Annotated in this window: 38 protein-coding genes, 11 tRNA genes, 9 rRNA genes and 1 pseudogene (2 of these 59 running past the window's edge); 43 read left to right on the top strand and 16 right to left on the bottom strand. The window is 44.9% G+C overall.

Annotated elements, in window-relative coordinates:
* Positions 1 to 304, bottom strand: the 5' portion of a protein-coding gene (gene gerD, locus NST22_RS00925) for a spore germination lipoprotein GerD (RefSeq protein ID WP_003235126.1). The gene continues 254 nt to the left of window position 1, outside the view; the window shows 304 of its 558 coding nt (coding positions 1–304); it begins with the start codon at positions 302 to 304; the stop codon falls past the left edge of the window.
* Positions 305 to 413: 109 nt separating this feature from the next.
* Here gerD and kbaA point away from each other — a divergent pair, with 109 nt between their 5' ends.
* Positions 414 to 1,010 carry a KinB-signaling pathway activation protein gene (kbaA, locus tag NST22_RS00930; RefSeq protein WP_004399693.1) on the top strand — a complete coding sequence of 199 codons (597 nt, stop codon included), beginning with the start codon at positions 414 to 416 and terminating at the stop codon, positions 1,008 to 1,010.
* Here the strand turns inward: kbaA and pdaB are convergent, their stop codons facing one another.
* Positions 1,011 to 1,775 (bottom strand): polysaccharide deacetylase family sporulation protein PdaB, encoded by a 765-nt coding sequence (gene pdaB / locus NST22_RS00935; protein ID WP_003235130.1) that lies wholly within the window; start codon positions 1,773 to 1,775, stop codon positions 1,011 to 1,013.
* Between the two features lie 350 nt (positions 1,776 to 2,125).
* Here pdaB and NST22_RS00940 point away from each other — a divergent pair.
* From NST22_RS00940 to NST22_RS01020, 17 genes are all read left to right on the top strand, one after another.
* Positions 2,126 to 3,675, top strand: a 16S ribosomal RNA gene (locus NST22_RS00940).
* Positions 3,676 to 3,842: 167 nt separating this feature from the next.
* Positions 3,843 to 6,770, top strand: a 23S ribosomal RNA gene (locus NST22_RS00945).
* Between the two features lie 55 nt (positions 6,771 to 6,825).
* Positions 6,826 to 6,941 (top strand): 5S ribosomal RNA (gene rrf / locus NST22_RS00950).
* A 45-nt stretch (positions 6,942 to 6,986) separates the two neighbouring features.
* A tRNA-Asn gene (locus NST22_RS00955) sits at positions 6,987 to 7,061 on the top strand.
* A gap of 2 nt (positions 7,062 to 7,063) precedes the next feature.
* A tRNA-Thr gene (locus tag NST22_RS00960) sits at positions 7,064 to 7,136 on the top strand.
* Positions 7,137 to 7,192: 56 nt separating this feature from the next.
* Positions 7,193 to 7,267: transfer RNA gene (locus NST22_RS00965), tRNA-Gly, on the top strand.
* 31 nt (positions 7,268 to 7,298) lie between these two features.
* Positions 7,299 to 7,375 (top strand) — tRNA-Arg (locus NST22_RS00970).
* 27 nt (positions 7,376 to 7,402) lie between these two features.
* A tRNA-Pro gene (locus NST22_RS00975) sits at positions 7,403 to 7,479 on the top strand.
* Between the two features lie 8 nt (positions 7,480 to 7,487).
* Positions 7,488 to 7,563 (top strand) — tRNA-Ala (locus NST22_RS00980).
* A gap of 171 nt (positions 7,564 to 7,734) precedes the next feature.
* Positions 7,735 to 9,284: ribosomal RNA gene (locus NST22_RS00985) — 16S ribosomal RNA — on the top strand.
* Between the two features lie 167 nt (positions 9,285 to 9,451).
* Positions 9,452 to 12,379 (top strand): 23S ribosomal RNA (locus NST22_RS00990).
* A 55-nt stretch (positions 12,380 to 12,434) separates the two neighbouring features.
* Positions 12,435 to 12,550: ribosomal RNA gene (gene rrf, locus NST22_RS00995) — 5S ribosomal RNA — on the top strand.
* Between the two features lie 186 nt (positions 12,551 to 12,736).
* A 16S ribosomal RNA gene (locus tag NST22_RS01000) occupies positions 12,737 to 14,286 on the top strand.
* 167 nt (positions 14,287 to 14,453) lie between these two features.
* Positions 14,454 to 17,381: ribosomal RNA gene (locus NST22_RS01005) — 23S ribosomal RNA — on the top strand.
* Between the two features lie 55 nt (positions 17,382 to 17,436).
* Positions 17,437 to 17,552, top strand: a 5S ribosomal RNA gene (rrf, locus tag NST22_RS01010).
* Together the 16S, 23S and 5S rRNA genes with 6 tRNA genes alongside form the textbook arrangement of a ribosomal RNA operon.
* A gap of 770 nt (positions 17,553 to 18,322) precedes the next feature.
* A complete protein-coding gene (locus tag NST22_RS01015; protein WP_003234986.1) occupies positions 18,323 to 19,759 on the top strand; it encodes a SulP family inorganic anion transporter in 1,437 nt (478 codons plus the stop codon).
* A 145-nt stretch (positions 19,760 to 19,904) separates the two neighbouring features.
* A complete protein-coding gene (locus NST22_RS01020) occupies positions 19,905 to 20,825 on the top strand; it encodes a bile acid:sodium symporter family protein (RefSeq protein WP_010886390.1) in 921 nt (306 codons plus the stop codon).
* A 9-nt stretch (positions 20,826 to 20,834) separates the two neighbouring features.
* Here the strand turns inward: NST22_RS01020 and NST22_RS01025 are convergent, their stop codons facing one another.
* The 13 genes from NST22_RS01025 to NST22_RS01085 form a co-directional block, all read right to left on the bottom strand.
* The gene (locus tag NST22_RS01025; RefSeq protein ID WP_003234982.1) at positions 20,835 to 21,587 is read right to left on the bottom strand and encodes an alpha/beta hydrolase; all 753 of its coding nucleotides are present in this window, start codon (positions 21,585 to 21,587) and stop codon (positions 20,835 to 20,837) included.
* Positions 21,584 to 22,594 (bottom strand): iron ABC transporter permease FeuC, encoded by a 1,011-nt coding sequence (gene feuC, locus NST22_RS01030; protein WP_003234980.1) that lies wholly within the window; start codon positions 22,592 to 22,594, stop codon positions 21,584 to 21,586. The genes NST22_RS01025 and feuC overlap by 4 nt, the downstream gene beginning before the upstream one ends.
* Positions 22,587 to 23,591 carry an iron ABC transporter permease gene (locus tag NST22_RS01035; protein WP_003234979.1) on the bottom strand — a complete coding sequence of 335 codons (1,005 nt, stop codon included), beginning with the start codon at positions 23,589 to 23,591 and terminating at the stop codon, positions 22,587 to 22,589. Before NST22_RS01035 ends, feuC begins: the two co-directional genes overlap by 8 nt.
* An 18-nt stretch (positions 23,592 to 23,609) precedes the next feature.
* The gene (feuA, locus tag NST22_RS01040) at positions 23,610 to 24,563 is read right to left on the bottom strand and encodes an iron ABC transporter substrate-binding protein FeuA (RefSeq protein ID WP_003234978.1); all 954 of its coding nucleotides are present in this window, start codon (positions 24,561 to 24,563) and stop codon (positions 23,610 to 23,612) included.
* A gap of 90 nt (positions 24,564 to 24,653) precedes the next feature.
* Complete coding sequence (btr, locus tag NST22_RS01045; RefSeq protein ID WP_003234977.1) at positions 24,654 to 26,243, bottom strand: bacillibactin transport transcriptional regulator Btr; 1,590 nt, start codon at positions 26,241 to 26,243, stop codon at positions 24,654 to 24,656.
* Positions 26,244 to 26,433: 190 nt separating this feature from the next.
* Positions 26,434 to 27,678, bottom strand: a complete 1,245-nt coding sequence (locus NST22_RS01050; protein WP_003234976.1) for an exo-beta-N-acetylmuramidase NamZ domain-containing protein — start codon at positions 27,676 to 27,678, stop codon at positions 26,434 to 26,436.
* A 13-nt stretch (positions 27,679 to 27,691) separates the two neighbouring features.
* Positions 27,692 to 29,620: a beta-N-acetylhexosaminidase gene (gene nagZ / locus NST22_RS01055; RefSeq protein ID WP_003234975.1), complete on the bottom strand. Its 1,929-nt coding sequence runs from the start codon at positions 29,618 to 29,620 to the stop codon at positions 27,692 to 27,694.
* 27 nt (positions 29,621 to 29,647) lie between these two features.
* The gene (gene amiE, locus NST22_RS01060) at positions 29,648 to 30,973 is read right to left on the bottom strand and encodes an N-acetylmuramoyl-L-alanine amidase (protein ID WP_003234970.1); all 1,326 of its coding nucleotides are present in this window, start codon (positions 30,971 to 30,973) and stop codon (positions 29,648 to 29,650) included.
* 56 nt (positions 30,974 to 31,029) lie between these two features.
* Positions 31,030 to 32,397 carry a PTS transporter subunit EIIC gene (locus NST22_RS01065; protein ID WP_003234968.1) on the bottom strand — a complete coding sequence of 456 codons (1,368 nt, stop codon included), beginning with the start codon at positions 32,395 to 32,397 and terminating at the stop codon, positions 31,030 to 31,032.
* A 25-nt stretch (positions 32,398 to 32,422) separates the two neighbouring features.
* The gene (locus NST22_RS01070; protein ID WP_003234966.1) at positions 32,423 to 33,274 is read right to left on the bottom strand and encodes a MurR/RpiR family transcriptional regulator; all 852 of its coding nucleotides are present in this window, start codon (positions 33,272 to 33,274) and stop codon (positions 32,423 to 32,425) included.
* A gap of 16 nt (positions 33,275 to 33,290) precedes the next feature.
* A complete protein-coding gene (murQ, locus tag NST22_RS01075; protein ID WP_003246253.1) occupies positions 33,291 to 34,205 on the bottom strand; it encodes an N-acetylmuramic acid 6-phosphate etherase in 915 nt (304 codons plus the stop codon).
* A gap of 109 nt (positions 34,206 to 34,314) precedes the next feature.
* Positions 34,315 to 34,797 (bottom strand): GNAT family N-acetyltransferase, encoded by a 483-nt coding sequence (locus tag NST22_RS01080; protein ID WP_003234962.1) that lies wholly within the window; start codon positions 34,795 to 34,797, stop codon positions 34,315 to 34,317.
* Between the two features lie 12 nt (positions 34,798 to 34,809).
* Positions 34,810 to 35,265 (bottom strand): DUF523 domain-containing protein, encoded by a 456-nt coding sequence (locus NST22_RS01085; protein WP_003234960.1) that lies wholly within the window; start codon positions 35,263 to 35,265, stop codon positions 34,810 to 34,812.
* A 179-nt stretch (positions 35,266 to 35,444) separates the two neighbouring features.
* Here NST22_RS01085 and NST22_RS01090 point away from each other — a divergent pair.
* The 12 genes from NST22_RS01090 to NST22_RS01145 all read left to right on the top strand — a co-directional run bounded on the left by NST22_RS01090 (position 35,445) and on the right by NST22_RS01145 (position 43,506).
* Positions 35,445 to 35,519, top strand: a tRNA-Glu gene (locus tag NST22_RS01090).
* A 3-nt stretch (positions 35,520 to 35,522) separates the two neighbouring features.
* Positions 35,523 to 35,598 (top strand) — tRNA-Val (locus NST22_RS01095).
* Between the two features lie 4 nt (positions 35,599 to 35,602).
* Positions 35,603 to 35,675 (top strand) — tRNA-Thr (locus NST22_RS01100).
* Positions 35,676 to 35,697: 22 nt separating this feature from the next.
* Positions 35,698 to 35,782: transfer RNA gene (locus tag NST22_RS01105), tRNA-Tyr, on the top strand.
* 4 nt (positions 35,783 to 35,786) lie between these two features.
* Positions 35,787 to 35,858: transfer RNA gene (locus tag NST22_RS01110), tRNA-Gln, on the top strand.
* Positions 35,859 to 36,088: 230 nt separating this feature from the next.
* Positions 36,089 to 36,652, top strand: a complete 564-nt coding sequence (gene sigW, locus NST22_RS01115; RefSeq protein WP_003234958.1) for an RNA polymerase sigma factor SigW — start codon at positions 36,089 to 36,091, stop codon at positions 36,650 to 36,652.
* Positions 36,653 to 36,665: 13 nt separating this feature from the next.
* Entirely contained in the window at positions 36,666 to 37,292 is a 627-nt protein-coding gene (gene rsiW / locus NST22_RS01120) for an anti-sigma-W factor RsiW (RefSeq protein ID WP_003234951.1), read from the top strand.
* Between the two features lie 160 nt (positions 37,293 to 37,452).
* A complete protein-coding gene (cdaA, locus tag NST22_RS01125; RefSeq protein ID WP_003223651.1) occupies positions 37,453 to 38,274 on the top strand; it encodes a diadenylate cyclase CdaA in 822 nt (273 codons plus the stop codon).
* Positions 38,267 to 39,718 (top strand): CdaA regulatory protein CdaR, encoded by a 1,452-nt coding sequence (cdaR, locus tag NST22_RS01130; protein WP_003234947.1) that lies wholly within the window; start codon positions 38,267 to 38,269, stop codon positions 39,716 to 39,718. The genes cdaA and cdaR overlap by 8 nt, the downstream gene beginning before the upstream one ends.
* An 18-nt stretch (positions 39,719 to 39,736) precedes the next feature.
* On the top strand, positions 39,737 to 41,083 hold the full coding sequence (glmM, locus tag NST22_RS01135) for a phosphoglucosamine mutase (RefSeq protein ID WP_003234946.1): 1,347 nt from the start codon (positions 39,737 to 39,739) through the stop codon (positions 41,081 to 41,083).
* Between the two features lie 433 nt (positions 41,084 to 41,516).
* Complete coding sequence (glmS, locus tag NST22_RS01140; RefSeq protein ID WP_003234943.1) at positions 41,517 to 43,319, top strand: glutamine--fructose-6-phosphate transaminase (isomerizing); 1,803 nt, start codon at positions 41,517 to 41,519, stop codon at positions 43,317 to 43,319.
* A 46-nt stretch (positions 43,320 to 43,365) separates the two neighbouring features.
* On the top strand, positions 43,366 to 43,506 hold the full coding sequence (locus NST22_RS01145) for a hypothetical protein (RefSeq protein ID WP_020861257.1): 141 nt from the start codon (positions 43,366 to 43,368) through the stop codon (positions 43,504 to 43,506).
* Between the two features lie 280 nt (positions 43,507 to 43,786).
* Here the strand turns inward: NST22_RS01145 and alkA are convergent, their stop codons facing one another.
* Entirely contained in the window at positions 43,787 to 44,698 is a 912-nt protein-coding gene (gene alkA / locus NST22_RS01150; protein WP_003234926.1) for a DNA-3-methyladenine glycosidase II, read from the bottom strand.
* Positions 44,699 to 44,968: 270 nt separating this feature from the next.
* Here alkA and adaA point away from each other — a divergent pair, with 270 nt between their 5' ends.
* The 13 genes and pseudogenes from adaA to skfC all read left to right on the top strand — a co-directional run.
* Positions 44,969 to 45,604, top strand: a complete 636-nt coding sequence (adaA, locus tag NST22_RS01155) for a bifunctional transcriptional activator/DNA repair enzyme AdaA (RefSeq protein ID WP_003234924.1) — start codon at positions 44,969 to 44,971, stop codon at positions 45,602 to 45,604.
* Entirely contained in the window at positions 45,591 to 46,130 is a 540-nt protein-coding gene (gene adaB / locus NST22_RS01160; RefSeq protein ID WP_003246311.1) for a methylated-DNA--[protein]-cysteine S-methyltransferase, read from the top strand. Before adaA ends, adaB begins: the two co-directional genes overlap by 14 nt.
* Positions 46,131 to 46,648: 518 nt before the next feature.
* Positions 46,649 to 48,166: an NADH dehydrogenase subunit 5 gene (locus NST22_RS01165; RefSeq protein ID WP_003234919.1), complete on the top strand. Its 1,518-nt coding sequence runs from the start codon at positions 46,649 to 46,651 to the stop codon at positions 48,164 to 48,166.
* 14 nt (positions 48,167 to 48,180) lie between these two features.
* The gene (locus NST22_RS01170; RefSeq protein WP_003234917.1) at positions 48,181 to 50,796 is read left to right on the top strand and encodes a YbcC family protein; all 2,616 of its coding nucleotides are present in this window, start codon (positions 48,181 to 48,183) and stop codon (positions 50,794 to 50,796) included.
* A gap of 76 nt (positions 50,797 to 50,872) precedes the next feature.
* Positions 50,873 to 51,400, top strand: a complete 528-nt coding sequence (locus NST22_RS01175; protein WP_003246329.1) for a carbonic anhydrase — start codon at positions 50,873 to 50,875, stop codon at positions 51,398 to 51,400.
* A 63-nt stretch (positions 51,401 to 51,463) separates the two neighbouring features.
* Positions 51,464 to 51,754, top strand: a complete 291-nt coding sequence (locus NST22_RS01180) for a DUF6407 family protein (RefSeq protein ID WP_003234913.1) — start codon at positions 51,464 to 51,466, stop codon at positions 51,752 to 51,754.
* A 57-nt stretch (positions 51,755 to 51,811) separates the two neighbouring features.
* Complete coding sequence (locus NST22_RS01185; RefSeq protein ID WP_003246482.1) at positions 51,812 to 52,186, top strand: DUF2294 domain-containing protein; 375 nt, start codon at positions 51,812 to 51,814, stop codon at positions 52,184 to 52,186.
* Between the two features lie 482 nt (positions 52,187 to 52,668).
* On the top strand, positions 52,669 to 52,971 hold the full coding sequence (locus NST22_RS01190) for a metalloregulator ArsR/SmtB family transcription factor (protein WP_003234907.1): 303 nt from the start codon (positions 52,669 to 52,671) through the stop codon (positions 52,969 to 52,971).
* A gap of 127 nt (positions 52,972 to 53,098) precedes the next feature.
* Positions 53,099 to 54,271 carry an MFS transporter gene (locus tag NST22_RS01195; RefSeq protein ID WP_003246471.1) on the top strand — a complete coding sequence of 391 codons (1,173 nt, stop codon included), beginning with the start codon at positions 53,099 to 53,101 and terminating at the stop codon, positions 54,269 to 54,271.
* A gap of 95 nt (positions 54,272 to 54,366) precedes the next feature.
* Positions 54,367 to 54,709: pseudogene (locus NST22_RS01200) on the top strand (glutamine--fructose-6-phosphate aminotransferase); the annotation flags it as partial.
* A 471-nt stretch (positions 54,710 to 55,180) separates the two neighbouring features.
* Positions 55,181 to 55,348, top strand: a complete 168-nt coding sequence (skfA, locus tag NST22_RS01205) for a sporulation killing factor (protein WP_009966416.1) — start codon at positions 55,181 to 55,183, stop codon at positions 55,346 to 55,348.
* A gap of 66 nt (positions 55,349 to 55,414) precedes the next feature.
* Positions 55,415 to 56,647, top strand: a complete 1,233-nt coding sequence (gene skfB, locus NST22_RS01210) for a sporulation killing factor system radical SAM maturase (RefSeq protein WP_003234902.1) — start codon at positions 55,415 to 55,417, stop codon at positions 56,645 to 56,647.
* A protein-coding gene (skfC, locus tag NST22_RS01215) for a sporulation killing factor biosynthesis protein SkfC (RefSeq protein ID WP_003246417.1) crosses the window boundary here: on the top strand, positions 56,644 to 57,671 show its 5' portion. It continues 463 nt past the right edge of the window; 1,028 of the gene's 1,491 nt are visible here — the first part of the coding sequence; the start codon lies at positions 56,644 to 56,646; its stop codon lies beyond the right edge, outside the window. Before skfB ends, skfC begins: the two co-directional genes overlap by 4 nt.

The following is a 57,671-nucleotide window of genomic DNA, read 5'->3' on the forward strand; positions in this document are numbered from 1 at the left end:
CAAAGCCCTCAGCAAAATCAGTGTCTTCAAAGATGTTTTTCCAAAATTCTTCACCTTTTTTAGATGTGAGTGTTTTTTCTATTGTTCCTTTAATTGCATCTTGGTCAATCACCAGCGCTTCATTCATGGCATCATCATTTAATAATTCCTTAATAGCTTTCTTTCCATCATCAGTTTTTAATATATCAACAACCATTTTTTTGGTCTGATCATAGTCCATATCCGCTGCTTGGTCTTTTGGAGCGCAAGCTGTTACAGATAATAACAAAAAACAGCTCATCAATAGCGTTTTGGCTTTTGACATGCTTAAGCTCCTTTCACATACTTGTCTTACCTTTAATATGATTCATCTGTTTGGAATTATACATAACAAAATATCGCTGTTCGCGATTTTTGAGGGGATGAATAAAGAAATGAAAAGCCGTGGTTTAGTTCGTTTTTTCTTTTCTATTTTAGCTGTCGGGGCGCTTATCACGAGTATTGTGGGTTTTGCTTTAAAGTGGGGAGAATATAGAGGGCTGTTTCTAACATTTGAAGCGGGACAGATTTTCTCTGTTTTATTTTGGTTTATCGGTGTAGGCATGATTTTCAGTGTGATCAGCCAAATGGGTTTTTTCGTGTTTTTAACAGTTCATCGGTTTGCGCTTGAGATATTAAGGTCCTCCTCTTTGTGGAATTTGCTGCAGTTGTTTTTCATCCTGTTTGTTGCTTTTGATTTAATGTACGTGCGTTTTTTATTTTTTGGAGAGAGCGGAGAATCGCTGGCTGGCTATGCGTGGTTACCGGTGTTTTTATTGATCTTTGGAGTGATTACAGCTTATATAAAGCAAAAGCAGTCCTCTAAGAAAACATTTGTGTCATCGTTATTTTTGATGGTTGTGATTACCGCATTAGAATGGTTCCCTGCATTAAGAGTAAATGATGAGGACTGGCTTTATTTAATGCTTTTTCCGTTAATGGCATGTAATGCCTTCCAATTGCTGATGCTGCCGAAGTTTGCAGCAAAGTAATTACTTTACCTCTGCGGATTTGGCATCAGAATTTGCGATGAGATCACCCACGGTTACATTTTTTAATCCTTTTTCTTTCAGCTGATGGATGATATCAGGCAATGCTTCTTCTGTTTGTTTTGCAGAATCGGAGGCATGTAAAAGAATAATGTCTCCACCGGAAACTTGCTTGGTCACATTGTCGATGATTTTTTCAACTCCGGGATTTGTCCAGTCTTGAGAGTTCACACTGTAATGAACGACTGTATAATTGTATTGCTTTGCGACCTTTAGAACATTCTTATTGAATTGGCCGGTAGGGGGTCTTAATAGCTGTATGTCTTTGACCCCTAACTTTTCAAAGGCTGTTTGCGCACGGTTCATGTCCTTTTTTATTTCGCTGCTCTCTAAATTGGCATAGTTTTTATAAGCGTAGCCCATGCTCCCGATTTGATGGCCGTCCTTTACGATACGGGCCACTGTGTCGGGATGGCGTTCTGCCCAAGAAGCGGACAGGAAAAACGTTGCGTTTTTAATCCCGTTTGCTTTCAGAGTATTAAGTATCGGTTCTGCTCTCTCATCACCCCAGCTGATATCGAAAGTAAGTGAAATATCTTTAGAGTCTGTTTCTCCTTTATAAATGGCTTTAGGTCCGGTGTCAGTTGAAAACACGGGAAGCGGGACAGCTCTTTGGATATAAAAAAAGCTGGCAGCTGCAAATGCGGCGATAAGTATAATAATTAATTGTTTTACCCGTTTAATGTGCCACACATAGAAGTGATTCACTGATGATGCCTCCTTATCTTGTCCATCATTCTTGTTTTACATCTTATGAGCATGGACAATTGAATATAACCGATAAAATGTCTCTTCACATACAGCCTAAATTGGGTGTTGACCTTTTGATAATATCCGTGATATATTATTATTCGTCGCTGATAAACAGCTGACATCAACTAAAAGCTTCATTAAATACTTTGAAAAAAGTTGTTGACTTAAAAGAAGCTAAATGTTATAGTAATAAAGCTGCTTCGTTAAGCGGCAGTAATGATCTTTGAAAACTAAACAAGACAAAACGTACCTGTTAATTCATTTTTATAAATCGCACAGCGATGTGCGTAGTCAGTCAAACTACTTTATCGGAGAGTTTGATCCTGGCTCAGGACGAACGCTGGCGGCGTGCCTAATACATGCAAGTCGAGCGGACAGATGGGAGCTTGCTCCCTGATGTTAGCGGCGGACGGGTGAGTAACACGTGGGTAACCTGCCTGTAAGACTGGGATAACTCCGGGAAACCGGGGCTAATACCGGATGGTTGTTTGAACCGCATGGTTCAAACATAAAAGGTGGCTTCGGCTACCACTTACAGATGGACCCGCGGCGCATTAGCTAGTTGGTGAGGTAACGGCTCACCAAGGCAACGATGCGTAGCCGACCTGAGAGGGTGATCGGCCACACTGGGACTGAGACACGGCCCAGACTCCTACGGGAGGCAGCAGTAGGGAATCTTCCGCAATGGACGAAAGTCTGACGGAGCAACGCCGCGTGAGTGATGAAGGTTTTCGGATCGTAAAGCTCTGTTGTTAGGGAAGAACAAGTACCGTTCGAATAGGGCGGTACCTTGACGGTACCTAACCAGAAAGCCACGGCTAACTACGTGCCAGCAGCCGCGGTAATACGTAGGTGGCAAGCGTTGTCCGGAATTATTGGGCGTAAAGGGCTCGCAGGCGGTTTCTTAAGTCTGATGTGAAAGCCCCCGGCTCAACCGGGGAGGGTCATTGGAAACTGGGGAACTTGAGTGCAGAAGAGGAGAGTGGAATTCCACGTGTAGCGGTGAAATGCGTAGAGATGTGGAGGAACACCAGTGGCGAAGGCGACTCTCTGGTCTGTAACTGACGCTGAGGAGCGAAAGCGTGGGGAGCGAACAGGATTAGATACCCTGGTAGTCCACGCCGTAAACGATGAGTGCTAAGTGTTAGGGGGTTTCCGCCCCTTAGTGCTGCAGCTAACGCATTAAGCACTCCGCCTGGGGAGTACGGTCGCAAGACTGAAACTCAAAGGAATTGACGGGGGCCCGCACAAGCGGTGGAGCATGTGGTTTAATTCGAAGCAACGCGAAGAACCTTACCAGGTCTTGACATCCTCTGACAATCCTAGAGATAGGACGTCCCCTTCGGGGGCAGAGTGACAGGTGGTGCATGGTTGTCGTCAGCTCGTGTCGTGAGATGTTGGGTTAAGTCCCGCAACGAGCGCAACCCTTGATCTTAGTTGCCAGCATTCAGTTGGGCACTCTAAGGTGACTGCCGGTGACAAACCGGAGGAAGGTGGGGATGACGTCAAATCATCATGCCCCTTATGACCTGGGCTACACACGTGCTACAATGGACAGAACAAAGGGCAGCGAAACCGCGAGGTTAAGCCAATCCCACAAATCTGTTCTCAGTTCGGATCGCAGTCTGCAACTCGACTGCGTGAAGCTGGAATCGCTAGTAATCGCGGATCAGCATGCCGCGGTGAATACGTTCCCGGGCCTTGTACACACCGCCCGTCACACCACGAGAGTTTGTAACACCCGAAGTCGGTGAGGTAACCTTTTAGGAGCCAGCCGCCGAAGGTGGGACAGATGATTGGGGTGAAGTCGTAACAAGGTAGCCGTATCGGAAGGTGCGGCTGGATCACCTCCTTTCTAAGGATATTATACGGAATATAAGACCTTGGGTCTTATAAACAGAACGTTCCCTGTCTTGTTTAGTTTTGAAGGATCATTCCTTCGAAACGTGTTCTTTGAAAACTAGATAACAGTAGACATCACATTCAAGTAATACAAGATATCACATAGTGATTCTTTTTAACGGTTAAGTTAGAAAGGGCGCACGGTGGATGCCTTGGCACTAGGAGCCGATGAAGGACGGGACGAACACCGATATGCTTCGGGGAGCTGTAAGCAAGCTTTGATCCGGAGATTTCCGAATGGGGAAACCCACCACTCGTAATGGAGTGGTATCCATATCTGAATTCATAGGATATGAGAAGGCAGACCCGGGGAACTGAAACATCTAAGTACCCGGAGGAAGAGAAAGCAAATGCGATTCCCTGAGTAGCGGCGAGCGAAACGGGATTAGCCCAAACCAAGAGGCTTGCCTCTTGGGGTTGTAGGACACTCTGTACGGAGTTACAAAGGAACGAGGTAGATGAAGAGGTCTGGAAAGGCCCGCCATAGGAGGTAACAGCCCTGTAGTCAAAACTTCGTTCTCTCCTGAGTGGATCCTGAGTACGGCGGAACACGTGAAATTCCGTCGGAATCCGGGAGGACCATCTCCCAAGGCTAAATACTCCCTAGTGACCGATAGTGAACCAGTACCGTGAGGGAAAGGTGAAAAGCACCCCGGAAGGGGAGTGAAAGAGATCCTGAAACCGTGTGCCTACAAGTAGTCAGAGCCCGTTAACGGGTGATGGCGTGCCTTTTGTAGAATGAACCGGCGAGTTACGATCTCGTGCAAGGTTAAGCAGAAGATGCGGAGCCGCAGCGAAAGCGAGTCTGAATAGGGCGCATGAGTACGTGGTCGTAGACCCGAAACCAGGTGATCTACCCATGTCCAGGGTGAAGTTCAGGTAACACTGAATGGAGGCCCGAACCCACGCACGTTGAAAAGTGCGGGGATGAGGTGTGGGTAGGGGTGAAATGCCAATCGAACCTGGAGATAGCTGGTTCTCTCCGAAATAGCTTTAGGGCTAGCCTCAAGGTAAGAGTCTTGGAGGTAGAGCACTGATTGGACTAGGGGCCCCTACCGGGTTACCGAATTCAGTCAAACTCCGAATGCCAATGACTTATCCTTGGGAGTCAGACTGCGAGTGATAAGATCCGTAGTCGAAAGGGAAACAGCCCAGACCGCCAGCTAAGGTCCCAAAGTATACGTTAAGTGGAAAAGGATGTGGAGTTGCTTAGACAACCAGGATGTTGGCTTAGAAGCAGCCACCATTTAAAGAGTGCGTAATAGCTCACTGGTCGAGTGACTCTGCGCCGAAAATGTACCGGGGCTAAACGTATCACCGAAGCTGCGGACTGTTCTTCGAACAGTGGTAGGAGAGCGTTCTAAGGGCTGTGAAGCCAGACCGGAAGGACTGGTGGAGCGCTTAGAAGTGAGAATGCCGGTATGAGTAGCGAAAGAGGGGTGAGAATCCCCTCCACCGAATGCCTAAGGTTTCCTGAGGAAGGCTCGTCCGCTCAGGGTTAGTCGGGACCTAAGCCGAGGCCGAAAGGCGTAGGCGATGGACAACAGGTTGATATTCCTGTACCACCTCCTCACCATTTGAGCAATGGGGGGACGCAGGAGGATAGGGTAAGCGCGGTATTGGATATCCGCGTCCAAGCAGTTAGGCTGGGAAATAGGCAAATCCGTTTCCCATAAGGCTGAGCTGTGATGGCGAGCGAAATATAGTAGCGAAGTTCCTGATTCCACACTGCCAAGAAAAGCCTCTAGCGAGGTGAGAGGTGCCCGTACCGCAAACCGACACAGGTAGGCGAGGAGAGAATCCTAAGGTGATCGAGAGAACTCTCGTTAAGGAACTCGGCAAAATGACCCCGTAACTTCGGGAGAAGGGGTGCTCTGTTAGGGTGCAAGCCCGAGAGAGCCGCAGTGAATAGGCCCAGGCGACTGTTTAGCAAAAACACAGGTCTCTGCGAAGCCGTAAGGCGAAGTATAGGGGCTGACGCCTGCCCGGTGCTGGAAGGTTAAGAGGAGCGCTTAGCGTAAGCGAAGGTGCGAATTGAAGCCCCAGTAAACGGCGGCCGTAACTATAACGGTCCTAAGGTAGCGAAATTCCTTGTCGGGTAAGTTCCGACCCGCACGAAAGGCGCAACGATCTGGGCACTGTCTCAACGAGAGACTCGGTGAAATTATAGTACCTGTGAAGATGCAGGTTACCCGCGACAGGACGGAAAGACCCCGTGGAGCTTTACTGCAGCCTGATATTGAATGTTGGTACAGCTTGTACAGGATAGGTAGGAGCCTTGGAAACCGGAGCGCCAGCTTCGGTGGAGGCATCGGTGGGATACTACCCTGGCTGTATTGACCTTCTAACCCGCCGCCCTTATCGGGCGGGGAGACAGTGTCAGGTGGGCAGTTTGACTGGGGCGGTCGCCTCCTAAAAGGTAACGGAGGCGCCCAAAGGTTCCCTCAGAATGGTTGGAAATCATTCGCAGAGTGTAAAGGCACAAGGGAGCTTGACTGCGAGACCTACAAGTCGAGCAGGGACGAAAGTCGGGCTTAGTGATCCGGTGGTTCCGCATGGAAGGGCCATCGCTCAACGGATAAAAGCTACCCCGGGGATAACAGGCTTATCTCCCCCAAGAGTCCACATCGACGGGGAGGTTTGGCACCTCGATGTCGGCTCATCGCATCCTGGGGCTGTAGTCGGTCCCAAGGGTTGGGCTGTTCGCCCATTAAAGCGGTACGCGAGCTGGGTTCAGAACGTCGTGAGACAGTTCGGTCCCTATCCGTCGCGGGCGCAGGAAATTTGAGAGGAGCTGTCCTTAGTACGAGAGGACCGGGATGGACGCACCGCTGGTGTACCAGTTGTTCTGCCAAGGGCATCGCTGGGTAGCTATGTGCGGACGGGATAAGTGCTGAAAGCATCTAAGCATGAAGCCCCCCTCAAGATGAGATTTCCCATTCCGCAAGGAAGTAAGATCCCTGAAAGATGATCAGGTTGATAGGTCTGAGGTGGAAGTGTGGCGACACATGGAGCTGACAGATACTAATCGATCGAGGACTTAACCATATTTTTGAATGATGTCACATCTGTTATCTAGTTTTGAGAGAACACTCTCAATTTGTTTGGTGGCGATAGCGAAGAGGTCACACCCGTTCCCATACCGAACACGGAAGTTAAGCTCTTCAGCGCCGATGGTAGTCGGGGGTTTCCCCCTGTGAGAGTAGGACGCCGCCAAGCAGATTTATTAATTCTACCATGTTTGTTTATGAAGCTTTATATTATTCCGCAGTAGCTCAGTGGTAGAGCTATCGGCTGTTAACCGATCGGTCGTAGGTTCGAATCCTACCTGCGGAGCCATTGCTTCCATAGCTCAGCAGGTAGAGCACTTCCATGGTAAGGAAGAGGTCAGCGGTTCGAGCCCGCTTGGAAGCTTAAATGTATTATTACCAAGGTTTCTCATAAGGAGAAAGCTTTTTTTATTGCGATATGCGGAAGTAGTTCAGTGGTAGAACACCACCTTGCCAAGGTGGGGGTCGCGGGTTCGAATCCCGTCTTCCGCTCCATTTATCCTAACGGGATATTGTAAATTGAATTGCGCCCGTAGCTCAATTGGATAGAGCGTTTGACTACGGATCAAAAGGTTAGGGGTTCGACTCCTCTCGGGCGCGCCATATCTTTTAATAGAATAGATAGGAAATCGGGAAGTAGCTCAGCTTGGTAGAGCACATGGTTTGGGACCATGGGGTCGCAGGTTCGAATCCTGTCTTCCCGACCATTTTTTATGGGGCCTTAGCTCAGCTGGGAGAGCGCCTGCTTTGCACGCAGGAGGTCAGCGGTTCGATCCCGCTAGGCTCCACCAAAAGTTTTTAAAAAAGTTATTGACTTTGAAGAAGTGACATTGTATACTAATAAAGTTGCTTTAACAAAGCGGACAAACAAAATGATCTTTGAAAACTAAACAAGACAAAACGTACCTGTTAATTCAGTTTTTAAAAATCGCACAGCGATGTGCGTAGTCAGTCAAACTACTTTATCGGAGAGTTTGATCCTGGCTCAGGACGAACGCTGGCGGCGTGCCTAATACATGCAAGTCGAGCGGACAGATGGGAGCTTGCTCCCTGATGTTAGCGGCGGACGGGTGAGTAACACGTGGGTAACCTGCCTGTAAGACTGGGATAACTCCGGGAAACCGGGGCTAATACCGGATGGTTGTTTGAACCGCATGGTTCAAACATAAAAGGTGGCTTCGGCTACCACTTACAGATGGACCCGCGGCGCATTAGCTAGTTGGTGAGGTAACGGCTCACCAAGGCAACGATGCGTAGCCGACCTGAGAGGGTGATCGGCCACACTGGGACTGAGACACGGCCCAGACTCCTACGGGAGGCAGCAGTAGGGAATCTTCCGCAATGGACGAAAGTCTGACGGAGCAACGCCGCGTGAGTGATGAAGGTTTTCGGATCGTAAAGCTCTGTTGTTAGGGAAGAACAAGTACCGTTCGAATAGGGCGGTACCTTGACGGTACCTAACCAGAAAGCCACGGCTAACTACGTGCCAGCAGCCGCGGTAATACGTAGGTGGCAAGCGTTGTCCGGAATTATTGGGCGTAAAGGGCTCGCAGGCGGTTTCTTAAGTCTGATGTGAAAGCCCCCGGCTCAACCGGGGAGGGTCATTGGAAACTGGGGAACTTGAGTGCAGAAGAGGAGAGTGGAATTCCACGTGTAGCGGTGAAATGCGTAGAGATGTGGAGGAACACCAGTGGCGAAGGCGACTCTCTGGTCTGTAACTGACGCTGAGGAGCGAAAGCGTGGGGAGCGAACAGGATTAGATACCCTGGTAGTCCACGCCGTAAACGATGAGTGCTAAGTGTTAGGGGGTTTCCGCCCCTTAGTGCTGCAGCTAACGCATTAAGCACTCCGCCTGGGGAGTACGGTCGCAAGACTGAAACTCAAAGGAATTGACGGGGGCCCGCACAAGCGGTGGAGCATGTGGTTTAATTCGAAGCAACGCGAAGAACCTTACCAGGTCTTGACATCCTCTGACAATCCTAGAGATAGGACGTCCCCTTCGGGGGCAGAGTGACAGGTGGTGCATGGTTGTCGTCAGCTCGTGTCGTGAGATGTTGGGTTAAGTCCCGCAACGAGCGCAACCCTTGATCTTAGTTGCCAGCATTCAGTTGGGCACTCTAAGGTGACTGCCGGTGACAAACCGGAGGAAGGTGGGGATGACGTCAAATCATCATGCCCCTTATGACCTGGGCTACACACGTGCTACAATGGACAGAACAAAGGGCAGCGAAACCGCGAGGTTAAGCCAATCCCACAAATCTGTTCTCAGTTCGGATCGCAGTCTGCAACTCGACTGCGTGAAGCTGGAATCGCTAGTAATCGCGGATCAGCATGCCGCGGTGAATACGTTCCCGGGCCTTGTACACACCGCCCGTCACACCACGAGAGTTTGTAACACCCGAAGTCGGTGAGGTAACCTTTTAGGAGCCAGCCGCCGAAGGTGGGACAGATGATTGGGGTGAAGTCGTAACAAGGTAGCCGTATCGGAAGGTGCGGCTGGATCACCTCCTTTCTAAGGATATTATACGGAATATAAGACCTTGGGTCTTATAAACAGAACGTTCCCTGTCTTGTTTAGTTTTGAAGGATCATTCCTTCGAAACGTGTTCTTTGAAAACTAGATAACAGTAGACATCACATTCAAGTAATACAAGATATCACATAGTGATTCTTTTTAACGGTTAAGTTAGAAAGGGCGCACGGTGGATGCCTTGGCACTAGGAGCCGATGAAGGACGGGACGAACACCGATATGCTTCGGGGAGCTGTAAGCAAGCTTTGATCCGGAGATTTCCGAATGGGGAAACCCACCACTCGTAATGGAGTGGTATCCATATCTGAATTCATAGGATATGAGAAGGCAGACCCGGGGAACTGAAACATCTAAGTACCCGGAGGAAGAGAAAGCAAATGCGATTCCCTGAGTAGCGGCGAGCGAAACGGGATTAGCCCAAACCAAGAGGCTTGCCTCTTGGGGTTGTAGGACACTCTGTACGGAGTTACAAAGGAACGAGGTAGATGAAGAGGTCTGGAAAGGCCCGCCATAGGAGGTAACAGCCCTGTAGTCAAAACTTCGTTCTCTCCTGAGTGGATCCTGAGTACGGCGGAACACGTGAAATTCCGTCGGAATCCGGGAGGACCATCTCCCAAGGCTAAATACTCCCTAGTGACCGATAGTGAACCAGTACCGTGAGGGAAAGGTGAAAAGCACCCCGGAAGGGGAGTGAAAGAGATCCTGAAACCGTGTGCCTACAAGTAGTCAGAGCCCGTTAACGGGTGATGGCGTGCCTTTTGTAGAATGAACCGGCGAGTTACGATCTCGTGCAAGGTTAAGCAGAAGATGCGGAGCCGCAGCGAAAGCGAGTCTGAATAGGGCGCATGAGTACGTGGTCGTAGACCCGAAACCAGGTGATCTACCCATGTCCAGGGTGAAGTTCAGGTAACACTGAATGGAGGCCCGAACCCACGCACGTTGAAAAGTGCGGGGATGAGGTGTGGGTAGGGGTGAAATGCCAATCGAACCTGGAGATAGCTGGTTCTCTCCGAAATAGCTTTAGGGCTAGCCTCAAGGTAAGAGTCTTGGAGGTAGAGCACTGATTGGACTAGGGGCCCCTACCGGGTTACCGAATTCAGTCAAACTCCGAATGCCAATGACTTATCCTTGGGAGTCAGACTGCGAGTGATAAGATCCGTAGTCGAAAGGGAAACAGCCCAGACCGCCAGCTAAGGTCCCAAAGTATACGTTAAGTGGAAAAGGATGTGGAGTTGCTTAGACAACCAGGATGTTGGCTTAGAAGCAGCCACCATTTAAAGAGTGCGTAATAGCTCACTGGTCGAGTGACTCTGCGCCGAAAATGTACCGGGGCTAAACGTATCACCGAAGCTGCGGACTGTTCTTCGAACAGTGGTAGGAGAGCGTTCTAAGGGCTGTGAAGCCAGACCGGAAGGACTGGTGGAGCGCTTAGAAGTGAGAATGCCGGTATGAGTAGCGAAAGAGGGGTGAGAATCCCCTCCACCGAATGCCTAAGGTTTCCTGAGGAAGGCTCGTCCGCTCAGGGTTAGTCGGGACCTAAGCCGAGGCCGAAAGGCGTAGGCGATGGACAACAGGTTGATATTCCTGTACCACCTCCTCACCATTTGAGCAATGGGGGGACGCAGGAGGATAGGGTAAGCGCGGTATTGGATATCCGCGTCCAAGCAGTTAGGCTGGGAAATAGGCAAATCCGTTTCCCATAAGGCTGAGCTGTGATGGCGAGCGAAATATAGTAGCGAAGTTCCTGATTCCACACTGCCAAGAAAAGCCTCTAGCGAGGTGAGAGGTGCCCGTACCGCAAACCGACACAGGTAGGCGAGGAGAGAATCCTAAGGTGATCGAGAGAACTCTCGTTAAGGAACTCGGCAAAATGACCCCGTAACTTCGGGAGAAGGGGTGCTCTGTTAGGGTGCAAGCCCGAGAGAGCCGCAGTGAATAGGCCCAGGCGACTGTTTAGCAAAAACACAGGTCTCTGCGAAGCCGTAAGGCGAAGTATAGGGGCTGACGCCTGCCCGGTGCTGGAAGGTTAAGAGGAGCGCTTAGCGTAAGCGAAGGTGCGAATTGAAGCCCCAGTAAACGGCGGCCGTAACTATAACGGTCCTAAGGTAGCGAAATTCCTTGTCGGGTAAGTTCCGACCCGCACGAAAGGCGCAACGATCTGGGCACTGTCTCAACGAGAGACTCGGTGAAATTATAGTACCTGTGAAGATGCAGGTTACCCGCGACAGGACGGAAAGACCCCGTGGAGCTTTACTGCAGCCTGATATTGAATGTTGGTACAGCTTGTACAGGATAGGTAGGAGCCTTGGAAACCGGAGCGCCAGCTTCGGTGGAGGCATCGGTGGGATACTACCCTGGCTGTATTGACCTTCTAACCCGCCGCCCTTATCGGGCGGGGAGACAGTGTCAGGTGGGCAGTTTGACTGGGGCGGTCGCCTCCTAAAAGGTAACGGAGGCGCCCAAAGGTTCCCTCAGAATGGTTGGAAATCATTCGCAGAGTGTAAAGGCACAAGGGAGCTTGACTGCGAGACCTACAAGTCGAGCAGGGACGAAAGTCGGGCTTAGTGATCCGGTGGTTCCGCATGGAAGGGCCATCGCTCAACGGATAAAAGCTACCCCGGGGATAACAGGCTTATCTCCCCCAAGAGTCCACATCGACGGGGAGGTTTGGCACCTCGATGTCGGCTCATCGCATCCTGGGGCTGTAGTCGGTCCCAAGGGTTGGGCTGTTCGCCCATTAAAGCGGTACGCGAGCTGGGTTCAGAACGTCGTGAGACAGTTCGGTCCCTATCCGTCGCGGGCGCAGGAAATTTGAGAGGAGCTGTCCTTAGTACGAGAGGACCGGGATGGACGCACCGCTGGTGTACCAGTTGTTCTGCCAAGGGCATCGCTGGGTAGCTATGTGCGGACGGGATAAGTGCTGAAAGCATCTAAGCATGAAGCCCCCCTCAAGATGAGATTTCCCATTCCGCAAGGAAGTAAGATCCCTGAAAGATGATCAGGTTGATAGGTCTGAGGTGGAAGTGTGGCGACACATGGAGCTGACAGATACTAATCGATCGAGGACTTAACCATATTTTTGAATGATGTCACACCTGTTATCTAGTTTTGAGAGAACACTCTCAATTTGTTTGGTGGCGATAGCGAAGAGGTCACACCCGTTCCCATACCGAACACGGAAGTTAAGCTCTTCAGCGCCGATGGTAGTCGGGGGTTTCCCCCTGTGAGAGTAGGACGCCGCCAAGCAATTGCACATTAGTGTAATTTTTTAAAAAAGTTATTGACTTTGAAGAAGTGACATTGTATACTAATAAAGTTGCTTTAACAAAGCGGACAAACAAAATGATCTTTGAAAACTAAACAAGACAAAACGTACCTGTTAATTCAGTTTTTAAAAATCGCACAGCGATGTGCGTAGTCAGTCAAACTACTTTATCGGAGAGTTTGATCCTGGCTCAGGACGAACGCTGGCGGCGTGCCTAATACATGCAAGTCGAGCGGACAGATGGGAGCTTGCTCCCTGATGTTAGCGGCGGACGGGTGAGTAACACGTGGGTAACCTGCCTGTAAGACTGGGATAACTCCGGGAAACCGGGGCTAATACCGGATGGTTGTTTGAACCGCATGGTTCAAACATAAAAGGTGGCTTCGGCTACCACTTACAGATGGACCCGCGGCGCATTAGCTAGTTGGTGAGGTAACGGCTCACCAAGGCAACGATGCGTAGCCGACCTGAGAGGGTGATCGGCCACACTGGGACTGAGACACGGCCCAGACTCCTACGGGAGGCAGCAGTAGGGAATCTTCCGCAATGGACGAAAGTCTGACGGAGCAACGCCGCGTGAGTGATGAAGGTTTTCGGATCGTAAAGCTCTGTTGTTAGGGAAGAACAAGTACCGTTCGAATAGGGCGGTACCTTGACGGTACCTAACCAGAAAGCCACGGCTAACTACGTGCCAGCAGCCGCGGTAATACGTAGGTGGCAAGCGTTGTCCGGAATTATTGGGCGTAAAGGGCTCGCAGGCGGTTTCTTAAGTCTGATGTGAAAGCCCCCGGCTCAACCGGGGAGGGTCATTGGAAACTGGGGAACTTGAGTGCAGAAGAGGAGAGTGGAATTCCACGTGTAGCGGTGAAATGCGTAGAGATGTGGAGGAACACCAGTGGCGAAGGCGACTCTCTGGTCTGTAACTGACGCTGAGGAGCGAAAGCGTGGGGAGCGAACAGGATTAGATACCCTGGTAGTCCACGCCGTAAACGATGAGTGCTAAGTGTTAGGGGGTTTCCGCCCCTTAGTGCTGCAGCTAACGCATTAAGCACTCCGCCTGGGGAGTACGGTCGCAAGACTGAAACTCAAAGGAATTGACGGGGGCCCGCACAAGCGGTGGAGCATGTGGTTTAATTCGAAGCAACGCGAAGAACCTTACCAGGTCTTGACATCCTCTGACAATCCTAGAGATAGGACGTCCCCTTCGGGGGCAGAGTGACAGGTGGTGCATGGTTGTCGTCAGCTCGTGTCGTGAGATGTTGGGTTAAGTCCCGCAACGAGCGCAACCCTTGATCTTAGTTGCCAGCATTCAGTTGGGCACTCTAAGGTGACTGCCGGTGACAAACCGGAGGAAGGTGGGGATGACGTCAAATCATCATGCCCCTTATGACCTGGGCTACACACGTGCTACAATGGACAGAACAAAGGGCAGCGAAACCGCGAGGTTAAGCCAATCCCACAAATCTGTTCTCAGTTCGGATCGCAGTCTGCAACTCGACTGCGTGAAGCTGGAATCGCTAGTAATCGCGGATCAGCATGCCGCGGTGAATACGTTCCCGGGCCTTGTACACACCGCCCGTCACACCACGAGAGTTTGTAACACCCGAAGTCGGTGAGGTAACCTTTTAGGAGCCAGCCGCCGAAGGTGGGACAGATGATTGGGGTGAAGTCGTAACAAGGTAGCCGTATCGGAAGGTGCGGCTGGATCACCTCCTTTCTAAGGATATTATACGGAATATAAGACCTTGGGTCTTATAAACAGAACGTTCCCTGTCTTGTTTAGTTTTGAAGGATCATTCCTTCGAAACGTGTTCTTTGAAAACTAGATAACAGTAGACATCACATTCAAGTAATACAAGATATCACATAGTGATTCTTTTTAACGGTTAAGTTAGAAAGGGCGCACGGTGGATGCCTTGGCACTAGGAGCCGATGAAGGACGGGACGAACACCGATATGCTTCGGGGAGCTGTAAGCAAGCTTTGATCCGGAGATTTCCGAATGGGGAAACCCACCACTCGTAATGGAGTGGTATCCATATCTGAATTCATAGGATATGAGAAGGCAGACCCGGGGAACTGAAACATCTAAGTACCCGGAGGAAGAGAAAGCAAATGCGATTCCCTGAGTAGCGGCGAGCGAAACGGGATTAGCCCAAACCAAGAGGCTTGCCTCTTGGGGTTGTAGGACACTCTGTACGGAGTTACAAAGGAACGAGGTAGATGAAGAGGTCTGGAAAGGCCCGCCATAGGAGGTAACAGCCCTGTAGTCAAAACTTCGTTCTCTCCTGAGTGGATCCTGAGTACGGCGGAACACGTGAAATTCCGTCGGAATCCGGGAGGACCATCTCCCAAGGCTAAATACTCCCTAGTGACCGATAGTGAACCAGTACCGTGAGGGAAAGGTGAAAAGCACCCCGGAAGGGGAGTGAAAGAGATCCTGAAACCGTGTGCCTACAAGTAGTCAGAGCCCGTTAACGGGTGATGGCGTGCCTTTTGTAGAATGAACCGGCGAGTTACGATCTCGTGCAAGGTTAAGCAGAAGATGCGGAGCCGCAGCGAAAGCGAGTCTGAATAGGGCGCATGAGTACGTGGTCGTAGACCCGAAACCAGGTGATCTACCCATGTCCAGGGTGAAGTTCAGGTAACACTGAATGGAGGCCCGAACCCACGCACGTTGAAAAGTGCGGGGATGAGGTGTGGGTAGGGGTGAAATGCCAATCGAACCTGGAGATAGCTGGTTCTCTCCGAAATAGCTTTAGGGCTAGCCTCAAGGTAAGAGTCTTGGAGGTAGAGCACTGATTGGACTAGGGGCCCCTACCGGGTTACCGAATTCAGTCAAACTCCGAATGCCAATGACTTATCCTTGGGAGTCAGACTGCGAGTGATAAGATCCGTAGTCGAAAGGGAAACAGCCCAGACCGCCAGCTAAGGTCCCAAAGTATACGTTAAGTGGAAAAGGATGTGGAGTTGCTTAGACAACCAGGATGTTGGCTTAGAAGCAGCCACCATTTAAAGAGTGCGTAATAGCTCACTGGTCGAGTGACTCTGCGCCGAAAATGTACCGGGGCTAAACGTATCACCGAAGCTGCGGACTGTTCTTCGAACAGTGGTAGGAGAGCGTTCTAAGGGCTGTGAAGCCAGACCGGAAGGACTGGTGGAGCGCTTAGAAGTGAGAATGCCGGTATGAGTAGCGAAAGAGGGGTGAGAATCCCCTCCACCGAATGCCTAAGGTTTCCTGAGGAAGGCTCGTCCGCTCAGGGTTAGTCGGGACCTAAGCCGAGGCCGAAAGGCGTAGGCGATGGACAACAGGTTGATATTCCTGTACCACCTCCTCACCATTTGAGCAATGGGGGGACGCAGGAGGATAGGGTAAGCGCGGTATTGGATATCCGCGTCCAAGCAGTTAGGCTGGGAAATAGGCAAATCCGTTTCCCATAAGGCTGAGCTGTGATGGCGAGCGAAATATAGTAGCGAAGTTCCTGATTCCACACTGCCAAGAAAAGCCTCTAGCGAGGTGAGAGGTGCCCGTACCGCAAACCGACACAGGTAGGCGAGGAGAGAATCCTAAGGTGATCGAGAGAACTCTCGTTAAGGAACTCGGCAAAATGACCCCGTAACTTCGGGAGAAGGGGTGCTCTGTTAGGGTGCAAGCCCGAGAGAGCCGCAGTGAATAGGCCCAGGCGACTGTTTAGCAAAAACACAGGTCTCTGCGAAGCCGTAAGGCGAAGTATAGGGGCTGACGCCTGCCCGGTGCTGGAAGGTTAAGAGGAGCGCTTAGCGTAAGCGAAGGTGCGAATTGAAGCCCCAGTAAACGGCGGCCGTAACTATAACGGTCCTAAGGTAGCGAAATTCCTTGTCGGGTAAGTTCCGACCCGCACGAAAGGCGCAACGATCTGGGCACTGTCTCAACGAGAGACTCGGTGAAATTATAGTACCTGTGAAGATGCAGGTTACCCGCGACAGGACGGAAAGACCCCGTGGAGCTTTACTGCAGCCTGATATTGAATGTTGGTACAGCTTGTACAGGATAGGTAGGAGCCTTGGAAACCGGAGCGCCAGCTTCGGTGGAGGCATCGGTGGGATACTACCCTGGCTGTATTGACCTTCTAACCCGCCGCCCTTATCGGGCGGGGAGACAGTGTCAGGTGGGCAGTTTGACTGGGGCGGTCGCCTCCTAAAAGGTAACGGAGGCGCCCAAAGGTTCCCTCAGAATGGTTGGAAATCATTCGCAGAGTGTAAAGGCACAAGGGAGCTTGACTGCGAGACCTACAAGTCGAGCAGGGACGAAAGTCGGGCTTAGTGATCCGGTGGTTCCGCATGGAAGGGCCATCGCTCAACGGATAAAAGCTACCCCGGGGATAACAGGCTTATCTCCCCCAAGAGTCCACATCGACGGGGAGGTTTGGCACCTCGATGTCGGCTCATCGCATCCTGGGGCTGTAGTCGGTCCCAAGGGTTGGGCTGTTCGCCCATTAAAGCGGTACGCGAGCTGGGTTCAGAACGTCGTGAGACAGTTCGGTCCCTATCCGTCGCGGGCGCAGGAAATTTGAGAGGAGCTGTCCTTAGTACGAGAGGACCGGGATGGACGCACCGCTGGTGTACCAGTTGTTCTGCCAAGGGCATCGCTGGGTAGCTATGTGCGGACGGGATAAGTGCTGAAAGCATCTAAGCATGAAGCCCCCCTCAAGATGAGATTTCCCATTCCGCAAGGAAGTAAGATCCCTGAAAGATGATCAGGTTGATAGGTCTGAGGTGGAAGTGTGGCGACACATGGAGCTGACAGATACTAATCGATCGAGGACTTAACCATATTTTTGAATGATGTCACACCTGTTATCTAGTTTTGAGAGAACACTCTCAATTTGTTTGGTGGCGATAGCGAAGAGGTCACACCCGTTCCCATACCGAACACGGAAGTTAAGCTCTTCAGCGCCGATGGTAGTCGGGGGTTTCCCCCTGTGAGAGTAGGACGCCGCCAAGCAAGCTTAAACCCAGCTCATTGAGCTGGGTTTTTTGTTTTATATCTGTGCCGATTTGCTTTCGTCAGTATCCATTTTATCAAGCTTCTGCTTTTTAAAGTTTTCTAATACTTTTGAATTCCAATACAATCCCTAGCATGATCAACATGAGAGTCATAAATAATCAAAATGCAGTTTGTACGGGAGACTCATCCAGACTCCATCCGACTGCGATTGGCAGGATAGAGCCGCCAATCCATTGGCAGCGAACAGCATGCTTGTCGTTTGTTCTGTTTTTCCATGATAAAATTGATTGGTGACAATAAAATAATGGCGAACATGCCGGCCATAAATAAGTCCTAAGAAAAAACTAAGAATAATCCCTGCAAAAGCTGTTTTATTGATTGCCAAAATACAGAGTTAAATGAGGCCGCTCATATTTATCAGCCTGAGATAATGATGATAGGTTATTTTTTCGGAAACCAGCTCGGGTTGCCAAATGAGAGAAAAGATATTACTGTCATTAAAACGATTCTTGGTTTCATCCGGATATGATAAAATGTCTCAGACTATATTTGAGCCATTTTTTTCTTCAGCAATCATCTTGCGTAATTGATAAAAATTTATTATGATACTCTTTGTATGACAACTCCTTGCCTCAATACAATATACTCAACGTTTCCCCGTTTTCTCCGGTCGTTTTTCTTTTCATTTTCTCCCGTAAAATAAAAAAAGCTCCCAATACAATAGATATGGTGCGGATTTATTTTTTACTAAAAAGGAGTCGTTATATTTGAATAATAGTTTTACATTAAAACAGCAATGGTTCGGGAATATCCGAAAAGACATTCTTGCTGGCATTTTAGTTGCGTTAGCGTTAATACCTGAAGCGATTGGCTTTTCTATTATAGCCGGTGTGGATCCGATGGTCGGTCTTTATGCGTCATTTTGCATAGCCATTATTATTTCTATTTTTGGTGGCAGACCTGGCATGATTTCAGCTGCGACAGGCTCAATGGCAGTCGTTATGGTGTCGCTGGTTGCTGATCATGGGCTTCAGTATTTATTTGCGGCTACGATTTTGACAGGCATTATTCAGGTGATTTTAGGTATCAGTAAAATTGCAAGATTAATGAAATTCATCCCGCGTTCTGTGATGATCGGGTTTGTGAATGCGCTGGCGATCCTTATCTTCTCTGCGCAGCTTCCCCAGTTTGAAGGTGCTTCTTGGAGCATGTATGCGATGCTTGCCGGGTCGTTGGTTATTATTTATGTGCTGCCAAGGTTTACGACTGCTGTTCCGTCTCCGCTTGTGGCGATTATTGTGATGACAATTATTGCGGTCACTTTCCATGTGGATGTGCGGACGGTTGGTGATATGGGCAATATTTCTAGTTCATTGCCTCATTTCTTAATCCCTGATGTTCCGTTTACCTTTGAAACACTGCAAATTATTTTTCCTTATTCAATTGCTTTAGCGTTTGTCGGGTTGCTTGAATCTTTGCTGACAGCACAGATTATTGATGAAATGACGGATACGGATAGTGATAAAAATAAAGAGAGCCGCGGACAGGGAATTGCGAATATCGTGACTGGATTCTTTGGCGGAATGGCAGGCTGCGCTATGATCGGACAATCTGTCATTAATACAAAAGCGGGCGGTCGCGGACGTTTGTCAGCATTTGTTGCCGGTGCTTTTCTGATGTTTTTAATTGCGGTGTTAAGTCATGTCGTGGTGAAAATCCCAATGGCGGCGTTAGTAGCTGTAATGGTTATGGTGTCTGTCGGCACTTTTGATTGGTCTTCTTTAAAAGGTCTCAAAAAAGCGCCGCTCACGGACTCGATTGTCATGGTTGTGACTGTGGTTACGGTTGTTGTGACGGATGACTTATCTAAGGGTGTATTTGTCGGTGTTCTTTTAAGTGCCGTGTTCTTTGTAGCAAAAATCTCGAAGCTGAAAATCGTTTCTCATGCAGAGGATCAAAAGCTTAGAACGTATCAAGTGAAGGGGCAAATCTTTTTTGCGTCAGTGACTGATCTTACGAATGCGTTTATATATCAAGAGGATATTGAGCGGGTTGTGATTGACTTAACTGAAGCTCACGTATGGGACGATTCTGGTGCGGCCGCACTTGATAAGATTGTTGCGAAGTTTAAGGAACAAGGCATTGAAGCTGAGTTAAAAGGTTTGAATAAAGCGAGTAAATCTCTAATGAAACAGATGGCATAAAATAGAGAAGCCCAGATGAATGAGATCTGGGCTTTTTTATATAACATACACTTAAGCAGCATTGATATAATAGAGAGAAGAGAAATTTTAAATAGGGGACTTGCATATGATGCTTCAGAAGCTGAACCGTGTATTGGGGAGAGTGATGCCGCTGTTAACGCCGACTAGTGTGGTGCTGGGCGTGCTGCTGTCTCAGTTTTTAAATGGGTATGAATGGGCTGTGCCTTGGATCTTTGCTTTTATTACGTTTGCAGGCAGTTTGAGCGCGAACTTTCAATCTTTGAGACATGCATTGTCTCATCCTCTCCCTATGATTCTTGCACTATTCGTTCTTCATATTTTCATGCCGCTTTTTGCTTGGGGCAGCGGCCATCTTATATTTAAAGGTGATCCTTTGACGATTACCGGTTTAACATTGGCTGTTGTGATTCCTACGGGGATTACAAGCTTGATTTGGGCAGCGATGTACAAAGGGAATGTCGGTTTGACACTTTCGATTATTTTAGTTGATACTGTGCTGTCACCGCTAATCGTACCGCTGAGTCTTTCATTGCTGGCCGGCGCTCAGGTTCACATGGATGTGTGGGGAATGATGAAAGGTCTGATTGTAATGGTCGTGATTCCTTCTTTTTTGGGCATGCTGTTTAATCAGATGTCATCTCCAGAAAGAACTGCGTTTGTGAGCAGTGCGCTGTCGCCTTTTTCAAAGCTTTGCTTGATGGCAGTGATTGCGATTAACAGTTCAGCGATTGCTCCTTATTTCAAATCCATTGATTTGAGATTTGCAGGAATAGCTGTAACGGTATTCTTTATCGCGTTAACAGGTTATGCCGCTGCTTGGCTGATCGGAAAAATGATGAAAAGGCGGCAAGAGGAAATAGTCTCTCTTATATTTACGGGAGGCATGAGGAATATTAGTGCCGGCGCAGTTCTTGCCGTTACGTTCTTCCCGTCTCAGGTTGCCGTTCCTGTTGTGATCGGCATGCTGTTTCAGCAGATATTGGCTGCTTTGTTTGGCTATATGCTGAATCGTTTTGAATTAAAACCAATGTTGCAGAAGGCATAAAAAAACCGCTCATAGGGTTGAGCGGTTTTTTCCGTATAGCCATTCGAGCGCGTTGATGAACTGTTTGCAGAAATACTTGTGGTGGTGCACCGCTCCTTTTTCAATTGAAAGACACAACTGGTCTTCAGTGAAGCCTTTTTCTTTTAGACTTTGATGAACTTGCTTTGTTTTTTTCAGCATATGTCGCTGAATGGATTGTTTTTCACGGCCTTCTTCACTCCCGATAGACATGAAAACACGTGCAGTGCCGGGCTTTAAAGAAGATATATGAATGGTTTCCGCTGCGTTCTCGTACCAGTATGAACCTGATATAGAGCCTATTTTCCCGAACATTGACGGATATTTTAATATGGCGAACATTGAGATGAGGCCGCCTAATGAGGCACCGATCATTCCTCTTGACTGCGGTTCCCTGGTGACGTTCCAGTTTTCTTCGATTAGCGGAATGAACTGGTTCGTTATATCAGACAGATAGTGATATCCCATTCCGCCGAAGTCCGTGAACCGATCACTGAGTGATGCAGCCGGCCATGGGGTGTATTCATCAAGCCGGTTTTCGGGTTCGATACCGATCAGCACGAGTTCAGGGAGCCTTTGCTGTTGAAAGGCGCTTTCTAGTAATTCGATTTGGTTTTGGAACAAAGAACTGCCATCCTGCACGTAAACAGCAGGAAATCCCCCGCTGTCTGTGCTGTAGGAAGGAGGGAGGTACAGCGTGAACCTCCTGTTGCCGGCTTTGTGTTCTGAAAGAGATCCTTTCAAGCATTCTCCCCCTTTTTTTGCTTGAAAAGCAGATATAAGAAATAAGGAACTCCGAGGATCGCCAAAATGATGCCTGCGGGCACTTCTGCGGGCTGAAAAAACAGTTTTCCGGCAAAGTCTGCGCTTATCACAAGAAGCATCCCGATTAAACCGCTCAGTGGCAGGATATAGCGATGTTCGACGCCAGCCAGTCTCCGTGAGATATGGGGAGCAATTAAGCCGACAAACGCCATACTTCCCGCTACGGAGACACAGGCGCTGATGATTGCTACACAGGCAACGAGAAGGATGGTTTTTTCTTTATTTGATGAAATACCGAGGCTTCTGACTGTGTCTTCATCAAAACGAATGGTGTCGAGCAGGCGGGATTTGCCGATAAGAATCGGTATAAACAGCAGCATCCATGGGAGTACAGCTGTAATATACGTCCAGTTGGCAGACCAGATGCTTCCGTTTTTCCACACCATGGCCATTTGATAGTCTTGCGGGTCCATTTTTAAAGATAAAAACAAAGACAGGGCGCTGAATCCTGAATTGATCGCAATCCCTACCAAAATAATTCTTCCTGAATCTAAATTGCCTCTGTGCCATGCAAATATGTAAATCAGGATCGCCGCGATGAGCCCGCCTATCAATCCAAAGAGCGGCATTCCCATCGCTGCAGCTATGGATGTCACTTCCTTCTGGCCTTGGAATAAGAGCATAAACGCTACAATGCCAGCTCCTGCCCCTGCGTTGATTCCGAGAATTCCAGGGTCAGCAAGCCCGTTTCTCGTGATGGCCTGGATAACAGCGCCTGCAATGCCAAGACCGAGTCCAATAATAGCAGCCATGACAACCCGCGGCAGTCTTAAATCGAACAGCAAAATTTCATACTGCGGATTCGGGTCGATTTGAAAAAGAGTGGAGAGCAGCTCAGCAGGACGAACAGAAAATGATCCGCTCGTTAAGCTGAAATAGCTGACAACAAGAATCAAAGCGATGAACAATGCATATTTTTTAGCCATTTTGCTCCCCTCCTTTTCGTTTAATTAAATAAAGGAAGAAAGGTACGCCGATAATGGATGTTACGACCTCAATCGGTGTTTCAAACGGATAGTTGATAAATCTGCTTGCGAGATCACACAGGGTTAAAAAGATTCCGCCCAAAATACAGGAACACGGAATCAGCCTGCTGTAATCAGAGCCGACGAGAAATCTCGTGATATGCGGAACAACCAACCCGACAAACGCAATTTTTCCGGCCAGCGCTACGGCACTGCCGGTTAGAATGATGACGGAAAGCATCGCCATGATTTTAATGGTTTTTTTCTTTTGCCCCAGGCTTTTAGAAATGTCGTCCCCTAATGATACAGCGGTTACCTTTTTGCTGAGAGAAATGGCCATTATAATGCCAATCAGGAAAAACGGAGCGGCAAGCTTCAGGAAATCTGGACTCATTTGATGAAGTCTGGCACTGTACCAGAAACTGAGATCCTGAGAAATTTGAAAATAAATCGACATGGCCGCTGATAAGCTGCTGAGCAGCATGCTTGTGACTGTGCCGATGATGGCGAGCTGCACGGGGGTAAATCCGTTTGGCATCATGGCGGCAAGGCCGAATACTAACACCGCTCCTAACGCTGAGCCGATAAAAGAGTATATCATCATTTCAATCGAAGATGATTGCGGGAGCAGAACCATGCAAAGCGTAATGATAAACGCTGAACCATCTGAAACACCCATAATGGATGGCGAAGCTAAATAATTGCGCGTAATGCCCTGCATAAGCGCTCCAGAAACAGCAAGGGCTGCCCCTATGAGCAGAGCGCCGGCAGCCCTTGGAATCCGGGAATGCCATATAATTTGATGGTCTGTGTTTCCCGGATCGAAATGAATAAGAGATGTAAAAACAATATCTGTGCTGAGATGCTTTGCCCCATAAAGGATTGAAAGCAAAAGTGACAGCGCTATAGCAAATGGAGAAGTAATCAATATGATACGTGTCCACTGTTTTGAATACATACAAAAACCTACTCTGAATTAGTTTTGTGTCAATTTTTCAGCAGCCGCTTTCAGGAAACGGACTTTGCTCCAAGCTGTGCCGCCTTGTGCGAGAGGGTCCACTGAGTTGACATACACATGGTCTTCTTTGACTGCTTTAAGGCTTTTCCAGATTGGATTTTTCTCTAAATCTTTTAAGGCATCAGGTTTGTCTGCATTTTCATCATCAGAAAATTGGACGAAAATATGGTCCGGGTTCATTTCACTTAATTTTTCTAATGAACTCAGCTCTTGCGCTTTTGCAGCCTTTACTTCGTTCGGCGCCTTAAGGCCTAAATCACCGTATAGTGTGGAGTTGAAATACACCTGTTCAGGGTAAATGTAAATGTTGCCTTGTCTGATTCTGATGACAAGCGCTTTTGAATCTTTCGCTTTATCGTTGATTTTTGTTTTTATTTCTTTTAGATCCTGTTCATAGTCTGCAATAATTTTCTTTGCTTTTTTCTCTTTTCCAGTCAGCTGGGCAAGAAGCATCATGTTTTCCTTCCAGTTTGAAGAGATATGAGAAACTGGGATCGTCGTGCCTGCTGTGCTGATTTTTTGCAGCGTTTTTTCCGGAAACTTTGTTGAAGCAAGGATAACATCTGGCTTCATTTCAAGAATCTTTTCAATATTTGGCTCCATTTTTTCTCCGGTTGGTTCGGCTTTATCAGTGATGTCTTTGAACATATCAGGGAATTTGCCGGAGAATGAAATTGCGCCTTGCGGATGAACGTCAAGCAATTTCGCGTCTTCCATTGATTCAACGCTTCCCGTAATGGCAATTTTGTCTGTCGGTACAGTTACTTCATATGTTTTATCAAGGTATTCAATTTTCTTCTTCTCAGATGCTGTGCCGCTTGCCTTGCTGGCAGTTGATTCATTTTTGCTGCCGCAAGCTGCCGCCGTCAGCGCGAGAAGTAAGATTAATAAGGTAAGAGATATCTTTTTCATCTATAGAGCCTCCTGTTCAATTGATAACTATTATCAATTGGAATTATAGAGAATGAACAGATATAACACCATGGACAAATTCCTGATTTATCATGGACAATCTCCGGATAGTAAAGAAACAGTTTGCTGAACGATGCGTTCGTGCCCGCAAGCTGAGTATTCATTCCACGGGTCAAGGGATAGAAGATAAACACGGTTATCTCGTACCGCGCTTAGGTTTTGCCATGCTTCTGTCTGCTGTAATTGCTGGTAGTAAGCTATGGTCTCCGGCTCTTTAAAAAGAAAAAGCATCATACAGTCAGCTTGGTAATTTGCGATATTTTCTAACGAAATCGCTTGTTCTGAAGGTGTGTCAGCCGTTGTTGCCGAGCTGAATCCTAAATCCCCAAAGAAAACTTCGCGGACACTTCGGTTATGAGCCAGATAGAAGTTTTGCTTATGCAGCCTCAAAAAGAGAAAACGCAGCCCTTGAACGTGCTGAAGTGTTTTTTTGGCGGCCGTTGTCTGCTGGTCATAATCCGCTAGCCACTTTTCTGCTTCGGACTCCTCCTTTAAAAATGAGGCAGTTTGCAGAAAGTGGGTTCTCCAGCTTTCTTCTGAAGGAAGGTACATGACTTCTGCGATGCGATTCAGGCGATCTTGTTCTTCTGGAGAAATAGAATCCATGCTGACAATCACATCTGGTTCTGCCTGTGATAACGTGTACAGGTTTTCTTCCCACTTTTCATTAAACCGGTATGCACTGAGCTGGACGGGTATATCTGTCGAATAATGCTGATAGTAGTAAGACGTCCATTTCGGATGCAGAGCGGCCGCAAAAGGTATGTGGTGAAGAGGGATGAGATGGCCCATTGTGCCCCTTCCGTATGCGGCGATTTTCTTTCGGCGTTTTTTCATATAGCTTGTAGGTGAACAGCCTGTATATTTTTTAAAGATTCTGCTGAAATAAAATTCATCTTGATAACCGGTTTGGTGTGCGATTTCTTTCAATTTGCAGTTTGATTTTGCCATGAGCCGTTTTGCCTTTGTGATTCGTGTTTTCGTAATAAATTCTGTTACGCTCTGTCCTGTCCATTTTTTAAAGCTTTCACTGTAGTGTTTGGCACTGATTCCTGCCATTTGCGACAGCTGGGCAAGCGTGATTTTTGTATCGGCATGGGTTTCGATATAGTGTTTTGTTTTTTCGATTGCTGAATGTGTATCCGTTTGATCAGATAAACTGGCAGTAAAAAGATCATAAATCAGGCTTTGTACTTCAATCACACATTTTAGCTGAGAAAGCTGAGACGATTCATTCCATAGTGCGGCAAGCTCTTGAAGCCGGACTGCAAGATTTTCGATATGTGAAACATTCATAAGCTTCAGTTTGGCTAATTCCGATTCTGTGCACGGTGTGAAAATATCTTGCCCGGTTTCCTTGATATAGCTTAGAAGCCTGATTATACAGGCATCTATATGTCCATCGGCTGCTGGCGTAAAGCCAAAGGTCTCGTTAGGCGGACAAACATAAAGTGTCTTTTTTTGCAGAGGATTGGTGTTTGTTCCGATCGAAATATAGCCGTTTCCTTTTAAATGAAAAATCAGCACGAATGAATCGGCTAATTGCTGTTCTGAGAAGAGATCACTTGTCTTTTTTAGATATTCAATTTGTACTGGTTGATAAATCACTGCATTTTGCACGAGTAGACCACCTTTTCAGAAGCTTTCAATTGATAATCATTTTCAATAAAAATTGTACCAAATAAATGAAAGTTTTCCTATATAAAGCGGGTGGGTTTTTAGCATGAAAAAAACCCTTACTTATGTGTAAAAGTAAGGGTCTTTCGTTCAATAAGAATATGTTACACGTGTAACATACGATGCTTATGTTCTAATAAATGAGATACTTTTTTCTTGTTTTGCTGAATTGTTGGAGTGTTTTTTCATAGCTGTTTATGATGTTCTCAACCGAAGTTCCATTTTCAATTTTTGTCCTGATCCAGCCGTTGCCTGCCAGTTTATCGAATGAACCTGTTGACAGGAACTCAAAATCCTCAGGATAGAGATCGTGTATGGTTTTAATGACTGAAAGACCCGTTTTAACGGCTTCAAACTTATCTCTGTCTGTCACATAGAGCTGCACACCGTGGCAAAGCGTTCCTTGATGTTTAGAAAACGTCGGTGTGAAGGATGCTGCCCTAAATGTAACGCCCGGCAAATGGAGGCTGTTTAATGTTTCTTCAAGTTCTGTGCTTTTGATAAAGGGAGCTCCGATCAATTCGAATGGCTTTGTTGTCCCTCGCCCTTCGGATATATTTGTTCCTTCAATCAGCCCGGTTGCAGGATAAACAAATGTGCTTTCCACCGTCGGCATGTTAGGCGAAGGGAGGACGAAAGGCAATCGGGTATCGTCAAAATCCATTTTTCGTTTCCAGTGTTTCATTTTTACCACTGTAAGATCGGCATCAATACTAAATTCTTTGTTGAACAGTGAAGCCAATTCGCCTATCGTCATCCCATGCTTCAATGGAATGGGATACAATCCGACAAATGAGGCGTATTCAGGTTCTAAGATTGGTCCTTCAATATGATTCCCGCCTTGAGGATTCGGACGGTCCAGCACCATAAATGGAATGCCGTTTTCTTTAGCGGCTTCCATTGCGTATGCCATTGTATAAATGTACGTGTAGAAACGGGTCCCGACATCCTGAATGTCAAACATTAGAATATCGACATTTTTAAGCATTTCTGGAGTCGGTTTTTTCGTTTTTCCGTAGAGGCTGTATACGGGAACCCCGGTTTTTTCGTCAATGTAAGAGCCTACTTCGTCTCCAGCCTGGGCGTCACCGCGGACGCCGTGTTCAGGGCCGAATAAAGCTGTCAGTTTGATATCCGGGTTCTCGTAAAGGATATCGACACTGCTTTTTAGAGATGTGTTTACTCCGGCTGGATTGGTGATCAGTCCGATGCGTTTTCCCTTGAGCTGTTTTTTATAGTCTGGCAAGAGCGTGTCTATCCCAGTCTGGACTTTAGGTTTTTTAGCTGTTTGATTCTTTGAATCGGGTGAAGCAGAGGCAGCGGTTATCGTTCCGAACATCATGAGCCCTGTCAGAAAAGCGAATATTGTTTTTCTCATGTGTCCCTCCTTATTAAAGCGGTCTTCCCGTTTTGATATTTAATCCGTAGCCAAGTGGGTAAAGGGTGTTCCCTGGTTTCGTGACTGACGGAATGTCAACTGGAAGTGTGCCTTTAGGTTTTGCCTGGCCGAATATCGCCATCACTCCGGCCGGAATATTAGGTTGAAGATAACGGCCATTTGCGTATCCTTTAAAGCCATAGACTGCAATCAGTGCTTTTGCTTCTTCGAAATTGGCTGCGTCATAGGGGTTGCGCAGGCTCATTAAGACAAATGGTTTGTTGTGCTGCAGTGCGGCTTTCATGACAGCTCTCGGAAACACGGTGGCCCATTTGCTTGAATCTGATATTGTGTCGTCGATGACACCGTCGTTGACGACAGGGTCATTTTTGACGACATAGGAGCCGGTAATGATATAATCAGCCTCTTTTACTTGTTTTTCATGCTCGGTCTTAAATACTTGGCTGGCAAAGTTCATTTTGCTGAGGGATACGGGTTTGATTTTCTTTCGCTTGATGAGATCGTGAATGGTTTGTTCGATTGAAGCAGTTTGTTCTTCGTAAGGTGCCACAATTAAGATTCGGCTGCCTTTTTTAGGCTTGAACGGCAAAGTGTGCTGTTCATTTTTTAATACAGTTACTGCTTTTTCAGCTAATTTTTTCTCTGCTTTCAGGTGCTGCTTGCTTCCTACGATTTTTTTGGCTTTGGCTATTTTTTCTTTTGTACTGTCGCTGTTTCGCGCTGGATACATGCCGCGTTTTATTTTCAGGGAAATGATTCTTTCAACTGAATTGTTGATTTGTTGTTCAGGAATATCCCCGTTTTTCACGGCTTCTTTCAAAGCTTGAATAACACGTGCGAATTTCTGTTCTTCTTTCAATGAAGTGACTGAGGCTGGCATTAATGCAATATCGACACCAGCTTTTACGGCCATGACCACAGCCTCTTCCTGTCCGAAATGATCTGCGATTGCCTTCATATTGAGCGCATCGGTAACGATGACCCCATTAAAGCCCATTTCCTGACGAAGAAGACCTGTCATCACTTTTTTTGAAAGTGTAGCTGGAACCAGAATGTCCGATCCATCGAGTTTGCTTTTGTAAGTGGTGTCATCAAAGGCGGGAAACTGAACATGGGCTGTCATCACCATATCAGCACCAGCATCAATTGCTTTTTGAAAAGGATAAAGCTCGACCTCACGAAGCCGTTCTTGGCCATGGGAAACGAGCGGCAGTCCATAATGGCTGTCAACGTCCGTGTCTCCATGTCCCGGGAAATGTTTGAGGGCAGACGCGATATCCTGCCGCTGCAACCCTTTCATCGTATATAAACCGAGGCGTGATGTCAGTTCTCGATTGGAGCTGAATGACCGTACGCCGATTACAGGATTATCAGGATTATTGTTAATGTCCACGACAGGGCTGAAATCTGTATTGATGCCTAAGGCAGAGAGCTCTTTTCCGATGATGCTGCCGGTCTGATACGCATTGATTCTGCTTCTGGCTGCGCCCAGCGCCATATTCCCTGGGAAATTAGTGCCCTCCCCTAACCTCGTTACAATGCCGCCTTCCTGATCAATACTCAGCATGAGCGGGATTTTTGGACTTGCCTTTTGGTAATCGTCTGTCAGTTGGACAGTTTGTTTTGTTGTTTTTACATTTTCTGCAAAAAGGATGATGCCTCCGAATTGATATTTCTTGACGAGGCTGGCGACTTCATCATTCATTTTTGTAAGGGCTTGCGGAGAGGACTCGCCTTCCTTTTGCCAATTTCTAAAATCAGGCATCAGCATCTGGCCGAGTTTTTCATCTAACGACATACGATTGACAATCTGATTGGCATCGATTGCACGTTTGGATGCAGAGGCTTCTGTCTGTCTGGCCCCGAAAAAGCATGAAAGAAAGAGAACGGCTGAAAGGATAAGCGGAAAGACAGGTCTCATAGAAACTTCCTCCTATCGTCTAATCATTCACTCCATCGCTTCATAAATCGCGGTTATGACACTTCCATAACTGCCTGTTGGAAATTGGTCACCTTCAAAGACGTTCGGATTTTCTTCCGGATCAATAACTGGTGTATGCTTTTTATTTGTTAACAATGCGATGCCTAAATTGTATGCTGGATCAATAATTGTAACTGTCCCCGTCCAGCCGGTATGCCCGTAAGCATTTTCGCTGGCATGAGGGCCAAACATCCATTCCATGCTTTTACTTCCGTTCCGCCTCCAGCCAAGAGCGAATGTCGGATCTGTTGCTGAAGGTGCTGTAAACAGGTCGGCTGTTTTCTGATCAAATAAAGAAATGTTTCGGTATGAACCTTTGTTTAACATGACTTGCAGCAGTATGGCCATATCATCTGCATTTGAGAACAATCCGGCATGCCCAGACACGCCGTCCATTGAGTAAAACGCTTTTTCGTCATGCACCTCTCCTTGCAGCGTGTTTGTGCGGATGTTAGGGAATTGAATAACGCCGTCACGTGTATTGCCCATGCGTTCAGTAGCTGCGAACTGTTTCGGTTTAAAGCCCTTTTGCAGCGGATTGTACAAGGTATGCTTCAGCCTGAGCGGTTTGTAGAGCTCTTGCTCCGTGTAGACATCAAGCGGTTTGCCGGTGAGTTTTTCGACAATACATCCGAGTAGCATATATCCAATGTCACTGTATACGTGTTTTGTCCCGGTTTGATAATCGAGCGGAATTTTCGTCAAATATTCAATCGTTTTGTCCCGTTCTTGGGAATAGTACTTGCCGGCTTTTTCCGGCGTGTAAAAGTAAAAGCTTGATGGGAGCCCTGATTGGTGCTGGAGGACATCAATGACACGTATCTTGTCTTTTCCTTTTATGAGGTCACCCGGCTGATCCTTGAAACCCGGCAAATATGCAGAAACTTTTTCATAGACGTCAAGTTTTCCTTGGCTGACTAAGCGCTGCAATGCAAAATTTGTTGCGTACATTTTTGTATTTGAGGCTAAGTCAAACATCGTGCGGGTTTTCATTTTGGCCGGACGGCGCAGCAGTTCTGATCCTTCGTACTTTTTACTGTAGCCGTATGCTGCTTTTTTTATGATGCGTCCATCCTTCACCACCACAAGAACGGCGCCTGGAAATCCTGCTGCAATATCCCGTTCTATCATCTGATCTACCTTCCTTAGCTTCTTCGTCGAGAATTGTGCAGTTTCTGCATTTATGATTTTCGGCTCAATCAAGTTGCCTGCTGTTTGTGCGAAGGTTTCATTTGGCGCAAATATCGATAGGGTTAAAATGGCACTGAATATGAACAGTGTCTTTGTTTTCACAGGCTAGCCCCTTTCTGTGCTTCTATCCCGTTTACTATCCCTAAAACAGAAACAATTTAATCGAACTGAGAAGCCATTTCATCTTTATATCCGAATGCATAGGTCAATAAAAAACCGGCCGCGTAGGAAATAAAGAGCCCAACGATATACAGGATGATTTGCGAAGGCAGGACTAGAAAAGATAGCGGCAGTCCGGAGACACCAATCGCAATGGTGGCTACTTGAAAATAAGCTTGAAAGGCGCCGCCGATTCCAGCTCCTAAACATGCTGTTAAAAACGGACGGCCAAGCGGCAGCGTGACTCCGAAAATAAGCGGTTCACCAATGCCGAGCAGTCCCGATGGAAGCCCGCCGGCGATTGCTTTCCTCAGTGTTGTTTTTTTCGTCTTCACGAAAACGGCAAAGGCCGCGCCTACCTGTCCTGCACCTCCCATAGCCAAAATAGGGAGCAGAGGATCATTGCCAATTGAATTGATCAGTTCCATGTGCACAGGCGTCAAGCCTTGATGCAGTCCGGTTACGACGAGAGGAAGGAAGGTTGCGCCCAGAATAAAGCCCGCAGCGATGCCGCCGATGTCCAGGATGGACAGTAGGCCGGATGTAATAGCATCAGAAATGAATCCGCCTAAAGGCATAAATACGACATACGTTACGATTCCGGTGATTAACAGTGAAACGGTGGGTGTGACAATGATATCAAGTGATTGAGGAATAAAACGGCGAATAAATTGTTCGGTGTAAGCAATGAATATGGCTGCGAAAAGGACGCCGATCAGACCTCCCCTGCCCGGGAGAAGCTCTTCTCCAAATAAACTGATTTTTGCGATCTCCGGATTGATAATCAAGATCCCGGCCAAAGCCCCAAGTGCGGGTGTCCCGCCAAATTCTTTCGAAGCGTTAATACCGACGAGAATGCCGAGATAAGTGAACAGCCCTGATCCGATGACTGTCAGGATAATCGCAATTTGTGAGTCTGCAGAGAGCCAGCCTGCTTGAATAATTGCTTTGGTAATCCCAGTAATTAAACCGGAAGCGACTAGAGCGGGAATAAGAGGGATAAAAATGCTGGCAATTTTACGTAAGAAAAGTTTAAAAGGAGTGGCATTTTTCCGATTGATATCGGCTTTCTTTTTGGCCGCTGCTTCTTTGACATCGGCACCTTCTTCTGCTGACACGAGCTTTGAGAAAGCAGCTGTAACATGATTGACAACTCCTGTGCCGAGGATAATTTGTAAGGTTTCAGCTTCAACGACCCCCAATACGCCGTCAAGCTTTCTTAAAGCCTGAGCATCCGCTTTGCTTTCATCGTAAGGCGTAATGCGCAGGCGTGTCATGCAATGCGTATATGAAGAAATATTGGATTTTCCTCCGCATAGCTCAAGGATTTTCTGTGCGAGATGATGGTAGTTATTTTCTTTGCTCATTAAAACCCCTCCCCTTCAAGATGCCTTATTTTATTCTCATAGATTGTATGGCTGCTCTCGTTTTATCTATATAACCGGTTGTCGTTTCATACTGCTCAGCCGCCATGCCTAAAAACAAAACATCAATTATAAAAAGCTGGGCGAGGCGGGAAGAAGTGGCTGCACTTCGAATCAAGGCTTCATTGGAATGGGCTGTATACAAAGGGACATCAGCCAGTGCGGAGACGGATGTCTGACTGAATTGTGTGAGGCTGATCGTTGTGATGCCTTTTTCCTTAGCCATGGCGAACAGTTCAACGATTTCCTGTGTCTCTCCTGAAAACGAAATGGCGAATACGATGTCGTCTTTATCTGCATTTGCGATTAAAGATGCCACAAGATGAGTGTCTGTAAACGCGGTTGCTTGTTTATGAATGCGAAGCCACTTTTGCTGGGCGTCCTTGGCGACAATGCCGGAAGCCCCGAGGCCGATAAAATGCACGGTATGAGCTTTGAGAAGCAGAGAAACCGCTCGTTCAAGCTCTTTGTAGTCCATCAGGTCTGAAGTATCCTGAATGGCTTGAATGGCATTGCCGGCCGTTTTTTCGGAAATGGAGGGCAGCGGCTCGTGGGGAACAATATCCCGGTAGCCCTGAAACGTAGGCTTTGCCAGATCGCCTGCTACTCTCATTTTTAAATCTTGAAATCCTTTTAAACCGAGTGATTTGCAGAGCCTGATGACGGCAGCGTCACTTGAATTGGCTAAGGCGCTGATTTCGTTGACCGTGCTTTCGATTGCTTTGTGGGGATGGGCTAGGATATAATCTGCAAGTTTGCGCTCGGATGGAGGGAGCTTATGCTTCATTGATTGGATGATCGCTAAACCGCCTGTGGCCATTCTAGTTCTCTCCTTATCATGGATGGTAATGTTCGATTGCTTTGTCAATGAAACCGTTTGCTTCATCGAGTAATGTCTGTGCTTGTTTCTGATCTGTGCTTGTTTTGAGCATGACGATTGCTGTTTTGACGTGATGATCGGCTTGTTCCAGAGTGTATCTGGCTGTGTCGTATGAAGCGTTTGTAAGGCTTTGGATGATGCTGATGGCGCGTTCTTTTAGTTTTTTGTTGCTGACGTTGACGTCTACCATCAAGTTTTCGTAAACCTTGCCGATTTTGACCATTACAGCGGTAGATATCATGTTTAGAATCATTTTATGAGCGGTTGCGGCTTTCATACGTGTTGATCCTGTAATGGCCTCAGGTCCGACGACAACCTCAATGCTGTGATCCGCATCCTTGCTGATGGCGGAATTTTCATTGCAAGTAAGGGCGATGGTGTGTGCTCCGACTTTACGGGCGTATCTTAGGGCGCCTGCGGCGTAGGGTGTGCGGCCGCTTGCTGCGATGGCAATGACGGTGTCATTTGAAGTGAGCTGTATGTTTCTTAAATCTTCAGCTCCTGCTTCTTCACTGTCTTCAATGCCCTCTGCTGCCTGTAAAAAGGCTTCGGGGCCTCCAGCCATGATTCCGATGACCTGATCTGGGCTTACGCTGTAGGTGGGAGGACATTCAACAGCATCCATGACGCCGAGTCTGCCGCTTGTGCCGGCGCCTGTATATATGAGCCGGCCTCCATTTTGAAACGATTCATATGCGCAGTCTACAGCTGTTTTGATGTCGGGGAGAACCTCCTGAACGGCTGCAGCGACTTTCATATCTTCGTTGTTGATCATTTTAAGGATGCCGAGAGTGTTTGCTTTGTGGATTTCAACTGTTTGACTATTGCGTGATTCCGTTGTAAGACGGTGAAGGTTTAATGGTTCTGACATGAGGATGCCCCCTGTTTTAAAATGATATATCTCAATATTCAGTATATTCATTTCTGTTATGATATTTCAACTATGTTTTTAAATTTTTGAAATTTTATTTCACTTAAGACTATAAGAAATGATGAAGGATCAACTGTTCTCCAAGCGGCCCGATTCTTCGCCGTCCTTTATCAAGGAACCCGCTTTTCATATAAAGGTGTTTTGCGCGTATGTTCAGATGATTGACGGCCAAGATGATTTCGTCGCACCATGGAAAATATCCGCTCACAAAAGCGGGAAGCAAAAGCATGGCTTTTTTCGCATAGCCTTTTCCGTGATGCACAGCGGTTAAAGACAGGGAGCTGAGCAGTAAAGCAAATGGATTGTTAGAATAGGAAGCAAGCGTTTCTTTTGATGCATGTAAAATGAAAAAACCGACTGGAAGGTCGTCTTTTAAGATGACAACCGGGTATCGGTCCTGTATGCCCAGAGCCTGAGACAGCACCTCTTTCGGGAGGGAGGTAAAGCGTTTGTCATCGTTGGTGAGCGTGAATGATTGGAGCTCGGGCAAGTGTTCAGGCTTATAGAAGGATAAAGAAATGTCTTGAGTCATGGGGTGGCCTCCTTACAATATGTCGTTAAGCTCGTTTTCCGAAATGACGCGGTAGCCCGCTTGTTTTAACAGTGCGGCGGTTACTCCGCTGCCGGTGATTTTTTTGCCAGAGAATGTGCCGTTATAGATAAAACCGCTTCCGCAAGATGGACTGTTTTCTTTTAATATGACGGCAGAAGCGTTGATTTCTTTTGCGTAAGCCAATGTTTTCGCGGCGCCTTCCATATATAGTTCTGTGACGTCTTCTCCTGAAGCTGTCACGATTTTCGCTGTTCCATTGAGGACATCCTCGCCAGTGCCTCCTATGATTTCTGCGGGTTCGCGTGGGGTAGAGAAGCCGCCGAGAAGTTCAGGGCAAGCCATGACTGCTTTCTTTTCATCGACTAGTTTTCTGATTTTCTCCGACGCTGCGTGAGAGCCGTTATATCTGCATTCAATGCCTCCAAGGCAAGAACTGACTAGAATCATATTGGTTTCTCCTCTCTTGCTTTGCTTGTCTCTATCATAAAATAAATGGCTTTAGTTGGGAGGCTTTTTCAGTTAAAAAAGGAGTTAAAAAGTTTGAAAATAAAAAATTTAATTTTCCTCTTTACAAACAGGGGGTGACCTGTATATAATAACTTTTGTCAGCTCGACGAGAACACAACGGCCCGTTGGTCAAGCGGTTAAGACACCGCCCTTTCACGGCGGTAACACGGGTTCGAATCCCGTACGGGTCACCATTTGGAGGATTAGCTCAGCTGGGAGAGCATCTGCCTTACAAGCAGAGGGTCGGCGGTTCGAGCCCGTCATCCTCCACCATCTTGCCGGTGTAGCTCAATTGGTAGAGCAACTGACTTGTAATCAGTAGGTTGGGGGTTCAAGTCCTCTTGCCGGCACTGTTTTTTCAAAATTTTATGTGGAGGGGTAGCGAAGTGGCTAAACGCGGCGGACTGTAAATCCGCTCCCTCAGGGTTCGGCAGTTCGAATCTGCCCCCCTCCACCATTATTGGGCTATAGCCAAGCGGTAAGGCAACGGACTTTGACTCCGTCATGCGTTGGTTCGAATCCAGCTAGCCCAGTCACAGACACCTTTGATCAAAAGGTGTCTTTTTTCTTTTCGGAAAAATCATTCCAACTTCTAACTGTTCAGTCTGTATAATAATTTTAAAAATATGTTAAGGTAGTTTATTCACGAATTACCATCTACACCCTGCCAAAAATTTGATAAACTTATTTTATAAAAAAATTGAAACCTTTTGAAACGAAGCTCGTATACATACAGACCGGTGAAGGCAGAGGTTAGATAAATATGGAAATGATGATTAAAAAAAGAATTAAACAAGTCAAAAAAGGCGACCAGGATGCATTTGCGGACATCGTAGATATTTACAAAGATAAAATTTATCAGCTTTGCTACCGTATGCTTGGCAATGTGCATGAGGCGGAGGATATTGCACAGGAAGCTTTCATCAGAGCGTACGTTAATATCGACAGTTTTGATATTAACCGGAAATTTTCAACTTGGCTTTATCGAATCGCGACCAATTTGACCATTGACCGCATTCGCAAAAAGAAGCCGGATTATTACCTCGACGCAGAGGTGGCTGGTACGGAAGGCTTGACCATGTATTCTCAAATCGTCGCAGATGGTGTTTTGCCTGAAGATGCAGTTGTATCGCTGGAGCTCTCAAACACGATACAGCAGAAAATTTTAAAGCTTCCTGACAAATACAGAACAGTCATCGTATTAAAGTATATTGACGAACTCTCATTAATTGAAATCGGGGAGATTCTAAACATTCCTGTGGGGACTGTGAAAACGCGGATTCACAGAGGCAGAGAGGCTCTTAGAAAACAATTAAGGGATCTTTAAGTGGGGTGATGAAATGAGCTGTCCTGAACAAATTGTGCAGCTTATGCATATGCATCTTGATGGAGATATCCTTCCAAAAGATGAACACGTATTAAATGAACATCTGGAGACATGCGAGAAATGCAGAAAGCATTTTTACGAGATGGAGAAATCCATAGCGCTCGTACGGAGCACATCGCATGTCGAAGCCCCCGCGGATTTTACCGCTAATGTCATGGCAAAATTGCCTAAGGAGAAGAAAAGAGCTTCTGTAAAAAGATGGTTCAGAACCCATCCCGTTATCGCAGCTGCTGCGGTATTCATCATTTTGATGGGCGGGGGTTTTTTTAACAGCTGGCATAATGACCACAATTTCAGCGTGTCCAAGCAGCCGAATCTTGTGGTTCATAACCATACTGTGACCGTGCCAGAAGGTGAGACGGTCAAAGGTGATGTCACTGTCAAAAACGGCAAGCTGATTATTAAAGGCAAAATAGACGGGGATGTAACCGTCGTAAACGGCGAAAAGTATATGGCCTCTGCTGGACAAGTCACCGGTCAGATTGAAGAAATCAATCAGTTATTCGACTGGACATGGTACAAGATGAAGTCTGCGGGGAAAAGTGTACTCGATGCATTCAATCCGAACGGAGAAGAGTAAAGCGCGTTAGCCGCTTTGCTCTTTTTTTGCGGGCTGAGAGGGCTGGCACATTTCACTTGCTAAATCGAAATGTGGTATAATGGGCTCGCTATGTAAAGTACATATGCGTAACACGTAAAACACAAAATACGAAATGACTGAAATCTTGGAGGACGAGGAAATGGCTTTTGAGGATATCCCTTTTTTGCAGTACCTCGGCAATGCCGTTGATATTCTCCTTGTTTGGTATGTGATATATAAATTGATTATGGTGATACGCGGCACGAAAGCGGTTCAGCTGTTAAAAGGAATTGTAGTCATCGTGCTTGTTCGTATGGCCAGCCAATATTTGGGCCTCAGCACACTTCAATGGCTGATGGACCAAGCGATAACATGGGGATTTTTAGCAATTATTATTATTTTTCAGCCTGAGCTGAGAAGAGCGCTTGAACAGCTAGGCCGCGGCCGCTTTTTTTCGAGGAGCGGCACGCCTGTTGAAGAAGCGCAGCAGAAAACGATTGAGGCCATTACAAAAGCAATCAATTATATGGCGAAACGCCGTATAGGCGCCCTGCTGACCATTGAGCGGGATACTGGAATGGGCGATTATATTGAGACCGGCATACCACTAAATGCCAAAGTCAGCTCTGAGCTGCTGATCAATATTTTTATTCCAAACACCCCGCTTCATGACGGTGCGGTAATTATGAAAAATAATGAAATTGCCGCGGCCGCCTGTTATCTGCCGCTTTCTGAGAGCCCGTTTATTTCAAAAGAACTGGGCACGCGGCACAGAGCAGCTGTCGGTATCAGTGAAGTAACAGACAGTTTGACGATTATTGTGTCTGAAGAGACCGGCGGCGTCAGTGTGGCAAAGAACGGCGACCTTCACAGAGAGCTTACAGAAGAAGCGCTGAAAGAAATGCTTGAAGCCGAGTTTAAGAAAAACACCAGAGACACTTCTTCTAACCGCTGGTATTGGAGGGGCAAGAAAAATGGATAAATTCTTAAACAACCGCTGGGCTGTGAAAATTATTGCTCTGCTTTTCGCGCTCTTGCTTTATGTGGCGGTTAACAGCAACCAAGCACCGACTCCAAAAAAACCGGGTGAATCTTTCTTTCCGACATCAACAACTGATGAAGCAACTCTGACTGATATTCCGGTTAAAGCGTATTATGATGATGAAAATTACGTCGTGACGGGTGTTCCGCAAACGGTTAATGTCACGATAAAAGGCTCGACAAGCGCCGTGAAAAAGGCTCGGCAGACCAAAAACTTTGAAATATATGCCGATATGGAACATTTGAAAACCGGCACACATAAGGTTGAGCTTAAGGCCAAAAACGTGTCGGATGGGCTGACAATCTCAATTAATCCGTCTGTTACGACAGTGACCATTCAGGAACGGACGACCAAAAGTTTTCCCGTAGAAGTGGAGTACTACAACAAAAGCAAGATGAAAAAAGGCTATTCTCCGGAGCAGCCGATTGTCAGTCCGAAAAATGTGCAGATTACCGGATCGAAAAATGTGATCGATAATATTTCTCTTGTAAAAGCTTCAGTGAATTTGGAAAACGCAGATGAAACGATTGAAAAGGAAGCGAAAGTGACTGTCTATGATAAAGACGGAAACGCGCTTCCTGTCGACGTGGAGCCCTCGGTCATCAAGATTACCGTTCCGGTGACAAGCCCGAGTAAAAAAGTGCCCTTTAAAATTGAACGGACAGGAAGCCTTCCTGACGGTGTCAGCATAGCGAATATTGAATCCAGCCCCAGTGAGGTAACGGTTTACGGCTCACAGGATGTGTTGGATTCTCTTGAATTTATTGACGGCGTCAGCCTAGATTTAAGTAAAATTAACAAGGATTCCGATATCGAGGCAGATATTCCGCTTCCTGACGGTGTCAAAAAAATCTCACCGTCAAAGGTGACTTTGCATATAGAAGTCGATAGTGAAGCGGATCAGAAGTTCGAGAATGTCCCTATCAAGACTGTAGGGCTGAGCAGCTCACAAAACATTGAATTTCTTGATCCTGAATCACAAGCGATAGATGTAACGGCTAAAGGCTCTCCCACGAATATAAATAAACTGAAAAAATCAGATATTGAATTGTATGTGAATGTTTCAGATTTAGAGGACGGGGAGCATAGCGTGAAGCTTGAAGTGAACGGGCCACAGAATGTAACTTGGTCCTTGGGGCGGAAAAACGCCAAAATCAAGCTGACGTCTAAGAAAAGCAATACATCAACGAATGATAACAGCAGCAATACATCAGGGAACCAGGACACAGATAAACAAACAAATGATCAAAAGAACAATCAGCAAGAAGATACAAAGAACACTGATAAAAACAACAACGATCAAAACCAAGACGGAAATAAAGATCAAAACCAAGATCAGGATGAGGATGAATCCACTGCGAATTCACAATCCTCATCGGAATAAAAAAGGAGCGATTATAAAATGGGCAAGTATTTTGGAACAGACGGTGTAAGAGGTGTCGCCAATAGTGAGCTTACACCTGAGCTGGCCTTTAAAGTCGGACGTTTCGGCGGTTATGTGCTGACAAAAGACAAACAACGTCCAAAAGTGCTGATAGGCCGCGATACACGCATCTCCGGCCATATGCTGGAGGGAGCCCTTGTCGCCGGACTTTTATCCATTGGCGCAGAAGTCATGCGCCTGGGTGTCATTTCTACACCAGGTGTATCTTATTTGACAAAAGCGATGGATGCAGAGGCGGGCGTCATGATTTCCGCTTCTCATAACCCAGTGCAGGATAACGGCATCAAATTCTTTGGGGGAGATGGATTTAAGCTTTCTGATGAACAGGAGGCTGAAATTGAGCGCCTGATGGACGAACCTGAGGATAAGCTGCCAAGACCTGTCGGAGCAGACCTTGGACTTGTAAACGATTATTTTGAAGGCGGACAAAAATATCTGCAATTCTTAAAACAGACAGCTGATGAAGATTTCACAGGCATTCATGTGGCATTGGACTGTGCCAATGGCGCAACGTCATCCTTGGCGACACACCTGTTTGCTGATTTAGATGCAGATGTTTCTACAATGGGGACTTCCCCGAACGGATTAAACATTAATGACGGCGTCGGTTCGACTCATCCCGAAGCGCTCAGCGCGTTTGTCAAAGAGAAAAACGCGGATCTCGGTCTTGCGTTCGACGGTGACGGCGACCGCCTGATTGCTGTCGATGAAAAAGGAAATATTGTAGACGGCGACCAAATCATGTACATATGCTCAAAACATCTGAAATCAGAGGGCCGTTTAAAGGATGATACAGTGGTTTCAACCGTGATGAGCAACCTCGGCTTCTATAAGGCGCTCGAAAAAGAAGGCATCAAAAGCGTGCAGACAGCTGTCGGCGACCGCTACGTAGTAGAAGCAATGAAAAAAGACGGCTACAACGTCGGCGGAGAGCAGTCAGGACATCTTATTTTCCTTGATTACAACACGACAGGGGACGGATTATTGTCTGCTATTATGCTGATGAACACTTTAAAAGCAACAGGCAAGCCGCTGTCAGAGCTTGCAGCTGAAATGCAGAAGTTCCCGCAGCTGTTAGTCAATGTGAGAGTGACTGATAAATATAAAGTTGAAGAAAATGAAAAAGTAAAAGCAGTTATTTCTGAAGTTGAAAAAGAAATGAACGGCGACGGCCGGATTTTGGTGCGCCCTTCAGGAACTGAACCGCTCGTCCGTGTCATGGCTGAAGCGAAGACGAAAGAGCTGTGCGATGAGTATGTCAATCGCATTGTTGAAGTCGTCCGGTCAGAAATGGGATTAGAGTAACGAAGTCTATTATCAGAGAGTGAACAAGACAAGCGAGGTTTACATAAGATAATTGTGAGACATACGGCAAAGTTGCTTAAAAAACAATTGACCGTTTATGCCACATGTTGTAAAATCAAGCTTGTCTTGTTCTTATTTTCTCAATAGGAAAAGAAGACGGGATTATTGCTTTACCTATAATTATAGCGCCCGAACTAAGCGCCCGGAAAAAGGCTTAGTTGACGAGGATGGAGGTTATCGAATTTTCGGCGGATGCCTCCCGGCTGAGTGTGCAGATCACAGCCGTAAGGATTTCTTCAAACCAAGGGGGTGACTCCTTGAACAAAGAGAAATCACATGATCTTCCAAAAAACATGTAGGAGGGGACGATTGAAAGTCCCCTTGAAATTTGACTTTCTTCGTCTCCTTTTACAATCTTAGGAGGAAGAAAAATATGTGTGGAATCGTAGGTTATATCGGTCAGCTTGATGCGAAGGAAATTTTATTAAAAGGGTTAGAGAAGCTTGAGTATCGCGGTTATGACTCTGCTGGTATTGCTGTTGCCAACGAACAGGGAATCCATGTGTTCAAAGAAAAAGGACGCATTGCAGATCTTCGTGAAGTTGTGGATGCCAATGTAGAAGCGAAAGCCGGAATTGGGCATACTCGCTGGGCGACACACGGCGAACCAAGCTATCTGAACGCTCACCCGCATCAAAGCGCACTGGGCCGCTTTACACTTGTTCACAACGGCGTGATCGAGAACTATGTTCAGCTGAAGCAAGAGTATTTGCAAGATGTAGAGCTCAAAAGTGACACCGATACAGAAGTAGTCGTTCAAGTAATCGAGCAATTCGTCAATGGAGGACTTGAGACAGAAGAAGCGTTCCGCAAAACACTTACACTGTTAAAAGGCTCTTATGCAATTGCTTTATTCGATAACGACAACAGAGAAACGATTTTTGTAGCGAAAAACAAAAGCCCTCTATTAGTAGGTCTTGGAGATACATTCAACGTCGTAGCATCTGATGCGATGGCGATGCTTCAAGTAACCAACGAATACGTAGAGCTGATGGATAAAGAAATGGTTATCGTCACTGATGACCAAGTTGTCATCAAAAACCTTGATGGTGACGTGATTACACGTGCGTCTTATATTGCTGAGCTTGATGCCAGTGATATCGAAAAAGGCACGTACCCTCACTACATGTTGAAAGAAACGGATGAGCAGCCTGTTGTTATGCGCAAAATCATCCAAACGTATCAAGATGAAAACGGCAAGCTGTCTGTGCCTGGCGATATCGCTGCCGCTGTAGCGGAAGCGGACCGCATCTATATCATTGGCTGCGGAACAAGCTACCATGCAGGACTTGTCGGTAAACAATATATTGAAATGTGGGCAAACGTGCCGGTTGAAGTGCATGTAGCGAGTGAATTCTCCTACAACATGCCGCTTCTGTCTAAGAAACCGCTCTTCATTTTCCTTTCTCAAAGCGGAGAAACAGCAGACAGCCGCGCGGTACTCGTTCAAGTCAAAGCGCTCGGACACAAAGCCCTGACAATCACAAACGTACCTGGATCAACGCTTTCTCGTGAAGCTGACTATACATTGCTGCTTCATGCAGGCCCTGAGATCGCTGTTGCGTCAACGAAAGCATACACTGCACAAATCGCAGTTCTGGCGGTTCTTGCTTCTGTGGCTGCTGACAAAAATGGCATCAATATCGGATTTGACCTCGTCAAAGAACTCGGTATCGCTGCAAACGCAATGGAAGCTCTATGCGACCAGAAAGACGAAATGGAAATGATCGCTCGTGAATACCTGACTGTATCCAGAAATGCTTTCTTCATCGGACGCGGCCTTGACTACTTCGTATGTGTCGAAGGCGCACTGAAGCTGAAAGAGATTTCTTACATCCAGGCAGAAGGTTTTGCCGGCGGTGAGCTAAAGCACGGAACGATTGCCTTGATCGAACAAGGAACACCAGTATTCGCACTGGCAACTCAAGAGCATGTAAACCTAAGCATCCGCGGAAACGTCAAAGAAGTTGCTGCTCGCGGAGCAAACACATGCATCATCTCACTGAAAGGCCTAGACGATGCGGATGACAGATTCGTATTGCCGGAAGTAAACCCAGCGCTTGCTCCGTTGGTATCTGTTGTTCCATTGCAGCTGATCGCTTACTATGCTGCACTGCATCGCGGCTGTGATGTGGATAAACCTCGTAACCTTGCGAAGAGTGTTACTGTGGAGTAATAAATGTTTAACCCCTTTGGATAAGATTATCTAAAGGGGTGTTTTTATGTCCAAAAGCGAAAGAACGTCTACAGTGGAAAAATGGATTAAAGAAGTTGATGGTACAGGACCCGACTATCGATCGACCATGGCTATAGATTTAAGATGTTTCCTCATTAGATCGGTCAATCAGGTTAAAAGGCATTAAAACTTGGAGAGAAACTGCTTTTGCCTAACTGAGTTTTCTAATGTTAATACAGATATAAGAGAGCAGTTCCTCATTAAGATACGCTTTTGATAGCAGTTGGAATTTAGCATGCTAGAAATCCGAAAACCGGAGAGCCTATTGGAATGATAACGTGTTTTTTTATTGACAATTAATAAAGGGCAAAGAATTCTAGAAGTCGCACTTACAATGTACTTGTGGGATTAGGTTTTAAAGTTCATTCTTTTTTTATTGAGTACATTCCGGTTAAAGTTGAAATGATTCAGTAAAGGACACGCCATAAATAAAAGGTAGCGTATGATTGCCATTCTTTCCATGGAACCGATATTTCTAAGATTTCATCTTTCGTAGGCTTTCGGTTCATATTACGTAATATTTTTATCGAATGAATAAGACCCACATCATCGATTGGAAAAGCTGTCGGGAACCTAAGGCAGCGCATTAGAACATAATTGGCTGTCCAAGGACCGATTCCTCGTATTTTAATTAAGTTTTTTTCAGCATCTTTAAAGTTCATTTTCATTAATTTTTCCCTCGATAATTCTCCACTTGCCATTAATCTGGCTATTCCAATGATATATTCACTTTTTTTCACCGTCATTTTAATATCTGCCAGGTCGGTAGGGGTTAACCGTGCAATTCGCTCGTACGGTGGGAACACCCAATACTTTTTACCATTCCATTCAATAGAATCGCCAAATGCTTCTACAAATTGCTTCTTTAAGGAGTACGCGAAGGCTAAGTTAATTTGTTGCCCTAAAACTCCCCAACATAAAGCTTCAAATAAATCGGGAATGCCGATCACTCGCAACCCATAAAATTTTCGGGCAGGCATTTTAAGTAATGGATCTGCTTTTGCCATTTCATAAAATGGAGTTAAATCGTTATCAAGATCAAACCATTCATGAATATATTTTACAATCTCTTCCCGTTTCCACTGCTCAACAGGTCTAGAATCGTTTAGGAATTGAACAATCATTTGTTTATTATTGATTACGCTTACCTGCACTAAGGACCGAATTTCCCCAATGGCTATAACTTTTGTAATGATATTGTTCTCTATTTCATACATGCATTCATTTTTTTCCCTGGTTAGGTAGCCAAGGTTCGCATTCATGTCGAAAATTTCAGGTAATGTAATGACAATAACATCATTGACTTCATGCCATGTCACTTTTTCATTCTCCTTATCTTAAATAATTATAAGAAAACTCACGCTGGTTGAAATTAGTTTATCACATAATCATCTTTACTCATTTTGTTATCTTGCTATTACATTCTAACCACCTTATTTTTTTCTATTTATGAGGTTATAGTGTAGTTATCAAGAATGCTAAACGGGAGTAGATAAAAATGGCCCAAGATATAAAAAACGCGTGTCGAAAATTTAAATTGGGATTCAATTCAAAGAATTAGATGAGCATTGTAAGGAGAGGTGAGATAAATGCCGGATAGTATCAATAACGGACATAAAGAGAGCCATGATCATAGAATTTCGAATGATGCAGAAATGATAACAGATGAAAAGTGGCAAGCAATTATAAATAATGATGCAGCGTACAATAATCAATTTTTCTACGCTGTTAAATCGACAGGGATATTCTGTAAACCATCCTGTAAATCTCGCGTTCCGAAAAAAGAAAATGTATGTATCTTTCCAAACACAGAACAAGCTCTCCGCGCAAATTTTCGCCCTTGTAAACGTTGCAAGCCCACTAATGAAAAAATGCCTGATAGCGAGTGGGTTGATTTAATTACTGAATACATTGATAAAAATTTCACAGAAAAATTAACGCTAGAATCGTTAGCAGATATTTGTCATGGGAGTCCGTATCATATGCATCGAACATTTAAAAAAATTAAAGGCATTACGCTGGTTGAGTATATACAACAAGTTAGAGTACACGCGGCTAAAAAGTATTTGATTCAGACAAATAAAGCGATTGGAGATATCGCTATATGTGTGGGTATAGCTAACGCGCCTTATTTTATTACTTTATTTAAAAAGAAAACTGGACAGACACCAGCACGATTTCGTCAAATGAGTAAAATGGAGGAAACGTACAATGGAAACAAATAAACCAACCCTTTATTGGTCTTTACTAATGTTCAAGGATTGGAATTTTTATATTGCTTCAACTTTAAAGGGGCTTGTGTTTGTAGGTTCACAGAACAAACCAATCGAGGAATTGTTCGAATGGGCTAGGAAACGCTTTCCGGGAAGTCTTCTTGTTGAAGATGATGATAAGCTTGAACCCTATGCCGTTGAAATCACTCAATATCTAGAAGGAAAGCGGAAAAACTTTACTGTTCCAGTTGAGTACGCCGGTACGCAATTTCAGCTAGCCGTCTGGAATGCACTTTGTGAAATTCCTTATGGACAGACGAAATCCTATTCCGACATTGCAAATGATATAAATAAACCAGCAGCTGTTCGTGCTGTAGGTGCGGCTATTGGGGCTAATCCGGTATTAATTACTGTACCGTGCCATCGTGTAATAGGAAAGAATGGCTCATTAACTGGCTATCGGGGCGGATTTGAAATGAAGACACTGCTCCTCGATCTGGAAAAGCGAGCTTCATCTGAAATGGATGTTCCTCATTGAAAGTGAATCATCTATAATGGGTTGGATTCTTTTAGAGGAAAGTAAAGACCAGTTTACTGATAAACTTGACAACTTTTAAAATTTAGCATATCTTATACGTAACTTAATAATCGATGCAGATGTTTATTTTTCCTTTTAAAATATGTAGGCCTTTAGCATTCTTTTCATATTTCATTTTAAATATTGATAGGATGAAAAAGTATCCTAATAAAAAAGGAAGAGAACATGAGTCGATTTATTTGATAATCAGGACTATATTAAAGGAAATGAAAACATAGCATAAAGTAAAGACCAATAATAAGGTAGCTCTTCAAAAAACTTCGCTGAAGTTAGTTGAAGTGAAGCCGACAATTTTCAGGATTCAATGATCTAACATAATCATTGAAATTTTGAAGTTGTCGGCTTTTTTGTTGGAAAAAAATAGAGATAAATAAAAATTGAAATAAATAATAGACAAATATGATCTGATTGAAAGGTCTTTTGACCAATAATGAGTTTTAAAAAAGGGAGAATTTAGAATGTTAGTTTCGCTGAGTTTGTCATCATTATTAACATTATTTTTTATTATGCTTATGGCTTCTGGGATTAGTGGACTATTGTTTTTACATCCGCGTGTACCCTTGAGTTTTGTTCGCATTCATATTGGGATCTTGGCTTTACCACTTTTGGTTTCCTTACTGATTCTTGCCAATAGTGGTGTGAGTGGAAATGTTGGCCCTTGGCACTTAGATTCCTTAGCTTGTTTAATGACTTTCTTTGTTCTTGCAATTGGATTCATCATTCAGCGTTTTTCTGTACGTTACTTAATGGGGGATCGATCTTATCGAAAATATTTTACGCTTTTTACTTTCACAACAGGAGCTGCTTCAATGACATGGTTAAGTGGTGATCTCCGCTTGATGGTTCTATTTTGGGGAGCAACTCTTGTTGGTTTAACCTTACTTATAAGGTTAAACAGTGCTTGGCAAGTGGCTAGTGAAGCAGCCAAAATTTCTGGACGGTTATTTTTGTTAAGTTGGTTTTCTTTGTTTTTTGCGATGATGTGGCTTTTTCATGCCACAGGTCAATGGCAGCTATCATTGGTTGTAACAAATGAAAGTTTAGCTGGGCTGGGAGAATGGGAGAGAACAGGGATTCAGCTATTGATTGTACTGGCGGTGATCATTCCTGCAGCTCAATGGCCGTTCCAAAGATGGTTGGTTGAGTCTATTGTTGCTCCCACCCCAGTTTCTGCAATTATGCATGCAGGTTTAGTAAATGCTGGAGGAATAATACTAACTCGATTTTCACCTCTATTTCATGGTGGTATCGCTTCGATTATCTTACTTCTGCTTGCTAGCATTTCTGTATTGATTGGAACTGGAATTAGTTTAGTTCAGGTTGATTATAAACGCCAGTTAGTAGGCTCCACGATTGGACAAATGGGGTTTATGCTCATTCAGTGTGCATTAGGCGCCTATATAGCAGCCATTATTCACCTTATTTTACATGGTTTATTCAAGGCTACGTTGTTTCTACAGGCTGGTTCAGCAGTAGGGCGTCATGAAGTATCGACTCGCACTAATGAAAGAACATCCTATTTATGGGTCATGGCTGGTCGGATTTTATCCTTAGTTATAGGTGTTGCTTTTTGGCTCACTGCTCCTGGAGACGGGTATCACTTAATCAGTGCGCTGATCTTAGGGTGGTCATTGTCCGTTTCTTGGGATCAGCTTGTCGCTTTTGGAGAGGGCCGAATTGGCCGGATTGCCGGTTTAACTGTTTTAGGAGGAGCAGCCCTCGTATATTTTATCATTCATCACCTTTTCTATAAGTGGCTGCATACAACCATTTTTCAAAGTGTTCAACCTCCAATGTCAGCTGTCATGATTGTCGTATGTCTCTTACTCTTTGGCAGTGCTTTAGGTACGTGGGTTGCTCGTCATCGTTCTTCCGTTTTTTTCGCGGTACTCTATCTTTGGTTAGTCCGATTAGGTGAAGCAAAACCAAAGTCAGTAGAGAGTCACCCAGACTACCTTAAACAATATATTTCATAAGGAGCTAATCTGAGATGGGCATTACATCCGTATTAACGAAAGATAATGTAAAAAAGATAGATACAGATATTGATGTTCAAGAAAGGGATCTTAACGTTTTCATTACATCTGCCAGCCGAGTGATTGCGCCACTTTGGCCTATTTCTACATTTGCTGCACGTAATCCGTGGATGGGACTTGAAAACCAACCTTTTGATCAGGTTGCAAGTTGGTTGAAAAACACTCGCGATGTTGATATATACCCTAGTGCGTCTATGATCCGTTCAGCAAAGAATAAAGGTGAGATTGATGAAGATTTTGTGGAAATGGGGCTGCAGCGTTGGCTTGATTCACATTCCTATCACATCCCACGGGACGTAGCAGAGCGATTTTGTCATGCTGCATTAAAGTTAGATCCCCTGCCTTCCGACCTTTTATCATCACATGAGCTGGAGAAATTAGTAAGTGAATGTAGTGGATTGGATCATATCGAGAATGTGTTTATGCAGCCACTAAGTTCGTATATAGAGAATCAAGATGGTGAAAGGCTAGTCAATATACTAGATCATCATGTCATTAAATGGAGTAAATTATATCTTGATGACTCTCAAGCGGGTTGGACAATGCCTAATCGTGAGGAAGGTTTCTATCGTGCTTGGCAGCATCTTATTCAATATGATCCAGCACTTAGCAAAAAGCAGCGAGAAAGGGTAAAAGGTTGGCCGAAAGAGGCACATTTGGCTTTACAAGAAGCTTTATTCGCACTAGAAATCCCAGAGTCAGAAATCCAGACTTATCTTGAAGGTCATTTACTTTCATTACCTGGATGGGCAGGGATGATGCTTTGGCGCTCCCAACAATCGAGCCACGAACATGCACTACTAACAGAATATTTAGCGGTTCGAATATCCATGGAGTGGGCTCTTATAAAGCCATACTTACCTTTGACTAATGAACGATCTAAGAAAACAATTTCAATTGCTCCCCTTATAGCAGCTTGGATTCATTGGGGTGGGCTTACATTAGAAGAATGGTCACAGATGACGGCCAGTGAACAAAACGAATATTTATCATTTGCCTACAGCTTTGATGAGAAACTTCGCAAGAAACTTTGGTTAGAAGCTTGGGAACAAACGTACACTGATCGATTAAGCCAGAAGATCATCTCGAAACAACGTGAAACCGGCCGTGAAAAATCTGCATTAGCTCAATTAGCATTCTGCATCGATGTACGATCAGAACCTTTTCGTCGTCAACTAGAAAAAGAAGGCCCGTTTGAAACGATTGGTATTGCTGGTTTCTTCGGGGTGCCGATTGCAACTTGTGAACTTGGCAGTAAACACAGTCATGCTTCCTTGCCGATCATACAAAAACCGCAAAATAAAATAAAAGAGTTCGCAGATGAGGATGTATTCAAAAAATACAATCAACGGAAGCAAGCAATTCATTCTTTAAGCCATACCTTTAAAACGATGAAGCAGAATGCGCTTTCGAGCTTACTACTGCCTGAGCTAAGTGGACCTTGGCTTACTCTGCAAATGGCAGCCCGTAGCTTTGTGCCAAGAAAGGCGGGTCGTTTCATTCGTAATCTCCGTGAGGCTTGGTTACGCAAACCTGATACAAAACTCTCGCTTCATCATGATGCTACAGAGGCAGAAATACCTGTGGGTTTTACTGATGAAGAAAAAGTGAACTATGCTCGCCAAGCATTAAAAATGATGGGGTTAACAGAGAACATCGCACCATTGGTCGTGATTTGTGGGCATGGCAGTCAAAGTACTAATAATCCTTATTCTGCAGCCCTTGATTGTGGTGCCTGTGGTGGAGCGGCCGGTGGATTCAATGCAAGAGTTTTAGCTGCTTTATGTAATCTATCAGAGGTACGAGAAGCTCTTTTAGCTGAAGGAATTAAAATTCCTGAGGATACAGTTTTTGCAGCAGCTGAACATAATACAACAGTAGATGAATTACATTGGCTTTATGTACCAGAGCTTTCCGAAGCTGCACAAGAAGCATTTGAACAAATTGAAGCCGTTATGCCGAAAGTGAGACATCATGTAAACGCAGAACGTCTAGCCCAATTACCGAATTTCCAATCGAAGCTAAAAAATCCGAAGGCTGAGGCAAACCGATTTGCGGAAGATTGGAGTGAGATACGTCCGGAATGGGGACTGGCTCGTAATGCCGCTTTTATTATCGGTAAACGTGAATTAACTCAGGATTGTGATTTGGAAGGCAGAGCCTTTCTCCATAATTATGATTGGAAGCAGGATGAAAGCGGTGAACTCCTAGCAAATATTATTGTAGGACCTGGAACTGTAGCCCAATGGATTAATTTACAATATTACGCATCAACGGTAGCACCTCATTATTATGGCAGCGGAAATAAAGCAACTCAAACCGTTACTGCAGGTCTCGGCGTTATGCAGGGGAATGCAAGCGATTTGTTAGCCGGACTGCCTTGGCAATCCGTCATGGAATCAGATCACGAGGCCTATCATTCTCCTCTTCGTTTATTGATACTCATCCAAGCACCTAGAGAATATGTAGAACGGTTATTAAATCATGATTCAGCATTTCTGCAAAAAGTTCAAAATGGATGGGTCCGACTGGCTAGTCTTGATCCAGAAGGATGTTGGGAAAGCTGGTAATGATGAATCTAAGCATTTATCAAATGGATTTGTTACTCAATACAAAAATGATAAACATAAGGAAGAGGTGTGCTGTATGAATGTAAACCAAAATAAAAAAGTATTATTTTTGACGGATATTGAAAACGGTTTGGAGCCTATTTTACAAGAAGCGACTAACACTTCTGCAGAGAATATGTTGACTATACAAAGCTATGGTGCCAGTATTTCACATCCTTATGGAGAAATCATGAGGTCTGTTATTTTTGCGATTTACCAGGAAGATGTTGAGGAGATTTTTGTAGTAGGAACAAAAGATAAGAAGACTTCTGCAGGTAATGGACTAACTCAACTTGAAACAATGAAAGATAAAATACAAACATTGGATTATCTGTTTCAAAATTGCAAGCCTGAATTTTTAGGTGGTACGGTCGATGAATGGCTAAATGAAAATAGCAGTGACACCATTGAAAAAAGTGTTGATATGATTCGACATCATCCCCTAGTGCCGTCATATGTTAAAGTTAGAGGTTTATTCGTTAATCATAAGGGTGGAAAACCCTCAATCGCGGAGGTTCCTGATGTTAAAACAGGTCAAGCCATGCCTGATCATTGCTTGTCATGATGAAATGCAGGTTTAACTTCTAAACGCACCCATATATGGAGAAAGCAGTTCTAAGGAGATTGTATGAGCGCTAATTTAACTGATTTTGTCACGAAAACAATAGAGGAAATGAACTCGTTTGATCGTGAAAATATGGAATGTATAAAAAAACTAATTAGAAAAGCAATTGATTTTTATCATCTAAAGTCTTATGAAGAAGTTGAGGAAACCCATTCAGGAAATGTTCGATTTTTGCATGTCCACTCTATGATGGAAGAAAATATGTTATCCAAAATGATAGTGGTCACAAGAAACGGTAAAACTGATTTGGATATTGAAGGTGTATATGAAGGATATGTTGTAAGAGAATATTAATGAGACGAAATCACAAATAGAATATGCCAATTTTTTTGCTCAGGAGATGTATTAGATATGAAAAAGTCTAAGGGTTCTATTGAATCAGAGATCAGTAAGTCCATTACTCAATGGGAGAAGGATTATCTTGGGCGGGGGTCTGTATCTGTTAAGACTGATATACTGCGGGACATGATCATCGTCAATTTAAAAGGGATTTTAACACCAGCCGAATATGTAGTTTGTGGATCAAAAGAGGGTATGTTATCTATCAAACAAACTCGTTCAGAGTTAGTCGAATCAGGTATAGAAGGCCTTAAGGATATTATCTTAAAAATAACCGGAGAAAAAGTGAAAAGTTTTCATACTGATTTAAGCTCCCGGACAGGTGAACGAGTGATGGTATTTAAATTATGTAATGATCTAGAGAAAAATTTGGAAAAGATCTTATAATCTAAAGAAAATAAATGTTTTGACGGTGTGGAATTTGTTGTGAATTGAACATAAAGAACTGCCGATTCTTTTGTTTTACAATTATGGTATCATTGATAACTTTTATTCATATCCTAAGCGGACATAAAGAGATGTCAATTCATAGTACACTGTCATGTTATTCCTGTCGAAAGATCTAACATCCGCTGTTGTTATGAGCGGATGTTTTTTTACATCTATTTTAAATACATGAATTTGATGCTGGTGATTAGTCACTTGAACAATATTTGAAAACATCCTTGTCACCTGCCGGGTTTCCCCAAGTGTTTAGTGACATGATTATGAGACCAACTTCGTAAAGCTTGCTGATAAATTTAAGCGGTGAACAAAATTGATATGCTGTCTTCAGTTTCATTTCACGGAATTAGTCAGAGATAAACCTTTAATTAAATATATCCAAAAAACGGATTGACATATCGAAATATAACGATATAATAATCGATATGGAACCAATTGAAGTATTCAAAGCCTTATCAAATGAATCAAGGCTGCAAATTTTACAATGGCTGAAGGAGCCCGATCGTCATTTTGCACCCCATGAAGGGATTGATATGAACACAATCGGGGTATGTGTCAGTCAAATAACAGACAAATTGAAAATGACGCAATCGACAGCTTCTCAATATCTTACCATCCTTTTAAGAGCCGGCCTAATTAAGGCGGAGCGAATCGGAAAGTACACGTATTATAAAAGAGATGAAGAAGCCATTGGGAAACTTGCTGACTTTCTTAAAACAGAGATATAAAAATAAACATCAAAAGATGTTTATTTTTACACCATACATATCGACATATTACGATGTGTTTATTTTTTTATAATAACATATCGATAATTCGTGATATGTTTATTAATAATTAAGGAGTGAATGTTTTATGTCTAACACTTGGAAAATTTATATTTTAGCCATTGTCAGCTTTTTAGTTGGAACCTCAGAGTACATCATTTCCGGAATTTTGGATCAAATTGCTCATACTCTCGGGATCACTTTAGCTGCCGCGGGCCAGCTTATTACCATTTTCTCACTTGTATATGCTCTTTCTACACCCGTACTTATGGCGTTGACAGCAAGTATGGATAGACGCAAATTGATGATGTATGCCCTAGGTTTGTTTGTGTTCGGTAATGTCCTGGCTTTTGTACTGCCTGGTTATGGATGGTTTATTGCAGCGCGGATCATTATGGCGATGGGAGCAGGTGTGGTTGTTGTCACCGCATTAACGATTGCCGCTAAGATTGCATCGGAAGGGAAGCAGGGCAGTGCCATCGCTACGGTCGTGATGGGATTTACCGCTTCTTTAATCATTGGTGTTCCGCTTGGAAGAATGATAGCAGTAGCATTAGGCTGGAAGTCTGTATTTGGAGCCATTGCTTTGTTGGGATTGATCGCAATGGTCGTTATTTTCTTTACTCTTCCGTATACTGAAGGGGATAAGCCTGTGCCTTTGCTTCAACAGCTTGCTCTTTTCAAAAAACGGAAAGTGGCTATGGGATTATCAATCACTTTCTTCTGGCTCGGGGGATATTCTGTTGCTTACACTTATTTGTCACCGTATCTCTTGAACATCTCAGGTATAAATGGCAAGCTGCTCAGCGGTGTTTTGCTTATATTTGGAATTGCCAGTTTGGTTGGATCGAAGTTTGGGGGATATAGCACCGATAAATGGGGAGTGCCCTTTACACTCGTTGGCGGGATGACGTTGCATATCGTCACACTGATTCTGCTGTCACTTGTTACTCATTCCTATATCGGAGTGTTGGTGATTCTCATATTATGGTCGTTTGCCGCATGGTCCACCGGTCCGACACAGCAATTTCACCTGGCTACAATAGAACCGGAAATGTCAGGTGTTTTGCTTAGCATGAATCAGTCAATGATGCAATTCGCCATGGCGGTCGGCGCAGGTATAGGAGGGGTTTTTGTGGAAAACGTATCATTGGCCTCGATTACCTGGGTTGGTGCGTTAGGGGTTATGATTGCAATTATTGCATCATTGCTGATTTTCAATTCGCAACCGAAACAAGCGCTAAAAGATATCAATCAATAATTTCGAAAGTTCTAACATCCGCTCGTTATACAAGCGGGTGTTTTTTTTAGCGTAGTCAGTCCATGCATGAGTCTTCCAAGGGCCGACATCGTTCTGTATGTGTCGAAGGTGCACTGAAGCTGAATGAGATTTCTTAAGGCTTTGCCGCGGCGAGCTGAAGTACAGTACGATTGCCTTGATCGAACACTGGAAACACAAGAGAACGTAAACCTGAACATCCGCGTAAACGTCAAGGAAGTTGCCACTTGGGGAGTAAACACTTGCATCATCTCGCTGAAAGGCCTAGACAATGCGGATGACAGATTCGTATTGCCGGAAGTAAACACAGCGCTTGCTCTGTTTCCGTTGTCGATTGCAGCTGATTGCTTACTAATGCTGCCCTGCATCTCGGTTGTGATGTCGATAAGCAGCGTAATGAAGAGTGTTACTGTGGAGTAAGATGTTTAACCCCTCTGGATATTTTAGCCGAAGGGGTTTTTAGTATAGATATTTGATTTAAATTACAGGAGACTTCATTCATTTAACCAAAGTCATTGCTTTCTTAATCACTAAAGTTTATTTGAAAATAATCTCTTGATTTAATTTCCTCGAAGAGATTTTTTGTCAATCTATTAGGCATCAGAATTTTTATAACATAATGGACCGTCTTTTTGACGTTTTGTTTATAGAACAAGAAAATATTCAAAACATAAGTGGAAAATTAGGGGTGAGCTCCTGTTTTTCTCGAGAGGATAGCTTGTCAGCTTTTCTATTTTTAAAGGGTTAAAATATTCTATTTATACTAATTAATGTAATTTTTAGGATAATATACAAAATCCCCCTTACTTCGACAATTGCAATCTGGTATTATCGTATCGCATGGGAGCTATGTCAATAGACTCTATGCAAAAATTGAGAGGAGGTTTACTTATGAAAAGAAACCAAAAAGAATGGGAATCTGTGAGTAAAAAAGGACTTATGAAGCCGGGAGGTACTTCGATTGTGAAAGCTGCTGGCTGCATGGGCTGTTGGGCCTCGAAGAGTATTGCTATGACACGTGTTTGTGCACTTCCGCATCCTGCTATGAGAGCTATTTAACATTTGAGAATAGGGAGTTGAGCGTATTTGCTTATACTCCTTATTTTCTCTTAAGGGGGATTTTATATGTCATATGATCGTGTTAAAGATTTTGATTTGCCAGAGTTAGCGGTTCATTTACAGCCTCATGGTGCTGTAATGATTGATAGAAAAAGTATGTTTTATTTCAGACTCAGTGGACGTGGAGCACAGTTGGCGTTTCTGTTATCAAAAAACAAAAATCTTCATAAAACGGCACGTATTTGGGAGATTATGAAAAAAGAAGAGATGAGTGCTGACCAATTAAAAGAAGAGCTTAGTGCCCATCCATTTACGGAGGCTTGGACGGAAGGGCTGTTAGATCAGCCTTTACACGTTTCGGGTTCGCTAGATTCATATTTACCTATTAGTTGTACCTTACAGTTGACAAATGCTTGTAATTTAAGCTGTTCGTTTTGCTATGCCAGCTCAGGTAAACCATATCCTGAGGAATTATCTAGTGAACAATGGATATTGGTTATGCAAAAGCTAGCAGCCCATGGAGTTGCTGATATTACGCTGACCGGGGGTGAAGCAAAGCTGATCAAAGGGTTTAAAGAATTAGTCGTTGTTGCAAGTTCGTTGTTTACCAATGTGAATGTATTTAGTAATGGATTGAACTGGCGAGATGAAGAAGTTGAATTACTTAGTCACTTAGGCAATGTTTCTGTACAGATTAGTATTGATGGTATGGATAATACACATGACCAATTAAGAGGCAGAAAAGGCGGCTTTAAAGAAAGTATGAATACCATTAAAAAATTATCAGAAGCAAACATTCCAGTGATTGTCGCTATGACCATTAATGAGTCCAATGCTGATGAAGTATCAGATGTGGTGGAGCAATGTGCCAATGCGGGTGCTTTTATCTTTCGTGCAGGAAAAACGTTATCTGTTGGACGTGCGACAGAAGGCTTTAAGGCTTTGGATATTGATTTTGAAGAAATGGTTCAAATACAGCTTAGGGAAGCACGTCATAAATGGGGAGATCGCCTGAACATAATTGATTGGGAGCACGAAGAGAGTTCGTTCACAACAGATTTTTGTACACCAGGATATCTTGCTTGGTATATAAGAGCAGATGGATACGTAACTCCTTGCCAATTAGAAGATTTGCCGCTAGGGCATATTTTAGAAGATAGCATGGCTGACATTGGTTCACCTGCTCGTTTGCTTCAGTTAAAATGTGAAGCAAAAAATTGCAAATGTATAGGGAAAATTGAGCTATCTGAACCGGACTTACCTTTTCAAAAAGAAGTCAAGGCAGGGATTCAGGAATGAATAGTCTATCATTGGTGTTCTGGAGTATTTTAGCAGTTGTTGGATTACTGTTATTTATTAAATTCAAACCCCCAACAATTGCTTCACTACTCTTAAGCAAAGATGAGGCAAAAGAAATAAGCATTCAATTTATAAAAGAGTTTGTTGGGATAGATGTAGAGAACTGGGATTTTTATTCAGTATATTGGTATGACCACGATACAGTAAATAAACTTCATCACTTAGGCATACTTAAGAAAAATAGAAAGGTTTTATATGATGTTGGGTTGGTCGAATCATGGAGAGTCCGTTTCGTTCACCAGAATCAATCATTTGTAGTTGGTGTCAATGCCAATCGAGAAATCACTTTTTTTTATGCGGATGTTCCGAAAAAAACCCTTTCGGGGAAGTTTGAACAAGTTTCTCCAGAGACACTCAAGCAGAGGTTAATGGCTTCACCTGATGGACTTTGGTCTAGAGCAAATATGACTGGTACTGGTAAAAAAGAGGAGGATTTTCGCGAGGTCAGTACTTATTGGTACATAGCGGAAGCGGGAGATATTCGGCTCAAAGTGACTGTTGAATTACAGGGCGGCCGAATTTCTTATATTGGTACTGAACAAGAAATACTAACAGATCAAATGAGTAAAGTCATTCGAGATGAACAAGTGGAATCGACATTCGGAGTATCTGGTATGCTGGGTTCAGCTTTAGCGATGATCCTTGCGATTCTCATCCTTGTATTTATGGATGTGCAAACAAGCATAATCTTCAGTCTTGTTCTGGGTTTGTTGATTATAATATGCCAGTCATTGACGCTGAAAGAAGATATTCAATTAACAATTGTAAATGCTTATGATGCAAGAATGAGTGTCAAAACGGTCAGTTTATTAGGTATTTTGTCTACACTTCTTACAGGATTATTAACAGGATTTGTAGTATTTATATGTTCATTGGCAGGAAATGCGCTTGCTGGTGATTTTGGATGGAAAACGTTTGAACAACCAATAGTTCAGATTTTCTATGGAATAGGAGCAGGGCTCAT

It is taken from the genome of Bacillus sp. PS237, from assembly GCF_037963345.1.
In the GTDB taxonomy this organism is placed as follows: Bacteria; Bacillota; Bacilli; order Bacillales; family Bacillaceae; genus Bacillus; species Bacillus subtilis.

Excerpts from the sequence above, each read along its gene's own strand:
- kbaA (WP_004399693.1), top strand. The coding sequence starts at position 414 with ATGAAAAGCCGTGGTTTAGTTCGTTTTTTCTTTTCTATTTTAGCTGTC.
- NST22_RS01020 (WP_010886390.1), top strand. The coding sequence starts at position 19,905 with ATGCCGCTGTTAACGCCGACTAGTGTGGTGCTGGGCGTGCTGCTGTCT.
- feuC (WP_003234980.1), bottom strand. The coding sequence starts at position 22,594 with ATGGCTAAAAAATATGCATTGTTCATCGCTTTGATTCTTGTTGTCAGC.
- NST22_RS01035 (WP_003234979.1), bottom strand. The coding sequence starts at position 23,591 with ATGTATTCAAAACAGTGGACACGTATCATATTGATTACTTCTCCATTT.
- feuA (WP_003234978.1), bottom strand. The coding sequence starts at position 24,563 with ATGAAAAAGATATCTCTTACCTTATTAATCTTACTTCTCGCGCTGACG.
- NST22_RS01050 (WP_003234976.1), bottom strand. The coding sequence starts at position 27,678 with ATGAGAAAAACAATATTCGCTTTTCTGACAGGGCTCATGATGTTCGGA.
- nagZ (WP_003234975.1), bottom strand. The coding sequence starts at position 29,620 with ATGAGACCTGTCTTTCCGCTTATCCTTTCAGCCGTTCTCTTTCTTTCA.
- NST22_RS01065 (WP_003234968.1), bottom strand. The coding sequence starts at position 32,397 with ATGAGCAAAGAAAATAACTACCATCATCTCGCACAGAAAATCCTTGAG.
- NST22_RS01070 (WP_003234966.1), bottom strand. The coding sequence starts at position 33,274 with ATGGCCACAGGCGGTTTAGCGATCATCCAATCAATGAAGCATAAGCTC.
- murQ (WP_003246253.1), bottom strand. The coding sequence starts at position 34,205 with ATGTCAGAACCATTAAACCTTCACCGTCTTACAACGGAATCACGCAAT.
- NST22_RS01080 (WP_003234962.1), bottom strand. The coding sequence starts at position 34,797 with ATGACTCAAGACATTTCTTTATCCTTCTATAAGCCTGAACACTTGCCC.
- NST22_RS01085 (WP_003234960.1), bottom strand. The coding sequence starts at position 35,265 with ATGATTCTAGTCAGTTCTTGCCTTGGAGGCATTGAATGCAGATATAAC.
- sigW (WP_003234958.1), top strand. The coding sequence starts at position 36,089 with ATGGAAATGATGATTAAAAAAAGAATTAAACAAGTCAAAAAAGGCGAC.
- rsiW (WP_003234951.1), top strand. The coding sequence starts at position 36,666 with ATGAGCTGTCCTGAACAAATTGTGCAGCTTATGCATATGCATCTTGAT.
- cdaA (WP_003223651.1), top strand. The coding sequence starts at position 37,453 with ATGGCTTTTGAGGATATCCCTTTTTTGCAGTACCTCGGCAATGCCGTT.
- cdaR (WP_003234947.1), top strand. The coding sequence starts at position 38,267 with ATGGATAAATTCTTAAACAACCGCTGGGCTGTGAAAATTATTGCTCTG.
- glmM (WP_003234946.1), top strand. The coding sequence starts at position 39,737 with ATGGGCAAGTATTTTGGAACAGACGGTGTAAGAGGTGTCGCCAATAGT.
- glmS (WP_003234943.1), top strand. The coding sequence starts at position 41,517 with ATGTGTGGAATCGTAGGTTATATCGGTCAGCTTGATGCGAAGGAAATT.
- NST22_RS01145 (WP_020861257.1), top strand. The coding sequence starts at position 43,366 with ATGTCCAAAAGCGAAAGAACGTCTACAGTGGAAAAATGGATTAAAGAA.
- adaA (WP_003234924.1), top strand. The coding sequence starts at position 44,969 with ATGCCGGATAGTATCAATAACGGACATAAAGAGAGCCATGATCATAGA.
- adaB (WP_003246311.1), top strand. The coding sequence starts at position 45,591 with ATGGAAACAAATAAACCAACCCTTTATTGGTCTTTACTAATGTTCAAG.
- NST22_RS01165 (WP_003234919.1), top strand. The coding sequence starts at position 46,649 with ATGTTAGTTTCGCTGAGTTTGTCATCATTATTAACATTATTTTTTATT.
- NST22_RS01170 (WP_003234917.1), top strand. The coding sequence starts at position 48,181 with ATGGGCATTACATCCGTATTAACGAAAGATAATGTAAAAAAGATAGAT.
- NST22_RS01175 (WP_003246329.1), top strand. The coding sequence starts at position 50,873 with ATGAATGTAAACCAAAATAAAAAAGTATTATTTTTGACGGATATTGAA.
- NST22_RS01180 (WP_003234913.1), top strand. The coding sequence starts at position 51,464 with ATGAGCGCTAATTTAACTGATTTTGTCACGAAAACAATAGAGGAAATG.
- NST22_RS01185 (WP_003246482.1), top strand. The coding sequence starts at position 51,812 with ATGAAAAAGTCTAAGGGTTCTATTGAATCAGAGATCAGTAAGTCCATT.
- NST22_RS01190 (WP_003234907.1), top strand. The coding sequence starts at position 52,669 with ATGGAACCAATTGAAGTATTCAAAGCCTTATCAAATGAATCAAGGCTG.
- NST22_RS01195 (WP_003246471.1), top strand. The coding sequence starts at position 53,099 with ATGTCTAACACTTGGAAAATTTATATTTTAGCCATTGTCAGCTTTTTA.
- skfA (WP_009966416.1), top strand. The coding sequence starts at position 55,181 with ATGAAAAGAAACCAAAAAGAATGGGAATCTGTGAGTAAAAAAGGACTT.
- skfB (WP_003234902.1), top strand. The coding sequence starts at position 55,415 with ATGTCATATGATCGTGTTAAAGATTTTGATTTGCCAGAGTTAGCGGTT.